The sequence below is a fragment of the Streptomyces sp. NPDC029956 genome (genome assembly GCF_055574655.1).
Genome location: NZ_JBVHZJ010000028.1, coordinates 1 through 57,671, shown reverse-complemented (window position 1 = coordinate 57,671; position 57,671 = coordinate 1). Strand labels below are relative to the sequence as shown.

Sequence of the window (57,671 nt, the reverse complement as noted above, 5' to 3'; positions counted from 1 at the left end):
GCTCGTACAGCGATCGCACACGGGTGGGCGTCCTGCTCGGCGACCACGACCTGACGACCGGGTCCGACAGCCCCCACGCGGTGCTGGCCCCGCCCGCACGCTTCGTCCCGCACCCGGAGTACGACCCCGGCACCCAGCGGAACGACATCGCCCTGGTCGAGCTCGCCGAGCCGCTCGCCCTCAACCGCGACGTACGGCCGATCGGACTGCCCGTGTCGCCGGCCCCCGGCACCGACGGCACCCAGGTCGAGGTGCCGGGCTGGGGCACCACCTCGTTCGGCGGCCCCACGTCCGACGTGCTGCGGACCGTGGCCCTGTCCACCATGAGCAACTCGGCCTGCGCGAGCCGGGGCATGGCGCAGGTCGCCCCCACCCAGATCTGTACGTACGCCCCCGGGCGTGACACCTGCCAGTACGACTCCGGCGGCCCCCTGGTCCGGGTGGTCCGGGGGCGGCCGACGGTCGTCGGTCTGGTGTCCTACGGCAAGGAGTGCGCCACCGACACTCCCGCCGTGAACACCCGGGTGCACTCCTATCTCAGCTGGATCGAGCGGACGATCGGCCGGCTGCCCCGCGTCCCATGAGGGCCGTGTAGAGGAACAGCGAGGCGGCGAGGCCCACCGCCCAGCCGTAGTCGGACAGGGGTTTCAGGAAGGGGATCAGACCGTCCTCGGGGAAGGGGCCGGTGCCCGGGGCCGAGTGGGAGCCGCCGACGGCGAGGACACCGCCGACCACGAAGGCGAGCACCGCCGCCGGGTTCCAGCCGCCCCGGTACCAGTAGGGCCCGTCGGCACGGTAGAGCCCCGCCAGGTCGAGGACGGTACGGCGGACGAGCCAGTAGTCGGCGATCAGGATGCCCGCGACCGTGCCGAGGAGACCGCCGACCAGACCGAGCCACGTGAAGATGTACAGCTCGGGGGTGGCGGTGAGCTTCCACGGCATGATGAGCACGCCGACGACTCCGGTGATCAGCGCGCCCGTACGGAAGTTGATGAGTCTCGGGGCGAGGTTCGCGAGGTCGTACGCCGGGGAGACGACGTTCGCGGCGATGTTCACCGACAGGGTGGCGACCAGCACGGTCACGAGGGCGAAGAGCAGCCCGAAGACGCTGTCGGCCTTGGCGGCGAGTGCCACCGGGTCCCAGACGGGCGCCCCGTACACGGCCTGGGAGCCTGAGGTGACGAGCACCGACAGGAACGCGAACAGGGTCATGGTGGTGGGCAGTCCGAGGGACTGACCGAGGACCTGGGAGCGCTGGCCGGCGCCGAAGCGGGTGAAGTCGGGGATGTTGAGGCTGAGCGTCGCCCAGAAGGCGATCATGCCCATGAGGGCGGGGAAGAAGACGGGCCAGAAGTCGGCGCCCCAGCCGAGCTTCGACGGCTGGTCGAGCAGGGGGCCGAGGCCGCCGGCCTTGACGGCGATCCAGCCGAGGAGGACGAGCGCGCCGACGATGACGAAGGGCGCGGCCCAGTTCTCGAAACGGCGCAGGGCCTCCATCCCCCGGTAGATGATGGCGAGTTCGAGGACCCAGAAGAGGACGAAGCAGAGCCAGAGGGTCCAGGGCTGGCCTCCGATCCTCGACGCGTCCGCCCAGCCGCCGCCGAAGACCTTGTCGAGCAGGACGAAGATGCCCTGGCCGCCGATCCAGGTCTGGATGCCGAACCAGGCGCAGGCGACCCCGGCCCGGATGAGGGCGGGCAGGTTCGCTCCGCGCAGTCCGAAGGAGGCGCGGGCGAGGACGGGGAAGGGGATTCCGTACTTGGGTCCGGCGTGCCCGGTGAGCAGCATCGGCAGCAGGACGACGACGTTGGCGAGGGCGATGGTGAGCACCGCCTGCTTCCAGTCCATGCCGAGGGCGACGAGACCGGAGGCGAGCATCCAGGAGGGGATGTTGTGGGCCATGCCGACCCAGAGGGCGGCGAAGTTGTAGGTGGTCCAGCGTCGCCGGGCGACCGGGACGGGGAGCAGGTCGTCGTTGACGAAGCGGGGGTCGTCGGGGGCGGCGCCGGGAGCGAGCTCGACGCGGCCGACGGGCGCGGCGGGTTCGGTGGGCCCTACGGATCTTTCCGGGGGGACGGTTGCGGTCATACGGAGGAACCCTTCGTTCGGCGGGGAGGACGGAACGAGGTGTCGCCCGGGGAGGGGCGAGGGGTGCCATGCCGGAACGGCTCCGTCGCGGTCTGTCGAGGACCACGTGCAGCCAAGGAGTGGGGGATCGATTCTTCCACTCGACGTGGGACGCGGGTAGACCCCCGGCACCACGTCGGACTCCGCGCGACGTCTACGGCCTTCGGCGTACGTGCAGATGGCCGTCCAGCGGGAAGGCGGGAGGAGTCGCGGGAAGGATGCTGTCGAACACGTAGCCGCACTTCTCCGCGACGCGGCAGGAGGCCAGGTTGTCGGTCTGGTGGAGGAGTTCGAGGCGTTCCGGCCCGTCGGCCGGGAAGGAGGCGAACGCCCAGGCGGTGAGGGCTTCCAGGGCCCTGGGGGCCACGCCCCGCCCGCGCGCCCGTGCCGCGGTCCAGTAGCCGACCTCGGCGGACGGCCTGCCGGGCGCGACCTCCTTGAGCACGACGCCGCCCGCCAGCCGCTGCGGCTCCGCACCGAACGGCGCCTCGACGACGGCGAACCCGAGCCGCACGCCCGCAGCACGCGCCTCCTCCTGGGCCCGCACCCACGCCCGTGCGTCCCCCTCGGTCTCGATCGGCGACACCGCCGAGCGGCGCAGAGCGGGATCGCGGTGGGCCTCGACCAGCTCCGCCACGTCGTCGACGCTCCAAGGCCGGAGCAGGAGAGCGGGAGCGGTCGGCGTCGCGGGGGCGGCGAGCGGGGCGGCGGCGTTCATCGGCCGATCGTATCCATCGTGAACGCGACGGCGGGCCGGGCCGGGGCCGTGATCCCGGCCCCTGTCGGCTCACCGCCACGTCAGCCGGTCATGGCCTCCCGTCCACGTCCGGCGGCCTTGGCGGCCCCTTCGTTCCAGCTCGCGGGGAGCTCATGGCAGGCTCATGCCACCATCCAGCCGAGGAGGAGTCATCCGCCAGCGTTTCTGGGCGACCGTGTCGGTCGCCCTCGCCCTTGTGTTCTCAGGCATCGCCGCCCCCGCCGCAGCCGAGGACGTGCCCCCCGTCGTCACCGGGGCCGTCTTCAACAACCCGAAGGGGACGGCGGCCGAGCAGGACGCCGTGAAGAACCACATCATCGAGGCGATCGACAACACCCAAGGGGGACGCACCCTGCGGGCGGCCCTGTACGTCATGCAGGACCAGGACTTCACCGATGCCCTGATCGCCGCGCACGGGCGCGGCGTCAACGTCCGCGTCGTCCTGGACCACAAGTCCGTCGAAGCGCCCAGCCCGGCGCCCGCGCAGAACCTGATCGCCGCCCTGGGGACCGACAGGTCCCAGGGCTCCTGGGTTCAGGTCTGCACAGCGGGCGGCGCCTGCATCGCGGCGGGCGGTACCAACCCGATCAACCACAACAAGTTCTTCACCTTCTCCCGCGTCGGTGACGCGGGCGTCGCCGAGGACGTGGTCATCCAGAGCTCCGCCAACCAGACGGTGTCGTCCACCACCCGGCAGTGGAACAACGCGTACACCGTGGTCGGCAACACCGCGCTCTACACGGCGTACACCGACTACTTCAACGATCTCGCCGCCATGGGCAAGAACAGCGACTACTACCGGACGGGCGAAGCCGGAGACGCGAAGTACTACTTCTTCCCGCAGCAGAGCGGCGACGTCGTGCTCGGGTTCCTGAACAACGTCTCCTGCACCGGGAACACGACCACCGGCACGACCTCCCACAAGACCATCGTGCGGATCTCCGCATGGGCCCTGCACCGGGACGCGATCGCGGTCAAGCTGCGCTCGCTGGCCGACCAGGACTGCTGGATCGAGATCGTCTACAAGGACTCCAACGACCTCGCGACCCTGCAGGGGCACGCCCGCATCAAGCCCTACCACCTCGACGCCGGCGGCTACTTCGTGCACTCCAAGTACCTGCTCGTCGAGGGCAATTACGCGGGCCACCCGGACACGAAGTGGACCTTCACCGGCTCGCACAACCTGGACACCTCCTCCCTGCGGGAGAACGACGAGGCACTGATCCGCCTCGCCGGCGCGGCGGCACACGATGCCTACAAGGCGAACTTCCTCGCCATGCGGGCCGAGGCCGTCCTGCAGTGACCGGCCGCTCGGTGCCGCCCGGCACACCGGACGGCACCGAGCAGCCCCAGGGCCCGTGACGGGCGGGGGGCTTGGTCACTTCAGCGGCACGGGTCGTAGCCGCAGGGTGAGGATCTGGAAGGGGCGGAGGGTGAGGGACACCCGGCCGTCGGCCGTGCGGGCGGCCGCAGCGGCTGCCCCGGCCCGAACGGTGTCCTGGACGGCGTCGGAGGCCCCTTCCTCGTCGGCTGCCTCGGTGTCGAGGCCGCGTTCCAGCAGATCCGTCACCGTCGCCGACTCCAGCGGGAAGCCGGTGGTCAGACGTGTGGCGGCCCGGCCTCCGTGAGCCTCGTAGAGGCGGACGACGACGTCGCCGGAGCGGTCGTCGGCGAGCTTGACCGTGTCGATGACGACGGCTTCGACATCGGTGGCGACCAGCGGCGCTACCGTCGCGACCGCCTTCGTACCGCCGGGGACGGAGCGCTCGGGCAGGTTGAAGGCGTACCCCTCGCGCACGGCGTCGGCGATGGCAGCGCCGATGACGAGGCCGTACCGCAGCCGGTGCCCGCCCCGGTCGGCGTCCGGGTCGGGGTAGCGGGGGGAGCGGAGCAGGGTGAGCCGGGCGGTCGTGGTCGTCCCGCCGTCGGGGCGGACGCCGCGGGTGACCTCGTGCCCGTACGTCGAGTCGTTGACCAGGGCGGCGCCCCAGCCCGGTTCCCCGATGTGCAGGAAGCGGTGGGCGCAGAACTCGAACTTGGCCGCGTCCCAGCTGGTGTTGGCGTGCGTGGGGCGGCGGATGTGCCCGAAGGGGATCTCCGCGCTGGAGTGGTCGGCCCGGACGTCGAGCGGGAAGGCCGCCTTGAGGAGTTTCTCGGTCTCCTGCCAGTCGACAGCGGTGTCGACGTCCAGGCGCCGGGACCCCTCGGCGAGTGAGATCAGCTGCTCGATCCGGGAGTCGCCGACGGTCCGGACGACGCGGACGCCGCCGGTCTCCGCGGAGACCGAGTCGGCGTCGAGGAGGTCGTGCACGGTGTTGCGGTAGAAGACGTCGATGTCCCAGGCGTCGAAGGCGTTGGGGAAGTCCTGGTGCAGTTGGAGGAGGTTGGCGGCGGCGCCCGGCGGCAGGGCTTCCCGGTCGGCCGTGATGTCGTACGCCGAGGTCACCAGGCCCCGTTCGTCGATGCGGACCCGGACGAGTCCGTTGTCGAGGAGGTGACTCCCTTCGTACGGTGCGGGGGCGGGCACGGGGACGACGGGCCGGGCGGGGGTTGTCGTGCGCCGCGCGGCGCCGAGGGCCGGAACGCCGTCGCGGCTGAAGGGTGAGGCGTTGAAGACCATGACCCCGTGGCCGCCTTCTCCTCCCCCTCCTCCCTCTGTCCTGTCGTCTCCCCCGGCCTCGCCGTCCCCTGCCAGGGCGTGCTGGGCGGCGGCCACGATCCCGCGCAGTTCGGCGGCGACGGCGGCGTGGGTCTCCTCCGCCTCCCGGTGGACCCAGCCGATGGAGGAGCCGGGCAGGATGTCGTGGAACTGGTGGAGCAGGACCGTCTTCCAGAGCCGGTCGAGTGCCTCGTACGGGTAGTCGAACCCCGTGCGGAGGACGGCGGCGGTGGCCGACCACAGCTCGGCCTCGCGAAGCAGGTGCTCGCTGCGCCGGTTGCCCTGCTTGGTCCGCAGCTGGCTGGTGAGCGTGCCGCGGTGGAACTCCAGGTAGAGCTCCCCGAGCCACACCGGAGCGTCGGGGTACTCCCCGTGCGCCCGCTCGAAGAAGTCCGCCGGGCTCTCGACGACGACCCTGGGTGAGCCCTCCAGGTCCGCCAGGCGGGCCGCGCGGGCCAGCATCTCCCGGGTGGGGCCTCCGCCGCCGTCTCCGTGACCGAACGGGAGCAGCGAGCTGTTGGCGGCCTCCTTGTCCCGGAAGTTGCTTACGGCGTGGGCGAGTTCGGCGCCGGTGAGCTGGGCGTTGTAGGTGTCGACGGGCGGGAAGTGGCTGAAGATCCGGGTGCCGTCGATGCCCTCCCACCAGAAGGTGTGGTGGGGGAACCTGTCGGTGGTGTTCCAGGAGAGCTTCTGGGTGAGGAACCAGCGCACGCCGGCGAGCTTCATCAGCTGCGGCAGGGCCGCGTTGTAGCCGAAGGTGTCGGGCAGCCACATCTCCTCGGTCTCGACGCCGAACTCGTCGAGGTAGAAGCGCTTTCCGTGGATCAGCTGGCGGGCGAGGGCCTCGCCGCCGGTCATGTTGGTGTCGGCTTCCACCCACAGGCTGCCCACGGGGAGGAACTGTCCGCTCGCCGCCTTCTCCCGGACCCGGGCGTAGACCTCGGGACGCTGTTCCCTGAGCCAGGCCAGTTGCTGCGCCTGGGACATGGCGAAACGGAAGCCGGGGTGGTCGTCCATCAGGTGGGTGACGTTGGACAGCGTCCTGGCGACCTTCCGTACCGTCTCGCGGAGCGGCCACAGCCAGGCGGAGTCGATGTGGGCATGTCCCACGGCCGAGACCCGGTGGGCGCCGGGAGCCGCGGGGGCGGCGAGCGCCGGACGCAGCTGTGCGCGGGCGGCGGTGGCGCTGCCGGAGACGTCCTGCAGGTCGAGGGCGTCCAGCGCCTTCTCGACGGCCTGCTGGATCCGCCAGCGGCGCGGTTCGGCCTCGGGAAGCTCGCGCATGAGCCCGCCGAGGACGTCGAGGTCCTGGGCGAGTTCCCAGACCTCGGTGTCGAAGACCGCGAGGTCCAGGCGGAGCAGCTGGTAGAGGGGGGCGCCCGCGGAGCCGGTTCCGGACAGCCAGGCGGGCCGGTCCCCGTTCCTGGTGGGAGTCTGGGAGCCGACCAGGTTCGGGTTCGCGGCGGCTTCGACGTAGTACGTGAACTCCTCGCCGCCGACTGCCGGGTCGGCGACCGGAAGGTGGGCGTTGCGGGGGTTGAGGGCCTTCACGACGCTGCCGTCCGGGCGATGGGCCAGGCCCTCGCTGGAGAAGCCCGCACCGGTGGCGTCGAAGCCGAGGTCGACGACCGCCTCGACCCGGTGGCCCGCCCACTCCTCGGGGATCCTGCCGCTGATCCGGAACCAGCTGGTGGACCACGGTGGCCCCCACCGGTGGCCGAGCGACACCGGCTCGTACGGGGCGGCCAGGCCCTCGGCCACGGGGACCGGCTCGCCGGGGGCGTTCCAGATCGCCACGGAGAGGGGGACGGTACGGGCGTGGACCGCCGGCCGGATGCGCTGGTCGAGGACCCGGAGGAGCCTCTGCTCGATGAGGCGCTGCTTGCTGTGCATGGTTCCTCTGATCGCGGAGTCCCGGACGGGGGGCCCGGCCGCGCGGTGGTGCGCCGGGCCCTCGGCCGTGTCGTCGGACTCCCGTCTGCCCGGGGGGTGTCAGCGGAGGGCGGGGACGACCTCCGAGCCGTAGGTGTCGATCGTGGTCTCCTTCGCGTCGTGCATGGCGTACACGGCGAACTGGTCCACGCCCATCTCCCGCAGTCGCCGCAGCTTCTCGATGTGGGCCTCGGCCGGGCCCAGGAGGCAGAAGCGGTCGACGATCTCGTCGGGGACGAACCGGGTGTCGGGGTTCCCGGCGCGGCCGTGGTGGGAGTAGTCGTAGCCGTGCCGGTCCTTGATGTAAGCGGTGAGCTCCTCTGGGACCATGTCGGAGTGCTCGCCGTACTTGGCGACCAGGTCGGCGACGTGGTTGCCGACCATGCCGCCGAACCAGCGGCACTGCTCGCGGGCGTGCGCCAGGGCTTCCGGGGAGTCGTCGGCGGTGACGTAGGCGGGCGCGGCCACGCAGATCGTGAGCGCTTCGGGGTCGCGGCCGGCGTCCGCGGCGGCCTGGCGGACCGCCTTGACCATCCATTCGGTGAGGAAGGGGTCGGCGAGCTGCAGGATGAAGCCGTCGGCCTTCTGTCCGGCCAGCGCGAGCGCCTTGGGCCCGTACGCCGCCATCCAGACGGGGAGCCTCCCGTTCTTGATCCACGGGATGCGGACCGGGTTGCCGTCGACCTGTGCCTCGCGGCCTTCGGCGAGGTCACGGATGACGTCGATGGCCTCGCCGAGGCGGGCCAGGGTGTTCGGCCTGCGGCCGGCGACGCGCATCGCCGAGTCCCCGCGGCCGATGCCGCAGACGGTGCGGTTGCCGAACATGTCGTTGAGCGTGGCGAAGGTGGAGGCGGTCACCTCCCACGTACGGGTCCCCGGGTTGGTCACCATCGGGCCCACGTGCAGCTTGGTGGTGTGCTCGAGGATCTGGCTGTAGATGACGAAGGGTTCCTGCCACAGGACGGCGGAGTCGAAGGTCCACCCGTAGCGGAAGCCGTTGCGTTCCGCCCGGCGCATCAGCCCGACGACCTGCGACGCCGGCGGGTCGGTCTGCAGGACGAGTCCAAAATCCAACGTCGCTCTCCTAGTTCAGGTACTGACAGGTGGAACGCGGCACGAAGGTGCCGTGACCGGCGTGACCGACGTACGTGCGCTGGTCGATGACGACCTCGCCCCGCGAGAGGACGGTCTCGACCCGGCCGGTGACCGTCCTCCCCTCGTACGCCGAGTAGTCGACGTTCATGTGGTGGGTCTCGGCGGACAGGGTCTGGACGGTGTGCGGGTCGTAGATCACGACGTCGGCGTCGGCTCCCGGGGCGATCGTGCCCTTCTGCGGGTACAGGCCGAACATCCTGGCCGGTGTCGCGCAGGCGATCTCGATCCAGCGGCGTCGCGAGATGTGCCCGTCGACGACGGCCTGGTGCAGGAGGTCCATCCGGTGCTCCACCCCCGGCAGGCCGTTGGGGATCTTCGAGAAGTCGCCGCGGCCGAGGTCCTTCTGCCCGACGAAGCAGAACGGGCAGTGGTCGGTGGAGACCACCTGGAGGTCGTTCGTCCGCAGTCCGCGCCAGAGCGCCGCCTGGTGCTCCTTCGGCCGGAGCGGGGTGCTGCACACGTACTTCGCGCCCTCGAAGTCCGGCTCCGCGAGGTTGTCGGTGGAGAGGAAGAGGTACTGGGGACAGGTCTCGCCGAAGACGGGCAGCCCCTTGTCGCGGGCCGTCGCGATCTCGGCGACCGCCTCCTCCGCCGAGACGTGCACGACGTAGAGGGGTGCGCCCGCCACCCGGGCGAGCTGGATCGCCCGGTGGGTGGCCTCCGCCTCCAGGAGCGCCTTGCGGACCTCCCCGTGGTAGCGGGGATCGGTCTCGCCGCGGGCGAGGGCCTGCTCGACGAGGACGTCGATGGCGATGCCGTTCTCGGCGTGCATCATGATCAGCCCGCCGTTGTCGGCGGAGCGCTGCATGGCCCGCAGGATCTTGCCGTCGTCGCTGTAGAAGACGCCGGGGTAGGCCATGAAGAGCTTGAAGGAGGTGATGCCCTCCTGGACGAGCTTGTCCATCTCCTTGAGCGTGTGCTCGTTGACGTCGGAGAGGATCATGTGGAACGCGTAGTCGATCGAGCAGTTGCCGTCGGCCTTGGCGTACCAGGCGTCGAGTCCTTCGCGCAGGGCCTGGCCGACGCTCTGGACGGCGAAGTCGACGATGGTGGTGGTGCCGCCCCAGGCGGCGGCACGGGTCCCGGTCTCGAAGGTGTCGGAGGCGAAGGTGCCGCCGAAGGGCAGTTCCATGTGGGTGTGGGCGTCGACGCCACCGGGCAGCACGTAGCGGTCGGTGGCGTCGATCGTCCGGTCGGCGGTCCAGGCGGCCGCCGCGTCGGAGCCGTGGGCCGCGAGGGCGACCACGCGGCCGTCCTCGATCAGCACGTCGGCGTGGAGTTCGTCGGCGGCGGTGACGACGAGGCCGCCCCGGATGACGGTTCGGATGCTCACGGGACTCTCCCTGCTCGATGCGGCGTGCCGATCTCGATACGGCGGGACGGTGTGGCTACAGCTCTCGCAGGGCCGCTTCGAGCATCGCCGCGCCCTCCTCCGCCTCGGCGACGGTGAGGGAGAGCGGTGGGGCGATGCGCAGGATGCTGGTGTTGTGGCCGCCGCCCTTGCCGATCAGCAGGCCGTTCTCGCGGGCGGCCTCCAGGACGGTGGCGGCCGCGTCCGGGTTCGCCCGCTCGGTGCCAGGTTCGGTGAGCTCGATGCCGATCATGAGGCCGCGGCCGCGTACCTCCCGTACCGCCTCGACCCCGGCGCAGGCCGCCCTGATCCGCTCGATGAGCAGACCGCCGACCCGGCGCGCGTTGCCCTGGAGGTCGTGCTCCAGGAGGTACGAGAGGTTGGCCAGGCCGGCGGCCATGGTGATGGGCGAACCGCCGAAGGTGGAGATGGAGTTGGCGTCGATGCAGTTCATGATGTCGCCGCGGGCGACGACTCCGCCGACGGACATGCCGTTGCCGATGCCCTTGGCGAAGGTGAGGATGTCGGGCGGCCCGGCCTGGTCGTGGGCCTGCCAGCCCCAGAAGTGCTCGCCGGTACGGCCCCAGCCGGTCTGCACCTCGTCGGAGATCCACAGGATGCCGTGCCGGTCGAGGACCCGGCGGAAGGCGGCGTACAGACCGTCGGGCGGGGCCGTGAAGCCGCCGACGCCCTGGATGGGTTCGGCGATGAGCGCGGCGACGTCCCGGGTGTGGCCGAGGAGGTCCTCGAGGTCGGCGACGCAGGCCTCGATGAACTGCTCGTCGGTGTACCGGGCGTACGGGCCGCGGGTACGGACGCCGCCGTGGACGTACAGGGTCTGCAGCGGCGAGAGGCTGGTGGGCGACCAGGCGCGGTTGCCGGTGATGCCGACGGTGGAGAAGGAACGGCCGTGGTAGCTGTTCCGCATGGCGAGGATCTGGTTCGACCGGCGGTACGCGGTCGCGAGGAGCAGCGCCGTGTCGTTGGCCTCGGTGCCGGAGGTGGTGAAGAAGACGCGGGCGTCGGGGATGCCGGAGAGTCCGGCGATCCGTTCGGCGAGCTCCACCATCGGGCGGTTGAGGTAGAGCGTCGAGGAGTGGATGATCCGCCCGGCCTGCTCGGCGACGGCCTTGGTGACCTCGGGCAGGGCGTGGGCGGTCATGGTGGTGAGGATGCCGCCGAAGAAGTCGAGGTACCGGCGTCCGTCGGCGTCCCAGACGTGGCGGCCCTCGCCGTGGGTGATCTCGATCGGGTCCTTGTAGTAGAGGGCGACCCAGTCGGGGATGACGGCCCTGTGCCGTTCGAAGAGGCTGCTCACGGCTGCACCAGCCCGTCGTACGCGTCGGGGCGCCGGTCCCGGTAGAAGGCCCATTGCTGGCGGACCTGTTCGATGAGTCCGAAGTCGAGGTCGCGGACGAGGAGTTCCTCGGCCTTGTCGGAGGCGACGTCGCCGACGAACTTCCCCCGCGGGTCGACGAAGTAGCTCGTGCCGTAGAAGTCGTTGTCGCCGTACTCCTCGACGCCGACGCGGTTGATGGCGGCGACGAAGTACTCGTTGGCGACGGCCGCGGCGGGCTGCTCCAGCTGCCAGAGGTAGGAGGAGAGACCACGGTGGGTGGCCGAGGGGTTGTAGACCAACTGAGCTCCGTTGAGCCCGAGTTGACGCCACCCCTCGGGGAAGTGCCGGTCGTAGCAGATGTAGACGCCGACGCGGCCGACGGCCGTGTCGAAGACCGGCCAGCCGGCGTTCCCCGGGCGGAAGTAGTACTTCTCCCAGAAGCCCTTGACCTGGGGGATGTGGTGCTTGCGGTACTTGCCGAGGTAGCTGCCGTCGGCGTCGATCACGGCGGCGGTGTTGTAGTAGAAGCCCTCGCCCTCGACCTCGAAGACGGGCACCACGATCACCATCCCGGTCTCCCGGGCGAGGTCCCGCATCCGGCTGACGGTGGGGCCGTCGGGGACGGGCTCGGCCCACCGGTAGTGCTCGGGCTCCTGGACCTGGCAGAAGTAGGGGGCGTTGAACACCTCCTGGAAGCCGATCACCTTGGCACCCTGACGGGCGGCCTCCCGGGCGTACTCCTCGTGTTTGGCGATCATGGATTCGGTGTCGCCGGTCCAGGTCGCCTGGACGAGCGCGGCGCGTACGACGTCGGTCATGATCTGCTCCTTCGGCACGGCGTCAGAGAGCCTCTACGCACGTAGACGCGATGCGTAGGAGGAGAACGTAAGCCCCGTCACACCCCGGAGCAAGACCGCCGCCGGGAAGCGGCGGGGTCGATCATGTTTCATACCCGAGTGGTCCACGTCGGACACGTACCGACACGTACCGGCACGTCCGGGCATGACGGAGACGTACGGTTGCGGGCCTGCCCCGCGAGGCGGGACGCCGTGGCGCGTGCGACGTGATTCCGGTGCGCGCGGGACGGGGTTCCGGTGCGCGTGAGGGGAGCCCTCCGGGCCGTACCGGAGCCCACGGGCCGGCCGCCGGAGCCCGCCCGGCCGGGTCACGCGCCCGCGAGGCCGGCCACGCGGAAGGCGTGCATCAGGTCGCTCTCGCGGGCCGCGGACACCGCTCGGGCGGCCTCGCGGAGTTGGGGCGCGAGCCCCCGCGGATCCTCGGCCGCGAGGCGGGCGGCGTCCTCGGGGGCACGGACCCGGACGAAGGCGGTGAGCAGTGCGAGGGCTTCGCGGTGGTGGCCTTCGGCGCGCAGGGCGGAGCACGCCCCGGCGAGCTCCTCGACGGGGCGGGCCACGCCCTGGCGGAGGAGGTGCTCGCAGTCGGCGGCCCTGCCCGCGTCGGCGAGCGCCCCGGCGACGGCGGCGAGTCGGCCGGGCGGCAGCGAGGCCGCCTCCCAGAGCAGGATGGACCAGTCGGCGCCGAGCCCGGCCCGGTGCAGCTCCCCGGCGAGGGCGGGCAGCCGGGCGGGCGGACCGCCGAGCGCCTCGCAGAGCAGCGCGTGGGCCTCGCCGCTACGGCCCTGGGCGCGGAGCCGCTGGAGCGCGTAGACCGCGTTCGCGGCGGCGCGGCCCGCCTCTGCCGTGTCGGCGTCGGAGAGCGCGGCCCGGTCGGCACCACCGGGCGCGGCGGCCTCGGCGGTCGGGACGGCGCCCCCGAACCGGGCCCCTCGCGGCGCCGCTCCCCCGACGGGCAGTACGGGAGCGGGCGCAGGCATGGGTGCGGCCACCGGCCCCTGGTCCTCGGCGCCACCGTCCAGCCACGCGTACCGCGCGCCCCGCGGGCGGCGCTTGGGGCCGGCGGTGCGGACGGACGGCTCGGCCGGCGGGGCGGGCGACCCGGCAGGCGGGGAGAGGGGCTCGGCAGGCGGGGAGAGGGGCTTGGCAGGCGGGGAGAGGGGCTTGGTCGGCGGGGACGGTGGCTCGGCTGGCGGGGCGGCCGCCGTGACCGCCACCACCGACGGAACGGGCCCGGGCGGGCCGGCCGGGGCCATGGGCCTGGGCGGCGGCCCCGGGGTCGCCCCGCTCTCGCCCCACTCCCCCAGCCGTGCGAGCCGTCCCGTCAGGTCGGCGACCCGCGCCGTCGCCCGCGCGTGGTCGTCGCGCGTCCAGGCCAGGTCGTGCTCCAGGCGGGATCTGTCGTCCGGGCCGGGAGCCGGGGCCGCGCGGAGCCGGTCGCCCAGTTCGCGGGCGCGGGACTCGGCGTACCGGCGTTCGCGCTCCATGAGCTCGCGGCGCTCGGTGAGCGCCTCCGCCGCGCCGGGGCGGCGGTCGTGGGCGCCGGCGGCCGCCGCGTACAGCGTCCTGCCCCGGAGGGCGAACGGCCCCCCGAACGGTTCGCCGGCGTCCTGGAGCAGGGACTCGGCGATGTCCCAGGGCAGGAGCTCCGTCCCGTCGAAGCAGGCGCGCAGCCCCTCCGGGTCCCGTTCGGCGAAGACCGCGTACCAGCCGCCCGGTGGGATGCGGCGCGCGAGCTCCGTCAACCACTGCCTGAACATGGCTGCTTCCACCGGGAGTTGATACACCGTCATGCGATCCGCACCTGCCCCGCCGTCGACTGGAACCTTCCGGTCCGCGGGTATTGGACCGCAGTCGTGTTACGGGACGACTACGGACCGTTTTCCTGTGTGTGCCCCGCCTCCCGCTTCACCCGAATCGCACGACGATCCCGGTGTGCGGACGCTTTCCGAGCCGGACGAGCATGGCGGGCACGTCGGTCAGCCAGTACTGCCAGGTGTACTTGCGCGAGAGCAGCCCGCGGATCCGGCGCAGCTCGTCCCCCGTCACCAGCCGGCCCTCGCCGGTGAAGCGCTCGGTGCCCTCGGCGATGTTGCCACGCAGGTCGCAGACGGCGACCTCGACCCTCGGGTCGTTCCGCAGCCGCTTGACCTTCCAGGAGTCCGTGCGGGTCCAGGCGTACAGTGCGTCGCCGTCCACCGCGTACCAGACGGGTGTCGCGACCCCCGTGCCGTTCTTGCGGAAGGTGGTCAGGCTGACGTAGCGGCCGCGCCGCAGCTCTTCGGGCATCATGCCCGGGAGCCTATGCCGGGGTCGGGCCGGGGGCGTGGGCCAGGGTCTCCCGCCACCGGACGGCCGTCACTGGCCGACCCTGCCGTCGACGCACTCGCGCAGCAGGTCGGCGTGGCCGCAGTGGCGGGCGTACTCGTCGATCCGGTGCACCATCAGTTCCCGGATCGCGATCGCGCCCTTCCCCACCCGGGCGCCCAGGTCGGGGAACTCGGCCAGTTCGGCGTCGAGCGCCGCCTGCTCGCGCTCCAGATCGGCGTACGCGGCGTCGACCACGGCCTGTTCGGCGACGGCCCCGTCGAAGTCCGCGTCCTTCCTGCCGTACAGCTTCGGCAGCGGTTCACCGTCGCCGATCCAGTTGCGCCAGTCCCGCTCCACCTCGGCGAGGTGCCGGATCAGACCGAGCAGCGACATGGTCGACGGCGGGACCGACCGGCGGGCCAGCTGCTCCGCGTCCAGCCCCTCGCACTTCATCCGGAGGGTCAGACGGAAGTCCCGCAGGCCGTCCCGCAAGGTCGCGAGCTCACCCTCGGAGGCGGCGCCCCCGTTGTTGTTGCGGGGGTCGTCGTCCGGGTCCGCCCACATGTCGGGGTAGACGGTCGCCGCGGTCCATCGTGCGGGTTCGTCGCTCATGCTTCGCATGGTCGCCCGCGCCGGTCCGTCACGCCACCGAATTCCGACGTACTCGGGGTCCGGGCCGTCAGGCGGGCGCGAGTGCGCAGCGGACGACCAGCTCGTCCATGGAGAGGCCGAGGACCCGGGCGAGGGCCGCGACGGTGAAGAACGCCGGGGTCGGGGCCCGGCCCGTCTCGATCTTGCGGAGGGTCTCGGCGGACAGGCCGGCGGCGGCGGCGATCTCCACCATCGACCGTTCGCCGCGCGCCTGGCGCAGGAACAGGCCGAGTCGCTCGCCGCGCTCGCGCTCTTCGGGGGTCAGGGGTGTGCGCACCATGACGCCATACTAATACCGGTATAGTAATTGGCATGGTGGAGATCAAGACGAACGAGAACCTGGCCGCGATGCGTGAGGCGGGGCGGGTGGTGGCCCGCGCCCTCGCGGCCGTACGGGAGAAGGCGGCGCCCGGTGTGCCGCTGACCGACCTGGACCGGGCCGCGCGGGAGGTCCTCGCCGAGGCGGGCGCCGGATCGCCGTTCCTCGGCTACCGCCCGGAGTGGGCGCCGGTGCCGTTCCCCGCGGTCGTCTGCGTCTCCGTGAACGACGCGATCGTCCACGGCATCCCGGACGACACCCGGCTCGCCCCGGGCGACCTGGTCTCGGCGGACTGCGGGGCCCTGCTCGGCGGCTGGGCGGGCGACTCGGCGATCAGCTTCACGGTCGGCCCGGCCCGGCCGGAGGACACCCGGCTGATCGCCGCGGCGGAGGAGGCCCTGGAGGCGGGCATCGCGGCCGCCGTCGTCGGCAACCGCATCGGTGACATCGCGCACGCGATCGGCCGGGTGTGCCGCGCCGCCGGGTACGGCGTCCCGGACGGCTTCGGCGGCCACGGCATCGGCCGCACGATGCACGAGGACCCGGGCGTCCCCAACGAGGGACGGCCGGGCCGGGGCATGAGACTGCGCCGTGGAATGGTGCTCGCGATCGAGCCGATGCTCATCGGGGGCGGCACGGACGACCACTACACGGCGCGCGACGGCTGGACCATCCGCACGCTCGACGGCTCGCGCGCCTCGCACGCGGAGCACACGGTGGCCGTCACGGACCAGGGCCCGTGGGTGCTGACGGCCCTGTAGGACGCGGAGGACGAGCTGGGGGACCACGTCCCCCCGCCAGGCGACGAGGACGCGCGGGGGCGGGCACGTCCACTGCGGGACACGCAGGACGCACGGTGCGGCACGCGCCTCCACCACAAGGGGGGAGGAGGCACCCGTGCGCCCCCTCCCCCCCTCCTCCGCCGCTACTTCCCCGCCGGCCTGACCACCATCGCCGAGCCTCCGCCCCTGCGGACGGTCTCGGCCGCGGCCACCCAGCGGCCGTCCGGCAGGCGCTGGACGCCGGTCGCCGCGCCGATCTCCGGGTTCTGCCGGAAGCCGTGTCCGATGGCTTCGAGTTCCGCCCTGACCGGGCTGTTCCACAGGCCGGGTTCGAGTTCGGTGGTGGCCTGGTTGCGCTGACTGGCCCGCGGCGCGGCGATCGCGTCGACGAGCGGCAGGCCCCGGTCGACGACTCCGGTGAGGGTCTGGAGCACCGTCGTGATGATGGTCGCGCCGCCCGGCGACCCGAGCGCGAGGACCGGCCGGTCCAGGCCGTCGAGGACGATCGTCGGCGAGATCGAGGAGCGCGGCCGCTTGGCGGGGCCGGGCAGGTTCGGGTCGTGCACGGCCGGGTTGGCCGGGGCGAAGGAGAAGTCGGTCAGCTCGTTGTTGAGCAGGAAGCCGCGGCCGGGCACGGTGATCCCGCTGCCGCCGGTGGATTCGATGGTGAGGGTGTAGGCGACGACGTTGCCCCACTTGTCGGCCACCGTGAGGTGGGTGGTGTTCTCCCCCTCGTACGTGGTCGGGGCCGCGGTGCCACCGCTCGCGCACGGCACCGGGCTGTCGGGGTCGCCGGGCGCGAGGGGACTGGTCAGGGCGGCGTCGTCGCGGATCAGGCAGGCGCGGGAGTCGGCGTACCGCTGGGAGAGCAGTCCGCGCGTCGGCACGGACTCGAAGGCGGGGTCGCCGACCCAGCGGCCCCGGTCGGCGAAGGCGATGCGGCTCGACTCGATGAAGCGGTGCAGGTAGCGGGCCTGGGAGGCGCCCGCGAGGTCGGTGCCCTCCAGGATGTTGAGGGCCTCGCCGACGCTCGTACCGCCGGAGGAGGACGGGGGCATGCCGTAGACGTCGAGATCCCGGTACGAGACCCGGGTGGGCTTGCGGAACACGGTCCGGTACGCGGCGAGGTCACGTTCCGTCAGATCGCCGGACCGGACCTTCCGGGTGGCGCCCTCGCGGACCGGGGGCGTACGGACGGTGTTCACGATGTCCCGGGCGAGCGGACCCCGGTAGAGCGCGCCGACGCCCTCGCGCCCCAGCTTCTCGTAGGTACGGGCCAGGTCGGGGTTCTTGAACACCGACCCGACGGCGGGCAACTGCCCGCCCGGAAGGAAGAGTGCGGAGCTGGCGGGGAAGTCGCGGAACCGCGCCTCGTTGCCGGCGGTCTGGGCGCGGAAGGTGGCGTCGACCGTGAAGCCGTCGCGGGCGAGCCGCTCGGCGGGTTCGAGCAGGGTGCCGAGCCGCTTGCTGCCCCAGGCGTCGAGCGCGGTCTTCCAGGTCGCCGGGGTGCCGGGGGTGCCGACGCCGCGGCCGCTGGTCATCCCCTCCTCGAAGGGGATCGGCGCGCCGTTCTCCACGAAGAGGTTCGTGTCCGCCGAGCGCGGCGCGGTCTCGCGTCCGTCGACGGTGTGGACCGTACGGCTCTTCGCGTCGTAGTAGACGAGGTAGCCGCCGCCCCCGATGCCCGCCGAGTAGGGCTCGGTGACGCCGAGCGCGGCCGCGACGGCGACGGCGGCGTCCACGGCGTTGCCGCCCTTGCGGAGCACTTCGACACCGGCGGCCGAGGCGTCGGCGTCCACGCTGGCGACCGCGCCGCCGTACCCGACGGCGACGGGTTCCTTGACGGGCGGTGGAGGTGCGGCCGGTGGGGCCGTGGGCGGGGCGGCGGCACCCATCGAGAGCACCGTCGCCGCGACGGCGAGAACGGAGACCTTTCCAGCGGCGGACCGACGCATTCCCTACCTCCAGTCAATGACCGTCCGCGCAGCGTAACTTCCCCCGGCCCTCACGTCAGGACCGCCTCGAACAGAAGGCCGTTTCCCCGCTAGCATGCGCGCCCATGGACGAAGACCTGCGCAACATCGTGCTCGGCGTGCTGGCCACGGGGGTCAGCGCGTCGCTCGGCTGGCTGGGCCGCACGTACCTCTGGCGGCGGAGGCTCCGCCGCAAGCAGGAGTTCTTCGGCCTGCCGGGGAACGCGGAGTGCCTGCTCGTGGTGAACAGGGAGTCGGGCGGCGACCGCTCGGTCCACCGGTTCGACGTGTTCGCGCTGCTTGAACTGTCCGCGCTGATCAAGGACTGCGGGGCGCAGGCGCGGATCCTCTCGCACGATCAGACGCACCAGGGGTTCGGCGACCGGACGGAGTTCTGCGTCGGCGGCCCCTACTCGAACCGGCGGATGGCCGCCCATCTGGCGACCCTGCTCCCGGGCATCGAGGTGAACGTCGAGGTCGAGCCGAGCGCGGACCGCGGGGCGTTCGTGGTCGGCGGTGACCGCTATCCCTCGGAGCCCGGGGTCAGCGAGTACGTGATCCTCGCCCGTCTCACCGCCGGGGAGGGCGGCCGCCCGGTGTTCCTCTTCTGCGGACAGCGGGCCATCACCAACCAGGCGGCCACCCGCTATCTGGCCCGTCACTACACGGACTTGGCGCGACTGCACCGCTCCGGGTCCTTCGTGGTGCTCCTGAAGGTCGTCAACTCGCAGGCGTACGGCCCCGATGTGGTGGAACTGGTGGCCGACGTCACGCGCGCGGCACGGACGGCCCCGGCAGTCGCACCGGCAGCGACTTGATGCCGTTGATGAAGTTGGAGACGAGGCGCCGGGGTTCTCCGACGAGTTCGAGGCCGCCGCAGGCCCGGCGCACCTCCTCGTGGAGCACGCGGAGCTGAAGCCGGGCGAAGTGCGCGCCGAGGCAGACGTGCGGGCCGCCGCCGAAGGACACGTGGGGGTTCGGGGTCCGGCCGAGGTCGAGGCGGTGCGGGTCGGGGAAGACGCGCTCGTCGTGGTTGGCGGAGGCGTGGAAGACGACGACCTTGTCGCCGCGGCGGATCGGCTGGCCGGCGAGTTCGGTGTCGATGGCCGCCGTGCGCCGGAAGGAGAGCACGGGCGGGTGTACGCGCAGGAGTTCGTCCACGGCCGTGTCGGTGGCGACCTCGCCCGACCACAGTCTCCGCTGCTCGTCCGGGTGTTCGGCGAGGGCGAGCAGACCGCCGGGGGCGGCGCTGCGGACCGTGTCGTTCCCGGCGACGGTCAGCAGGAAGAAGAACATCTCCAGCTCGGCGTCGGCGAGTTCGGAGGTGGCGAGCACGCTCATCACGTCATCGGCGGGATGCGCGCGTTTGTGGGCGGCGAGTTCCTGCGCGTAGCCGAACATCTCGGCGAGCATCGCGGGCGACCGCGGATTGACGGGACGGCCCTCGTCGTCGAGGACGGGCGGTTCGTCGGGGTCCTGGTAGGCGATGACCCGCTCGGTCCAGGTGTGCAGCAGGCCCCGGTCGCTCGGAGGCACTCCGAGCAGATCGGTGAGATTGAGCAGGGCGTAGTCGTCGGTGACGGCCCGGACGAGGTCCACCTCGCCCCCGGCGTCGATCGCCCCGGCGAGCAGCCGGCGGGCGCGCTCGCGCGCGGTGGCGCCGAATCTCTCGATCCGCCCCGGGGTGAAGGCCCGGCTGACGAGACGCCTCAACCGGCCGTGCCCGGGCGGGTCCTGATTGAGCATCATGCGCCGGATGAACGGCAGATCGGCGGGGTCGGGGTCCCGGATCTGGGTGGCGCCGAGACAGGACGAGTACGTGCCCGGGTCCTTCAGCACCCGGACGACATCGGCATGCCGGGTGACGGCCCAGAAGCCGGAGCCCGCGGGCCAGCCCAGGATCCCGGGCTCCTCCTGCCGGGCGACCGGCGTGTGGTCGCGCAGGGCACGGAAGCGGTCGTGCGGGATGCCGGTCGCGTAGATCCGTGGGTCGAAGACGTCGGGTACGCCGCTCGACTCCTGCACCGCGCCTCCCTGCAAGGGGTGATGACACATCCATCATGACAGGTCAGGGGCGGTTTTCGTAGGACTGATCGCACACTTCGACAGCCTTGTCCGGCCCCTCGGCCGGATCCCAGAATCACCGTCATGAACCACTCCGAGAAGATCGATCATGATGCGGTGCTGCGGGCACGGACGATGCTGCTCGGATCCGACCGGCCGAGCCTCTCCCAGGAGGTCCAGGCGTACCGCGTGCTCGCACGGGTGAGCCCGTCGGCCTACCTGCCGAAGCTGGCGGGGGCGTTGGTCTCGTACGGGTACGAGGTCGAGAGCCGGGGCGGCGTGGACCTGCGGCTCGCCCTCCTCGCGGAGGCCGCGGACGCCGCACGGCGCATCGACGCCGACGAACCGAACCGGGCCGAGGTGGTCTGCCGCGTCCTGACCGCGTACCAGCGCACGTTGCTCACGGTCGGGCAGCGCGCCCAGGCCTTCTCCGTGTGCGAGGAGATGGCCGAGGCGGGGCGGCTCGCCTTCGAACGGGGCCAGGTACAGAGTCCCGGGTACGGCCGGTGGCGGCTGGCGACGATGCTCGCCGAGGAGGGGCGTCACGGGGAGGCGGCCGACATCCGCGGCCGGCACACCGTGCCGAGCCGGCTGGATCTCGCCTTCTCGGTCGCGGTCGAGAAGACGGCGGAGCTCGACGCCGCCGGACGGCACGAGGAGGCGCTGGTGATCTTCACGGAGCTCGTGGACCTCACCCGGACCGAGGTGGAGGCCGAGGAGTACCCGCCGGCCGACCTGGTGTGGGAACTCGTCCACCGCTCCGGGATGTTCGAGGCCCGCGGTCGGCGGGAGGAGGCCGCCGCGGATCGACGGGAGGCCCTCGGGACCCTGGCCCGGCGGGCGGAGTCGGGCGAGCCCTCCAGCCGGAGCAGCGCCCGCTCCTGGTGGTCCACCCTGTTCGCCCTGTCGGGCCGGGCAGCCGAGCCGCCCGCGAGCCGGGACGCGCCGGCGCCACCCTTCGGGACCGACTGCACGGACTGGTCCCCCGACACGAGGGAGTCCTACCTCGGCGAGATCCCCGACCTCGAGAGGAGGGTCGCCGAGCTGACCGAGGCCGGACGCGTCGCCGAGGCGGTGGACGTGCACCACCGGCTGGTCCGGCGTTCCGTCGTTCTCCACGAGTGGCGTGCCCGCCGGGGCGGGGAGTGTCTGCGCCCCCTCTTCGACGACGGCGTGGCGCTCGCCCGTCGTCTTCCCGGCTCGCCGGAGGTCACCGCCCGCTCCCTCGCCGACCGTGCCATGTTCCTCGTCGCCGCCGACCGGTACGGGGAGGCCCACGCGGACTTCGCGGAGGCCGTCTCCCTCCTGGACGGGGCCGCGCGCCCGCCAATCGTTACCCGCACGTAACTTACCGACCAGTTACCACGGGTAAGCCCTCGCGGTTACCGTCGGGTCACTTTCACTGCCCCCCATCAGTTCCCGTACTGCCTACCCAGCAGTGCCCCAGTGAGGAGTGACCCGTGCGACGCACACCCCTGGCCCTCGCCGTCTCGGCCGCCCTCGTGGCCGGGACGGCCCTCGGGCTCGCACCCGCCGCCCAGGCCGGCGAGGCCGCAGCGGCCGCCGGCACCGGCATCCGCTTCGTCGACATCGCCGGGGAGGGCGGCACCGTCCTCAAGGCGAACGTCGTCACCCCCGCCGGGTCCACCGGCACCGGCCGCCACCCGCTGATCGTGCTGCCCACGAGCTGGGCCATGCCCCAGGTCGAGTACCTCGTCCAGGCCAAGCTGCTCGCCGACTCGGGTTACATCGTGGTGAGTTACAACTCGCGCGGCTTCTGGCAGTCCGGCGGCGAGATAGAGACCGCGGGCCCCAAGGACATCGCGGACGCCTCCAAGGTGATCGACTGGGCCCTCGCCCACACCGACGCCGACCCCGCACACATCGGCATGGCGGGCGTCTCGTACGGCGCCGGGATCAGCCTCCTCGCCGCCGCCCACGACCCGCGGATCAAGGCCGTCGCCGCGCTCAGCGGCTGGGCCGATCTCATCGAGTCCATCTACAGCGGCCGCACCCAGCACCTCCAGGCCGCCGCCCTGCTCGGTGGCGCCGGCTACCTCACCGGCCGCCCCGGCCCCGAACTCAAGCAGATCCTGGGCGACTTCCTCTCCTCCAACCTGGACAAGGAGGAGGACATGATCGCCTGGGGCCGCAAGCGCTCCCCCGCCGAGCAACTGGACCGGATCAACGCCAACGGCGCCGCGATCATGCTCGGCAACGCCTGGGGCGACACCATCTTCCCGCCCAACCAGTACGCGAGCTTCTTCGAGAAGCTCACCGGCCCCAAGCGCCTCGAGTTCCGCCCCGGCGACCACGCCACCGCCGAGGCCACCGGCCTGTTCGGGCTCCCCAACGACACCTGGACCAGCGCCCACCGCTGGTTCGACCGCCACCTCAAGGGCGTCGACAACGGCATCGACCGCGAGCAGCCCGTCCAGCTCAAGTCCCGGTCCACCGGCGGATACGAGGGCTACCCCGATTGGAAGTCCGTCCACGCCGACCAGCGGACGTTCGCCCTCGGCGGTACGCAGCGGGTCCGGGCGAACGTCGACTCCGGCGCCAACGGCGGCATCACCCTGCTCACCAACGCCCTGGACCAGTTCCTCCGCACCCCGCCCATGGTCTCCGTCCCCCTGCTCCCCCGCGCCTTCGCCGGCGTCTGGCAGTCGGAGCGGTACGCCACCCCGCAGCGGGTGCGCGGCACGGTGAAGGTGCACACCACCGTCACGTCCACCGAGGAGAGCGGCACCCTCGTCGCGTACCTCTACGACGTGGGTCCGCTCGGCATCGGCAAGCTCGTCAGCAACGCCCCGTACACCTTCCACGACCGGACCCCGGGCAAGGCGTTCGGCGTCGATCTGGAGCTGTTCTCCACGGCGTACGACGTCCCGGCGGGCCACCGGCTCGCGCTGGTCGTCGACACCGTCGACCCGCTCTACATCGAGCACAACCCGACCGGCGCGCAGCTGACCTTCTCCTCCCCCGCGGCCGACCCGTCGTACGTGTCGGTACCGCTGCGGAAGGAGTGATCACCGGCTGCCGCCGGGCGGGTGCGGCTCTCGCTCGCTACCGCTGTCCCGGCAGCAGCGTCTCCGGTTCGGCCGGACCGACGTCCACGGCCTTCGTCTTCGGGCTGCGGCGCTCCCTGCGGGCCACCCAGGTGGCGAACCAGGACAGCAGCATGCACATCCCGATGTAGATCGGTGAGATCACCAGGACGACCGGGATGAACGGCAGGTCGTAGTCCAGGTTGGAGGCGATCAGTTTGCCCGCGTGGAGGAACTCCTCGTAGGTGATGAGGAATCCGAGCGAGGTGTCCTTGAGGGCGACCACCAGCTGGCTGATGATGGCCGGGAGCATCGCGCGGACGGCCTGCGGCACCAGGACGTAGGTCATGACCTGTGTCTTGCGCATGCCGAGGGCGTACGCGGCCTCGCCCTGGCCGCGTGCCACGGCGTGGATGCCGGTGCGGAAGACCTCGGCGAGGACGGAGCCGTTGTACAGGGTCAGTCCGGCGACGAGTGCGGGCAGTGCCTGCACCTTGAGCGCCACGAAGATGAAGAAGATCATCACGAGGACGGGCATGGCGCGGAAGAACTCGACGAGCAGGGTGGAGACCCAGCGGAGCACCCGGTGGTCGGAGAGTCGTCCGGCGGCGAGGACCGCGCCGAGGGCGAGCGACAGCACCGAGGCGTAGGCGAAGGCCTTGAGGGTGTTGCCGAGCCCTTCGAGCAACAGCTCCTGGATGCCCTTGTAGAGGAAGGGCGACCACTTCGTGGAGGTGAACTGGTCGTTGTCGAAGAGGAGATAGAGGATCCAGCCGGCCAGCGCGAGGAGCACGACGGTGGACGCGACGCCGTAGAGGAGGTGGCGCCGCCGGGCGCTCGGCCCGGGGATGTCGTAGAGGGCGGTGGAATCGGTCATCGGGCGACTCCCCAGCGCTTCTCGAGGACGTGGAAGAGGGCGCTGATGGTGAGGGTGATGACGAGGTATCCGACGGCGATCCAGACGAAGGTCCACACGATGTTGTAGCCGAGCTCGCTCAGGGTCTTGTAGGTGCCCAGGAGTTCGGTGACGCTGAACGCTCCGGCGATGGCCGAGTTCTTGGCCAGGGCGATGAGGGTGGAGCCGATCGGCGGGATGACCGTGCGGAAGGCCTGCGGCAGGACGACCGTCCCGAGGGACTGGGTGAAGCTCATCCCCAGACTGCGGGCGGCCTCACCCTGCCCGCGCGGGACGGTGTTGATGCCGGAGCGCAGCACCTCGCAGATGAAGGCCGAGGTGTAGCAGCCGAGCGCGAGGACCGCGAACAGCTCGAAGGGCAGGACCAGCCCGAAGCGGGGCAGGCCCAGCATGACCGCGAAGAAGAGCAGGGTCAGCGGCGTGTTGCGCAGGACGGTGACCCAGACCGTGCCGAAGACCCGGAAGGATCCCACGGGCGCGACCCGGAAGGAGGCCATGAGGAAGCCGAGGACGAGGGCCAACGCCGAGGCGTAGACGGTGAGTTCCACGGTGCCCCAGAATCCCTCGGCGTAGAGCGAGAAGTTCTCGGTCAGGACGTCCATGTCGGGAGGCTCCTCTCGTCAGCTCGCCGGGTAGCGGTCGATGGGGGGCGGTGTCGGGGCGGGGACCCCGGAGAGGCCGAGGGTGGCGTCGTAGGCCTTCTTCCAGTCGCCGTTCTCCTCGTGGACGGCGAGGGCGTCGTCGAGGGCGAAGCGCAGGGCGTTGTCGCCGCGCGGGACGCCGATCCCGTACGGCTCCTTCGAGAACGGCTTGCCGACGACCTTGAGTTCGTCGGGGACCTTGGCGGCGTACCCCATGAGGATCGTGTCGTCGGTGGTGACGGCGTCGACCTGGTAGGTCAGCAGGTTGTCCACGCAGGCGGAGTACGTGTCGTAGGCGACGAGTTCGGCCTTCGGGTAGTCCGTCTCGATGCGCTGGTACGGGGTGGAGCCGGCGGCCGAGCAGACCCGCTTGCCGGCCAGGTCCTGGGGGCCGTCGATGTCGTTCTCGTCGGTGCGGACCAGGAGGGACTGGCCGGCCATGTAGTAGGGGCCGGCGAAGCCGACGAGCTTCTTGCGGTTGTCGTTGATGGTGTAGGTGCCGACGTAGTAGTCGATCTGCCCGTTCTGCAGGGCGGTTTCGCGGTTGGCCGAGGCGATCGTACGGAAGTCGATGCCGGCCGGGTCGAAGCCGAGGGAGGCCGCCATCATCTTGGCGATCTCGATGTCGAAGCCGGAGTAGCGGCCGGTGGCGGGGTCCTTCTCGCCCATGTACGGCTGGTCCTCCTTGGCGCCGACGACGAGACGGCCGCGCTTCTTCGCCCGGTTCCAGGTGGGGGATTCCGGCAGGGTGAAGCCGGACTGGACCTGGTAGACGGGGAGTCGGTCGGGTTGCGGGCCCTTGACGGGCGGGCTGCCCTCCCTGCCGCAGCCGGCGAGCGCCGCCGTCAGGGCGAGCAGCAGGGCGAGTACGGCCGGGGTGCGCCGCGGGGGGTGCGTACGCTGCATGGTTCCCACCCCGCTCAGTGCTTGAGGATCTTGGACAGGAAGTCCTTGGCGCGCTCGCTGCGCGGGGCGGTGAAGAAGTCCTCCGGGGCGCGGTCCTCGACGATCCTCCCGTCGGCCATGAAGACGACCCGGTTGGCGGCCGAGCGGGCGAAGCCCATCTCATGGGTGACGACCACCATCGTCATTCCCTCGTGGGCGAGTTGCTGCATGACCTCGAGGACCTCGTTGATCATCTCGGGGTCGAGAGCGGAGGTGGGCTCGTCGAAGAGGAGCGCCTTGGGGTCCATGGCGAGGGCGCGGGCGATGGCGACGCGCTGCTGCTGGCCGCCGGAGAGCTGGGCGGGGTACTTGTCTGCGTGCGCGGCGAGTCCGACCCGGTCGAGGAGTTCGCGTGAACGCCGGTCGGCCTCCTCCTTCTTGCGCTTGCGGACCTTGATCTGCGCGAGGGAGACGTTGGCGAGGACGGTCTTGTGGGCGAAGAGGTTGAACGACTGGAAGACCATGCCGACCTCGGCGCGCAGCCGGGCGAGCGCCTTGCCCTCCTCGGGGAGTGGCTGTCCGTCGATGACGATCTCGCCCGACTCCACGCTCTCCAGGCGGTTCATCGCCCGGCAGAGGGTGGACTTGCCGGATCCCGACGGGCCGATGACGACGACGACCTCCCCCCGGCCGACGGTGAGATCGATGGACTGGAGGACGTGCAACGTGCCGTAGTGCTTGTTGACGCCACGCAGCTCGATCAGCGGATCGACGACGGCCATGCGCTGCCCTGCCCCATTTCTCAGCGGTGTCGAGTCAGCGCAAACTATCCACCGGAAAAGGGACTTCACGCCCGACACGCATGAAACCGAGATAAGCCGTATTTACTGCAGAAGGGTGGCGGGGTCGGGGCCCGGGACCGCCCGGGCGGGGCGGCGGGCTCAGTACTCGGCGGCCTCGGCGTACGTCTGGGAGAGCTCCGGCGAGCCCGTCATCGCCCAGTCGAGACCGGCCTCGACGACCTGGATCTCGCGGCCGGAGGCGAGGCGCACCACCGGACCGCCGCCGGGCCACACCTGCCAGCGCGCGCCGGGCACGTTCCGCACGATCACGGTGCCGAGGTAGAGCCCGGCGTCGTTGCCGATCCAGGGCAGCTCCTCCGGGTCGTCGCGCCAGCGGGGCGGCAGCTGGTCGAGCTCCTGGAGGGAACGGGGGGTGTCGTCGAGCGCCACTCCGGACTGTGCGACGCGGGCGCGCAGCAGCTCGCACTCGGCGAGCAGCTCGGCGACACCGTCGGGGTCACGGTCGAAGGCCGCGGCCAGCGGGAAGTCCGCCGGCTCGGATGCGTGCCGCTTGAGCCAGTTGTCCAGGAATGGAATGTTCATCCGAACAGCCTCGCACCGTCACCTCCCGGTCGACCACCCGGCGCGCGGAGATCGTTCCACCGCCGGGTGGGGTCCGTGTCCGCTACACGTCGAGGTCGACCACGACGGGCGCGTGGTCCGAGGCGCCCTTGCCCTTGCGCTCCTCGCGGTCCACGTAGCCGTCCGTGACGGCCTCGGCGAACGGCTTGTTGCCGTAGACCAGGTCGATGCGCATGCCCCGGTTCTTCGGGAAGCAGAGCTGGCGGTAGTCCCAGTACGTGAAGGGGTGGTCGTACTTGAGGGGGCGCGGGACCACGTCGGCCAGGCCGGTCTCACGGAGGCCGGAGAGCGCGGCCCGCTCGGGCTCCGTCACGTGTGTCAGGCCCTCGAAGGCCGACCGGTCCCAGACGTCGTCGTCGGTCGGCGCGATGTTGTAGTCGCCGAGGACCGCGAAGGGCCGGTCCCCCGCCGCGTCCTCCGCGACGGCCGCCTTGAGGGCCTCCAGCCAGCGCAGCTTGTAGGCGTAGTGCTCGTGCTCGACCTCCCGGCCGTTCGGCACGTACACCGACCAGACGCGGACCGGGCCGCAGGTCGCGGAGATCGCCCGGGGCTCCTCGGCCCCGTCGTACTCCGGGCCGCCGGGCAGGCCCGTGACCACGTCCGCGAGGCCGACTCGGGAGACCAGGGCCACGCCGTTCCACCGGCCCGTGGCGTTGACCACGGACTCGTATCCGAGGGCGCGCAGCTCCTCGGTGGGGAACTGCTCGGCGGTGCACTTGGTCTCCTGGATGCACAGCACGTCCGTGCCGCTGCTCTCCAGCCAGGCGAGGAGACGGGGCAGCCGGGCGGTGATCGAATTGACGTTCCAGGTGGCGATGCGCATGTGCGCAAGCCTACGTGCGGGGTCCGACAATCGACGCCGTGCCGGGCTGGAGGGGCCTCGGGCGCCCGGCGGACGGGCTCAGAGCTCGGCGGACGCGCCGGGGTCGAGCCGCTGGTGGTCGGTGCCGCCCAGCGCGCCGATCTGGCGGTCGTAGATGGGCCGGGCGAGGTCCGTGAGCAGGGCGTCGTGGATGTCGTACGCGCGGCGCGGCCCGACCTCGCGCACGTAGTCGATGACCTCGGAGATCTTGTTCCACGGGGCCATGACGGGGAGCAGCAGCGTGTCCACCGGGTGGTCGGGCACGGTGAGCGCGTCGCCGGGGTGGAAGACGGCGCCTCCGTCGACGAGGTAGCCGACGTTGGTGACGCGCGGGATGTCGGGGTGGATGACGGCGTGCAGCTCGCCGTGCACCTGGACGTCGAACCCGGCGGCCGTGAACGTGTCGCCGTGCCCGACGGTGTGCACGCGGCCCGGGAAGGCCGCCGAGAGCTGGTCGGCGACGCTGCGCAGCGTCCAGATCTCGGCGGCCGGGTTGGCTTCGAGGGCGGCCCGAAGACGGCCCTCGTCGAAGTGGTCGGGGTGCTCGTGCGTCACGAGCAGGGCGTCGGCCCCGAGGACCGCGTCCTCCTCGGTGAACATGCCGGGGTCGAGGACGAGCGTCCGCCCGTCCTTCTCCAGCCGCACGCACGCGTGGGACTTCTTCGTCAGCTTCACGTGGCCAGGCTACGCCGGGGGCGTCGTCTCCTCCTCGACGACCCGGGCGATCACACGCAGCGCGGTCTCGGCGGCGGGGAACCCGCAGTACACGCCCGCGTGGAGCACGATCTCCCGGAGCTCCTCGGCGGAGAGGCCGTTGCGGAGGGCCGCGCGCGTGTGGTCGGCGAGGGCCTCCCGGTGGCCTCCGGCGATGAGGGCCGTCAGGGTGACGACGCTCCGGGTGCGCCGGTCGAGACCGTCGCGGCTCCAGACCTCGCCCCAGGCGTACCGGGTGACGAGCTCCTGGAAGGCGCCGTCGGCGTCGCCGGAGAGGGCCTGGTCCACGTGGGCGTCGCCGAGGACCTCGCGCCGCAGCCCGAGCCCCTTCTCGTACGGGTCGGGGCGGCCCGCCTCGGCGGGTTCGGGCACCGGGACCGGTTCGGCCGCGGGCACCGGGGCCGCGGGCAGCGGCGGCACGGTCAGGGTGCCGCTGGTGTCCGGGGCCGTACCGGCGAAGTGCTCGATGAGCAGGTCGGTGACGGCGGCGGGCTGCTCGACGGGGGCCAGGTGCGAGGCTCCGGGGACGACGGCGAGCCGGGCGTCGGCGATCCCCGCCACCAGGGTGCGGGCCTCGGCGGGGCCGGTGACCTGGTCCTCGGAGCCGACGAGGACGAGGGCCGGGATGGCGATCCGGTCGAGGGCCTCACGCACGTCGAAGACGGCGAGGGCCTCGCAGGCGGCGATGTAGCAGGCGGGGTCGGTCGTCCGGACCATCTGCACGGCCCAGTCCACGATCGCGGGCTGCGCTCCGGCGAACACCGAGGTGAACCACTGCTCGGGTGCGGTCCTGGCCATCGGCTCCAGACCGTTGGCGCGGACGATGACACCGCGCTGGCGGAACTCGTCGGCGCTGCCGAAGCGGGGCGAGGTGGCGACCAGGGCCAGGGAGGCGACCCGGTGGGGCGCGCGCAGGGCCAGATCGAGGCCGACGGCGCCGCCGAGGGAACAGCCGGCGTATCCGAAGCGCTGGACGCCGATCGCGTCGAGGGTGGCGAGGAGCCGGTCGCCGAGCTCGGCGACGGAGGTGAAGGGTTCGGCGGGCGCCCCGCCGTGCCCGGGAAGGTCGAAGCGGACGACCCGCCAGTCCCGGGTGAGCTCCGGTATCTGCCGGTCCCACATGTGCCATGTGGTGCCCAGCGAGGGGCCCAGGACGAGGACGGGAGCCTGTTCGTTCCCGTCGACGCGGTATTGCAGTTGCAGGGTGTTCGGTGATGTCTCGCTCACCCGCTAGACCCTCTCATCTCTCACGACCGCCCCCTTGACCGGGGGCACGGCTGTCTCGGCGGTACGGGTCTGACCAGCCGGAAGACCTCCCGGGCGGCGCCGCTCCGGTCGGGGCCGGGTGTCACATCCGCTCCGGTCGGGGCCGGGTGTCGGGAGACGGCCTGGGGCGAGGCCCTCACCGGTGGTCGGCCTCTCCCCCTCCACCGGCCGTCCTCGACCGGCCCTGGGGCGGCGCCGCGGGGACGACGGGGATGCTGCGGGGGCCCGCGCAGCGGGCGCCCGCCTCCTCCACCCGCCGTCGCAGCTCGCGGTCGGCGGTGACGACCAGGCACGGTCGGCCGTGCGCGTTCCGGGCGAGTTCGGCGATCAGGTCGTCGCCGCTGCCGGGGGCCTCCTCGACCCGCACGCCGGGTACCGGGGCGACGCCCCGGGCGCGGCCCTCCACGACCAGCACGATCTCGTACGGTCCCGCGAACGGGCCGTCGGACGGGCCGCCCGTCAGGGCGAGCCGGTCACGCAGCCGCTCGGCGGCCCCTCGCCGGTCCCGCCACCAGCCGTCCGGCACCGACCCCACGACGTTGGCGCCGTCCACCACGAGCAGGGGACGGAGCGGCGGATCCTCAGGGCTCATCGCCCCAGGATGTCAGGAGGCCCCCGACCGGCGTCATCCGTCCTCGGTGGGCAGCCAGCAGCCGTGCAGGCCGAGCGGGACCCGGACGGGGACGCGGGCCCTGGCCACCGGCCCGGAGGCGGGGTCCTCGGCGGGGATGACCAGGAACCAGCTCGAGCCGTCGGTGCGGTCGGTGGCGAAGGTCAGCCAGTAGCCGTGCTCGTCGGAGTGCCGTCCGGGCTCGGGGGCGAAGACCGGTTCGCCGACGGAGAGGTTCCCTGCGGGCCAGACGCACGTCTCGCCGGTCTCCGTGTCGTACCAGCGCACCGCGTCGTACTCGCCCGGCAGCAGGCCCTCCCGTCCGGTCTGGGTGGCCAGTGCGGTGTGGCGGTGCCGTCTCCCGATGCGCCGGTCGTCGACCCGGGGGAACTCCACCCGGGAGTCGTCGAGGAGGGTGCGGGCCATGCTGCCCGCCGCCGGGTCGATCCGCGCCCGTACCAGCCCGCCGCTCACCGGCTCCGCCGCGTCGTCGGGGCTCCTGCCGACGGTCAGCCTGCTCCACTGCACGAAGTCGACGACGACGGGGGCCTGCTCACCGGGGCCGTCGTCGTAGGCGTTCACGGTGTGCCACAGCCAGAAGGCCTCGTCGGTCGCCCAGACCGGCGCTCCGCCGTCGCGCGGGATCAGCACCACGCGCGTGCCGCGCTCCGGCCGCCAGGCGAGGAACGAACCGCCCGCCATGGCCGCGTCCAGGTCGATGAAGGCGGGAGCGAGGACGAGGACCACGTAGCGGGTGGTCAGGGCCATGTCGTGGATCATCAAGGGCTCGTCCACGCCGTCGACGGGTGCGGGTCCACGGGTGAGGGTGCCGTCACGGCCGATGACCGACCAGGTCAGGTACGGCGGCTCCAGGGCGTAGCAGAAGACGACCATCTCGCCGGTCACCGGGTCGGTCTTGGGGTGGGCGGTGATGCCGGCGGGCAGCGCCCCGCCGAAGTCCTCGCGGCCCACGGTCTCCAGACCGGCGTCGACCCGGAACGGGCAGGCCGACTCGGCCAGGGCCAGCACGCGCCCGGCGTGCCGGACGACGTTGATGTCGGGCAGGTCCTTGAAGGATCCCGCGAGCTCCGGGCCGACCTGTTCCGCGTCCGGCGTGATCATCGACTCGACGCCGCCCCACAGGGCGCGACCGACCGACTCCTCGGCCTTCATCGCGGGGGTGCGCACGAAGCGGTTGCGGTAGCGGGCGCGCCCCTCGGAGAGCCAGACGCCGTGCAGCATCCCGTCGCCGTCGATGGGGTACAGGTACGAGCCGATCGGGGTGAAGCGGGGATTGGGGCCGTTGCGCACGTACACACCGTCGAGGGCTGCCGGGATCTCGCCCGTCACCTGCAGGTCGGCGACGTCGACCTGCTCGGTGACCGGCGCGAACGAGCCCAGCAGGTGGGGGACGCGCGTGGGGTCGAAACGCGGTGGCGTGTGCGTGCTCACGAGACCTCCCGGCCTGCGCCCCGGCGCGGCTTCGGGGACCGGTGCGGCCCCGCGCACGGTGCGGCACCTTCCAGTGAAACGCGGGACGGGCACGCGTGCCAGGCGTCCGGGGGATCGCTTGCGCCGCGCGCCCGGATACGGCGGACCGGGCGGACCGGGCGGGGGACGACGCCGTGTCGGGGCCGGGTCGTGCGTCCCCGTGCGAGGCGCCGACCGGCCGCGCATGCTCGAAGCATGTCCCAGGTGACCACCACCGACCTGTACGAGGTCACGATGGCGCTCTCGTACCTGCGGGAGGACATGCGGGCTCCGGCCACCTTCAGCCTCTTCGTCCGCGATCTTCCGCCGGGCCGCGGATTCCTCGTCGCCGCAGGCCTCGAGCCGGCGCTCGACCACCTCGCTCGCTTCCGGGTGGGCCGCTCCGACGTCCAGGAGTTCGCCGAGGCGCTGAAGCGGCCCGTCGAGGACCTCGCGCCGCTGCACGGCCTGTCCTTCGACGGGGAGGTCCGCGCCGTGCCCGAGGGCCGGCTCGTCCTCACCGGCGAGCCCCTCCTCGAGGTCACCGCGCCCCTCCCTCAGGCGCAGCTGGTGGAGACGTACCTGATGTCCCTCCTCTGCCACCAGACGGTGGTCGCGTCGAAGGCGGCCCGGTGTGTGCTCGCCGCCGCCGGACGGCCGCTGGTGGACTTCTCGCTGCGCCGGGCCCACGGGCCCGAGGCCGGCATGCAGGCGGCCCGGCTCTGTGCGCTGGTCGGTTTCGCCGGCACCAGCAACGTCGCCGCCGCGCGCCGGTACGGCATCCCCGCCGCGGGCACCATGGCCCACTCGTACATCGAGGCCTTCGACTCGGAGGAGCGGGCGTTCCGGGCGTTCGCCCGCACGCATCCCGGCCCGGTGACGTTCCTCGTCGACACGTACGACACGGCGCGGGGCGTCGCGACGGCCGCGCGCGTCTTCAAGGACCTCCGGCTCGGGCCGGGGTGCGCGATCCGCCTGGACAGCGGCGAGTTGGGGGCGCTGGCCCGCCGGGCCCGTGGCGCGCTGGACGAGGCGGGGCTGCGGGACGTGCAGATCATCGCGAGCGGGGGCCTGGACGAGTACCGCGTCGCCGCTCTCGTACGGGAGGGGGCGCCGATCGACGCGTACGCCGTGGGGACGAAGGTCGGCACGGCCGCCGACGCGCCGTATCTGGACGCGGCGTACAAGCTCGTCGAGTACGACGGCCGCCCCGTCATGAAGCTCTCCTCGGCCAAGGCGACGGCGCCGGGACCCAAGCAGGTCTTCCGCGGCCCCGGCCTGCGGGACGTCATCGGTCTGGCGAACGAGGAGCCGCCACAGGGCACCGAGCCGCTGCTGCGGACCGTGATGCGCGGCGGACTGCGCACGGAGCCGCCGGAGACCCCGGCCGCCGCCCGCGCCCGCTTCGAAGCCGATCTCGCCGCGCTGCCGGAGGAGGCCCGGCTCATCGAGGGTCCGGTGGCTCCACGCCCCACGGTGTCCACGCGTCTCACGGTCCTGACGACCGTCGTACGCCACCGGCTCGAAGCGCGAACCGGTATCGGGCCCAACCCCCACCGCGCCGACGGGTCCGATCGACCGGGAGACGATACCGGTTGATAATAGGATCCATGTCGCACAACACCGCAAAGAAGTCACACGGGCCGTCGACCTTGACGGTCAAGGGGCGGGACATGCGTGTGCGCACCATCGGTCTGGTGGTCCTCGCCGCCCTGGCCATCTGGTTCATCGCGGCCAACACCGGTTCGGTCACCGTCAGGCTCTGGATCCCGACGGTCACGCTTCCGCTCTGGATCGTCCTCACCGTCACCCTCCTCGTGGGCGTCGCCCTCGGCCTGCTCATCGCCCGGCGCCGCGCACAACGCTGAGGCGGCGCCGGCGAAGCCGTACGCGCCGAGGCGATGCCTCAGGGGCCCGCGGGCCCGAAGTGCCGGGTCGGCCTGCCCTTCCGGGCGAGCCGGCGCAGGTCCCGCAGGGTCGGCAGGGCGGGTTCGAGGAGGACCGGGACCAGGACGGCCCCGTTCGGCCCGGGTGAGCAGGCAGCGCGCTCCGCTCATCTGCCGCATGCCCTCATCCGCCGCACGCTCTCGTCGGCCATGCTGTCGGCGAGCCGGACGCAGGGCCCCACGGGGGCGGTCTCCCGCACGTAGTGCCCGATCTCCCGCGAGTAGTGCCTGATCTCCGGCAAGTAGCGCTTGATCCAAGGCACTTGCGCGTCGGTGCGTCGACCGAGCTCGAAGACCCTCATCCAGAAATCCCCTCCGCAATGGATAGCGGATAGCACTATTATCCATTCTGTCATCGCGCCCCTCCGCCTCCCGGAGGGGCTCTCGACCGTGCCCGCACGGGGCCGGCCTGCGGACGGCTCCTTCCCACCGCCCGCCGGGCGCACGATCTACCGAAAGGAATCTCCGCCCATGTTCGGGACACTCCTGCTCCTCGCCGTTCCCACCGTGGTGTTCCGGCTGCTCGGCGCGTTCGGCGTGGGACGGTTCGCGACCTGGCGGGTGTCCGCCCTGCACGGCCTCGCGGTCATGCTGGTCCTCACGGCGACCGCGCACTTCCTCCCGTCCGCCCTCGGCCCGATCCCCGGCCGGCACGACCTGGTCGCGATGGTCCCGCCGTTCGTGCCGCTCCCCGGCCTCGCGGTCTACGCGACCGGCGTCCTGGAGCTCCTCGGCGCCGCCGGACTCGTCAGGGAGGCCACCCGGCCGGCGGCCGGGCTCGGCCTCGCCGCGCTGTTCGTCCTGATGCTCCCGGCCAACATCCACGCGGCAGTCGAGCAGATCCCGTTCGCCGGAGAACCGGCCACACCGCTGTGGTTCAGGATCCCCGAGCAGATGATCTTCATCGGCATCGCACTGTGGGCCTACGCGCCCGCCCGCGCCGGGGCCGCCCGCCGGGCCGCCGGGGCACCCACCCGGGACCTGCCGCTTCCGTGACGACAGCCGCCGACGGCGCGCTCGGTCGCAGTCGGGCGCTCAGTCGCGGTCGGGGCGCTCGGCCGCCGGGCCGTTCACTCGCTGTCGGGGCGCCAGGCCGCCGCGGGACATGGACTCGCTTTCACGGCGCCCAGTCGCTCTCGCCCGTCGTGATCCGGACGCACTCCCCCACCATCGCCGCCAGGTCCCCGCTCTCGCGGTGGAGGCTCCGCTGGACCTGCGCGCCACCGCCTTCGTCGAGGAGCGCGGCGATGGCCGTACGGACCGAGTCGAGGTCACCGTCGGCCCTCAGCGCGTCCTGGACGTGTTCCGTCAGGGTGCCGAGCGCCGCCTCCGCCGGTGTCTCCCGCATGGTGCGGGGATCGAGGAGCGGCCCGGCCAGTCCCGATCGGGCGGCCCGCCAGGCCGCCAGCCGCAGGAGTCCGGTAGGGATGCGCGCCGCCGGTTCTCCGCTCCGCCAGGCACGGGCGGCGGTCTCGACCAGCCCCCGGGCGAGGGTGGCGACGAGCACGGTGGTGTCCGGCCGCAGACAGACGTCGGCGACCCGAATCTCGACGGTCGGATAGCTCTGCGACAGCCGGGCGTCGAAGTAGACCATGCCCGGGTCGCGGAGGACCCCGGTCGCCAGCATGTCCCGGACCCGGTCCTCGTAGCCGCTCGCATCACCGAACGGTTCGTACGGCCCGGCCGACGGCCATCGGTTCCATACGCGGCTTCGGTAACTGCTGTATCCGGTGTCCCGGCCGTTCCAGAACGGCGAGTTGCCACTGACGGCGTTGAGGAGGTGCAGCCAGGGCCGGATGCGGTCGAGCACCCCGACGCCCTCCTCGTCGGATTCCACGGAGACGTGTACATGGCAGCCGCAGGTGAGCTGTTCCCGGGTGGTGAGGGCGAACTGCTCGGCCATCCACCGGTACCTGCGACCGAGGTTCAGCGACGGCTCCACCGGCAGCGGCGACGTGGCCAGGGCGGCGATCCGGGCCCCGGCCCGCATCGCGTGGCGAGCAGCCTCCTCCCGGCACCGGACGATGCCCTCGCGCAGTTCACGCATGTCGGACACGGGCTCGGTGGCGAACTCCAGCTGCTCCTGATGCAGTTCCTTCTCGAAGACGCCCGGCGCCCCCTCCCCGCCGTCGTGGGCCGCCACGGCCAGGACGGTGGAGGACATGGCGAGCGGCTCGCCGGTCGTCGGACTGACGAGCAGCAGCTCCTCTTCCACTCCTACGGTGCGCATGGGGTTTCCTGTGCGTCATGGTCGCTGGTGGGGCGTATGCCCCGCCCGGGGGACCTCAAGCCCCCGGGGCGGCCCGGCGGACGCCGGTCCGATCCGCTACTCATCCCGGCGACTCACCGGCCTGCGGCCTCCCGCTCTCCGGCTCCCCGCCCGGCGACTCCCCGCCCTCCCCGCCCGGCGGATCGTTCCTCGGCGGATGGTTCATCGGCCCGAGGTAGTGGCACAGCGGCGGCTCCCGGGCCAGTACCGCCCCGATGGTGAACGAGAAGGTGATCGCCGCACACACCACGATCAGCCAGGACAGCACCGTGAGGACGAGGCCGAAGGATCCGTACTCCGCGAGCGTCTTGTTGAGCGCGGCCGGCATGTACAACCGGGCCGTCAGAGCCAGGGCGCTCGTCGCCGCGGCCGCCAGGATCGCGCCGGGCAGCAGCGGCAGCCACGGGACACGCTTCGCCAGCAGCAGGTGCTGGGTCCACATCCAGATGCCCACGCTCACGAGGAAGAAGACCGGCACCCCGAGCCACAGGCCCACGCCGAAGCCGTCCCGCAGCGGCCCCTGCACGAGGACCACCAGGAGCAGCGCGAGCAGCCACACCACCCACCGCCAGGCCGCGACCCGCGTCTTGGACTTGGGCAGGGCCCAGGCCCGCTCGCAGACCCTCGACATGGCCCGGCTGAAGCTGGTGGCGGAGGCCAGCGCGATGACCAGACCGATCGCACCGGTCGTCTCCTTCAGCTCGTCGTCGGCGGAGTCGCCCAGAACCTGCTGCAGTTCGACGTCGGAACGCCCGCTGAGGCCGAACATGGCACGCAGGGAGTCCCGCAGCTGGTCACGTACGGGGGCGGGGGCGAACGCCGAGACGGCGAACAGCAGCGGCACGGCGGCCAGGAAGGCCTGCGCCGCGAGCCGGGTCCCCGCGTCCAGCAGGTTCCCGCCCAGCATCCGGCTCGCGATCTCGGACAGGACGGGCAGCCGCTCCTCCGCCGTCGCGCGCAGATGCCGCCATCGGGCCGCCCCACGCGCCATGCGGCCTTCTCCGGGCATCCGCCCTACGCCCGGAGAGACGCTTCCTCGTCGGCGTCCGCCGGTTCCGCCGGTTCCGCGCCGAGGAACCGGACCACCGCGAAGGCGAACAGCAGGGCCAGCGCGAGACCGACGACCACCCAGCCGGTGGGGTGGTCCCAGAGGACGTACACGAGGACGGCCAGCAGCACCAGGATCCAGGTGATCCACGTGCGGTACCGGCGGACGAACGGGCCGACCGGGCCCGTCTTCAGACCGGCCCGGTCCGCCGCGGTGCGGGTCGCGTCGATGCCGGAGTTCCACATGCGGCGGACGACGACGGCGGGGCGGCTGGGGCCGGTGAGCCAGGCGCCGAGGGCGACCACCAGGCCGAGGGTCACCACCATGCGGACCGTGGTGCGCAGGAAGTGGATCAGCGCGTCGTAGACGGAGCCGGCGGCGGGCTGGGAGACGGTGTCGGGCAGTGCGTTGAGGTAGACCGTACGGAACACGGTCAGAGCGATGCCCAGGACCAGGGCCGCGGCGGCGACACCGATCGCCGAGGCGATCACCGTGCGACGGCGATGGGTGGACAGCAGCACACCGGCGACCACCAGCAGCACCGCGAGCACGGGCAGCCACAGCCCCATCACCTGGAGCAGGCGGAACCCCGTCTTGACCTTGCCGATGTCGTCGGACCTGACGACCGTGAAGTCGGTGTGGATCTCCGGGATCTTTCCCGCCACGGTGAGTCCCGAGTCGACGAGCCGCTCCTTGACCCGTTCGATCACGGGTGCGAGGTCGACGGTCACGGTGTCGTTGTTGATCTGTACGGCTCCGTCGCCGCTGCCCGTCAGGGCGCGGACGACGGAGGTGTGGACGGCCCGGTTGGCGTCGGTCCAGACCGTCTCGAAGGCGTCCGACGCGACGACGTCCTGCGCCTTGTCGTGGACGAAGCTGCTGACCGCGCTCTGCAGCGAGCCGCCGAGCTTCCCCAGCGCCTTGGCGAGCAGCGGACGCTGTTCGGGGGCGACCCCCTCCAGGAGGTCCTCCAGGTCGATGTGCTCCATCACGGCACCGGTGACCCGGTTGGCGACCGCCGCCTGCACGTCCGCGTCGGAGGCGAGCGGGGCGACCGTGGAGACGTACCGGTCGGTGTCGCCGACGATGTCGGCGGTCCACGCGGCGACGATGCCCAGCGGAGCGAGGAGGCATCCGATCACGATGAGCACGGCGGCCAGGAAGGAACGGCCGCGATGGCGAGGAGCGGGCCGGGCGGCCGCCTCGTCCTCCAGCGCGGCGATTCGTGCGCGCAACGCGGCCAGCTCGTTCTGATTCTCGTCGTCCGGCACGGGTGCCTCCTCGCGGTGTGCGCCCAGCCAACCCCGGCCGCACGGTTCCGGCCAGGCAGAACGGGACGAACGGGTGAGCACACGATCGCGCGCGGCCGGTTCTCCCGCGGGCCCGACCACCGACGGGCCGGGCTCCCGCCGAGTCGTGCCCGCCGCCCACGCACCGAGCGGCGCCCACCGTCGCTCGGGACGATGGGCGCCGCTCGTCGATGATCACGTGCCACTCACGCGCCAGTCAGGCGGTGATCAGTCGGAGATCGGACGGATCACGGATCAAGCGGCTCCGGTGCGGCTCTTGCCGCGGAGGCACGAGCCGTAGCCCTGGTCCCCGTAGCCCTCGTCGCCGTAACCCGGGTCGCCGTAGCCGCCGTCCTCGCAGGGGTCGTCGGCTCGGCTGTTGTCCAGCCGGGCCACCACTACCTTGTGCTCCTCGTCGATGACGTAGGGGCCCGTGACCGGGTCGGTGGGCAGCACATAGCCGTCCGGGACGGCGGTCTCCCTCAGGTAGTAGGAGCCGTTGTCCAGCTCACCGAAGGAGCAGAGCCCCGCCACGCCGGTCGTGCACGCCGTCCCGACGCGGGTGTCGGGGTCGGCGCCGCCCGTCTGCAGGCCGTTGCGCCCGTTGGTCTCCTCCCACAGCTCGAAGGTCGCGCCCCTCAGCGGCAGGCCGCTGTCCGCGTCGGCCTTGAGCAGCTTGACCGAGCCGGTGCCGGGCGGAACCGGTGTACGGCTGTTGGTCGCGGTGACGGACACGCCCGCGGCGGCGTTGTCCTCGGTCAGCACCAGCGGACCGAACACCGCCGGCGACGGCAGGTCGTACCCGTCGGGAGCATCCGTCTCCTGCCAGTAGTACGTCCCCGTCTCCACCGTCCGCTCACACACACCGTCCGCACCCGTCGTGCACACGGCACCCACCTGCGTGTCCGTGTTCGCCCCGGACGTCTGCAGACCCGCCTGACCGTTCGTCTCCTCCCACAGACGGAACGTCGCACCCGACAACGCCGCACCCGACTCGGCATCCGTCTTCAACACCCGCACCTCGCCGGTCGTCGGCGGCGTCGGCGTACGCGTGTTGGAAGCAGCGACCTCGACCCCCGCCTCCGCGTTGTCCTCGGTCAGCACCAGCGGACCGAACACCGCCGGCGACGGCAGGTCGTACCCGTCGGGAGCATCCGTCTCCTGCCAGTAGTACGTCCCCGTCTCCACCGTCCGCTCACACACACCGTCCGCACCCGTCGTGCACACGGCACCCACCTGCGTGTCCGTGTTCGTCCCGGACGTCTGCAGACCCGCCTGACCGTTCGTCTCCTCCCACAGACGGAACGTCGCACCCGGCAACGCCGCACCCGACTCGGCATCCGTCTTCAACACCCGCACCTCGCCGGTGACCGTGTTGGTCCCGTCGCAGTTCGGAAGGTCGCCGTCGAACGGGTAGGCGTGGAACTCCTGGCCGCCGCCGCCCGATGCCGCGCTGGTGTGGGTCAGGGAACCCGTGGTGAAGAAGCGGCCGTTGACGCCGGGCAGGGTGACGGTCGTGGTCGACGCCTGGTTGCCGATCAGGAAGCTGCCCTGGAACTGTCCGGTGCCGGCGAGCTCCACCGTGGTGGCGTCGGGGAAGTTCCACAGCAGGCGCTCGCGGTAGGAGTTGAGCGGGTCGGTGTCGTCGTCGATGCCGCCGCTGTAACTGCTGAGCTTCCGGTTCTCACCCACGACGTTGACGAGGACCGTCGCGGTGTCGGGGATGTTCGCGAAGACGATCCCCTGCTGCTCCCCGGCCGCGGTCGTGAGGTTGAAGTCGACGTTGAACACCTGGAGTTGCGAGGTTCCGTCGCCGGTGAAGAGCGTCTGGCCGCCCTGGTTCTCCGCCGTGCCGGTGGCCGTCCTCGGCCGACCGTCCACGCGGGCGTAGCAGCTGCTGGCGGCGGTGAGCTGGTCACGCAGTCCGGCGTACGGCACGACGGCGTTCGCGTCCTCGACCAGGGTGCCGGTCACCGTGCCCGAGACCGGGCCCGCGTGACGGACGATGCCCTGCTCCGCCACGATGCCGCCCTTCGTGTCGAGGGTCTGGCCCGCGGCGATGGTGACGCCTCCGCCGGTGGTGAGGAAGTCCGACCCGTCGGGCGGAGGGACCCGGGATCCCACACCGACGATGCCGAGGTTGTACGTGCCGCCGGCTTCCGCGTCCTTGTTCTGGTCGAAGCCGTCCAGGACCACGACCCGCCCCTCGGCCTCGGCCGCCCGGCCTCGGACGAGGAAGTCGTTGCCGACGAAGATGTTGATCGCGTCGTCGCGTCCGGCGAAGTCGCCGTTGCCGATCTCGGGGAAGTCGTCGGGGCAGTCCCCGGGGACACAGGGGCCGAGTCCTCCGGGAAGGGGGGCCGCGAGCGCGGTCGACGCGCCCGGGCCGAGCATGAGCGCGGGGACCGCGACGAGGGACACGGCGTAGGCGAGCCCGAGGGAGCCGGTACGTCTCCGAGGGCGCGCCGCGCGTCGGTGGGTGTCGGTTTTCATGCCGCGAGTCTCGGTTCCCGCTGGTCAACGCACCACGCGCGGCGTCCGAGGTTGATCCGGTCGGGGGCGACGCTCACTGTTTGGCATGAACGGCGCCTGCCGAATGGAGCAGGGGATGACGGACCGTGGCCATGGATGCTGCCGGCCCCGGCGGCGGGCGGCCGCCCCTCCCGGATCTCACCGGCTGACGTACGGCAGCAGTGCCATCTCCCGCGCGTTCTTGATGGCGGCGGCGAGCTGCCGCTGCTGCTGGGCGGTGACCCGGGTGACACGGCGACTGCGGATCTTTCCCCGGTCCGAGACGAACTTCCGCAGCAGGTCGGTGTCCTTGTAGTCGATGTACGTGATCTCGGCGGCATCGAGCGGGTTGGGGCGGGCCTTCAGCGGCTTGCGGGGTTCCTGGCGGCGGGCCATGGGATGTCCTTACGGGTCGGTGGGGCTGGCTGTTCCGGGTCGGGGGGCGTCCGGAACGGGTCAGGTCGGCCGTCCGGGCCGGGTAGGTCGGCCGTCCGGGCCGGGTCGTGCGTGGGTCAGGCGGCGTCGAGGAGGGAGTCGAAGGCTGCGGGCAGGCGCCTCCAGCCCTCCGGCCCGGACGCGTACTCCTCGTCCGTGAGCAGGCAGGACTCGAGGAGCCGTTCCAGTCCGTCGCGATCGAGTCCCGGCGAGGTGAAGACGAGGTGCTGGCAGCAGTCGCCGTGCTCGGGGTGCCAGTCCAGCGCGGCGGCGGCGCGGCGCATCGGCGGGACCAACTCCCAGGCGGCATCCGGCAGGGAGGCGAGCCACGGGCCGGCGCTCTCGACGCACAGCGCACCGCCCGCGGCGTCCCAGGCCAGCAGGGTGTCGGGGCGGTCGGCCAGCCAGAACCGGCCGCGGCTGCGCGCGGCGGCGCAGCACAGGTCCTCCAGCGCCGCGTACAGGCGCTCGGGGTGGAAGGGTCGTCGGCGGTGCCAGACGAGGGTCGCGACACCGGCGTCGTCCGCGTCCTGCGGCAGCAGCGCGCACGCGGGGTGCTGCGCCGCCGCGGCGGCCTCGACGTCGAAGCCGGCGAAGACGGCCTCGACCAGATCGCCCGAGTCGGCGGCCACCCGGCGCGCGGTGGGGTGCAACTGGGCGAGCAGCGCGTGGTCCTCGTCGTCGGCCTCCTCCTTGTCGACGAGCGCGAGGACCGGCGCGTACTCCAGCTGACGGGCGAAGGTGTCGCCGACGGTGCGCCGGTCGGTGGGGGCGGCCGCCAGGCCGGCGTCTGCGAGGTCGTCTCCGTTGGCGAGGCAGGACAGCACGAGAGCCGGGTCCACCGCCGTGATCACGTTGGTGAGGGTGAGGTCGTCGCCGGCGTGGGCGGCGACGACCTCGGCCATCGTCTTCGGCTCGACCGAGTCCCACAGTTCGACCACGGCGAGCCGGGTCAGGCCGGCGCCGGCGAGTCGCTCCAGCTCCGGTACGAGGTCCTCGCGCAGCGCACAGCACGCGCAGCCGTCGACGAGGGGCGCCCCGTCCTCGGACAGGAGTCCGCTCGCGTCGCGGACGACGCGGCGCACCGTGCCGTCCGGTGCGCCCGTCAGGTCGTGATGGAGGGCGACGCTGCCGGGGACGGCCCGCAGGAGGCGGTCGACGACCTCCTTGCGGGCGTCCGCGTGGATGCCGGCGACGATCACGACGGGCAGTCGGGATTCCCGCGCCATCAGCGGGCCCCGTAGCGGCGTTCGAAGCGCTCGACGCGTCCGGCGGTGTCCATCACGCGGGCGGTGCCCGTGTAGAAGGGATGGCTCACCGAGGAGATCTCGACGTCGACGACCGGGTACGTCTGTCCGTCCTCCCAGTCGATCGTCTTCTCGCTGGTGAGGGTGGAGCGCGTGAGGAACGCGGAGCCTGAGGCGGTGTCGCGGAAGACGACGGGGCCGTAGGCAGGGTGGATGCCGGGCTTCATGGCAGGACCTTTCTTCTGTGCGGCTCTTCTGTGCGGCTCTTCTGCACCGCCCGTCTGCGGCGCTCTTGCGCGGCGCTTCCGCGCGGCCGGTGTGTGTGGGTGCTCAGCGCTCTTCGCGGAAGTCGACGTGGCGGCGGACCATCGGGTCGAACTTGCGCAGCACCAGTCGGTCGGGGTTGTTCCGCCGGTTCTTGCGGGTGACGTAGGTGAAGCCGGTGCCCGCGGTGGAGCGCAGCTTGATGACGGGGCGGAGTTCGTTGCGTGCCATGAGGCTAGTATATGGCAACGGTTATCATTTCCAATAAGCGATGGCCGGCGACGGCCCCAGAGAGAGACAGGTCACACCCATGTCCGCCCACTGCCAGCTGACCGGCGCGAAGCCCGGCTTCGGCAACACGATCTCCCACTCCCACCGGCGGACCTCGCGCCGCTTCGACCCGAACATCCAGCACAAGCGCTACTGGCTGCCCAGCGAGGGCCGCAATGTCCGGCTGACTCTGAGCGCCCGGGCGATCAGGACGGTGGACTCGATCGGCATCGAGGCGGCCGTGGCCCGGATCCGGGCACGCGGGGGGAAGGTCTGATGGCGAAGCAGAGCAAGATCGCACGGAACGAGAGGCGCAAGGCGATCGTCGAGCGTCACGCCGCGAGGCGGGCCGAGCTGAAGGAGATCCTCCGCCGCCCGTCGTCGACCGCCGCGCAGCGCGGGGCCGCGCGGGAGGAACTGGACCGGCAGCCGCGCGACGCGAGCGCCAGCCGGGTCCGCAACCGCGACGGCGTCGACGGCCGACCCCGCGGCTACCTGCGCAGGTTCGGACTCTCCCGCGTCCGCACCCGGCAGCAGGCGCACGCGGGCTTCCTTCCCGGCGTGACCAAGTCCTCCTGGTAGTCACCCCGGAGGCGAGCCGGCCCGCTGTCGAGCGGGAGGCGACACGGGCCGGCCGCAGGTCACGGATTCCGCACCGTCGACACGGGCCGGCCGCAGGTCACGGATTCCGCACCGTCGACACGGGCCGGCCGGTCACGGATTCCGCACCCGCACGAGGCTCTGACCTGGAACGACTCGGGCGGCTCGGGCCGGATCCACGCCCCCGGACGACCCCCACCCGGTGCTCGGCGAAAAAAACTTCGGCCGGAGCTGAATCCTCTTGGGGGGTCGCCGTCTCTTATGTGTGTACCGGCCGAACGCGCCGGCGGAACAACAGGAGGAACACCATGGTCACGGCCCTCGTAGTCATCGGAGTCCTGCTCGTGGGCGCGTGCAGCTGGCACCTCATGCGCCGCTACAAGAGCCGAAGCTGACGAGTGCCTGCGCGCGGGGCGCCCGCCGGGTATGAGTAGCACATGAACCAACGTTTCTCCTGGCCGGACGAGCGGCTGATCAAGGCTGCTCAGGACGGCGATGTCACGTCGCTCACCACCGTCGTCATGGAATCGCAGCCTCATGTGCGCAAGTTCGCCAGGTCGCTGTGCGCCTCGCCTCAGGACGCCGAGGACGCCGCACAGGAGGCGCTGATCATCCTCTACCGGAAGATCGGCACGCTGCGGGCCACCGGTGCGCTCGCCTCGTGGATGTTCCGGATCGTGCGCCACGAATGTCTCCGGCAGGTGCGGCTGCTCGTCCATCGCAACGACGAGCCGCCGACCGAGCCGGGGGCGTCCGCGGAGCCGTCCGCCGAGGAGGCGGTGCTGCACAGGCTGGAAGTGGAGCGGATCGCGGCCGCCGTCGGCGCCCTGCCCCGCGACCAGCGGCAGGTCCTGATCATGCGGGACGTCCAGGGGCTGCCCGGCAGGACCGTCGCCCATTCCCTCGGCCTGAGCAACGCCGCCATGAAGTCCCGGCTGCACCGAGCACGTGCGGCGGTGCGTCAGTCACTGGAAGCGATCGACCAAGCACCCGACCAGGCCACCGACCAGGCGGCCTGATCGAGCCAACGACCACCCCGTCGGAGGAGAGTCAGGACCGTGAACATCGTGAAGCCCGCACAGGGCGACCAGATCCGGGTCACCACGAAGGCCCCGGCGAACGACATGAACTTCGCCAGCAAGTCCGTGCCGCGCCACCTGGCGCGCGGCGCCATCGGCTTCGGGCTGATCATCGGCTCGATCGCCATGGTGCCCGTCGCCGGTCCGGCCACGCTGCTCGCGGCCCCGCTCGCCCTGATCGCCTTCCGCGGCTGCCCCACGTGCTGGATGGTCGGCCTGGCGCAGACGATCTCGCGCGGCCGGCTGGAGCGCCAGTGCGTGGACGGCGTCTGCACCCTCACGAAGGCGGACCCGGTGGCGAAGGCCGCCGGTGAGCCGGCGGCCGACAGAAACGTCCCGGCCGCCTCCCGGTGACCGCTCCACGGCCTGACCGTGGACCGCGTGCCCCGCGCACTCCCGCCTCCCCGGCTCCCCCGCGGTCTCGGCCCCGGGGTCCCGGACTCCGGCCCGGCTGATTCTCGCCCTTGTCGACCGACCTGGGTGAGGTCACCGGGCCGGCAGGCATGGGCGCCGAAGGGCCCGCCGTTCTCCGACGACCTGCGTCTTCCGAGGCGAGAAAGCACGTGCTGCACAAGTACGCGCTGTTTCCGTTCGGTTAACCGAGCGGCTACGCGAGACAGGTTCTCGATGCCGGTCCCCCGATTACCCGGCATATTGATTCTCGGACCAACTCCTGCGCCCTGGCCATTGGTTTACGGAGCGCCGACTCGATGCTAGGGTCCGAATTGAGATTGAGTCAGGCTGGGCCGCCGAGTCGGCCGTGCCGTTGATCGTGCTTCACGGGGGGAGCAACAACATCATGATCCGCCATGCCCAAATTCAGGCGGCAGCAACGCCATCAGACAGCGCGGTACGTGGCCCTTCAGGCGGTGCGGCGGAAAAGCGGGGACCGTCGGTCCAGGATGGACCATCGCAGCAGGTACCGGGTGGGGTCGACGACCGGACGGTCGCCGTCGTCGGGCTTTCCTGCCGCTTTCCCGGCGGGGCGAACCCCGCCGAATTCTGGAACCTTCTCAGGAACGGCCGCGATGCGATAGCAGAGCCGCCCGCCGATCGCACACACCTTGCCTCCCTGGCCGACGGTTCACCGCGCCCCGGTGGTTTTCTGCCCAGGGTCGACACCTTCGATGCCGAGTTCTTCGGAATTTCCCCGCGTGAAGCAGCCGCGATGGATCCGCAGCAACGGCTCGTCCTCGAACTCGCCTGGGAGGCGCTCGAGGACTCCGGCATCGTTCCGGCCACCCTCGCCGACACCGCCACCGGCGTCTTCATGGGTGCGATCGCCGACGACTACACGGCCGTCACGCACGCCGCCGGCCCCGACGCCACCTCCGCGCACACCGTGACCGGGCTGCACCGGGGCATCATCGCCAACCGGGTGTCGTACGTCCTCGGGCTCCGGGGCCCCAGCATGGTGGTGGACACCGCACAGTCATCCGCGCTGGTCGCAGTACATCTGGCCTGCGAGAGCCTGCGCCGCGGCGAGTCCGTCACGGCCCTCGCCGGCGGCGTCAACCTCAACCTCGCGCCGGAGAGCACCCAGGCCCTGGCCGCCTTCGGCAGCCTCTCGCCCGACGGCCGATGTCACACACTCGACGCCCGGGCGAACGGCTACGTCCGGGGCGAGGGCGGCGGCGTGGTGGCGCTGAAACTCCTCAGCCGGGCCCTGGCCGACGGGGACCGCATCCACTGCGTCCTGCACGGTGGGGCGGTCGGCAGCGACGGCGCGAGCGAGACCCTTCCCACGCCGAATGGAAAAGCCCAGGAACGCGTCATACGCGACGCCTGGGACAATGCACGAATACCGCTGGAACAAGCGCAGTACATAGAAATACACGGATCGGGCACCCGGGTCGGCGACCCCATCGAGGCAGCTGCTCTGGGCGCTGTTTTCGCCTCTTCCCGCTCTTCGGAGAATCCCCTCAGGCTCGGATCCGTCAAGACGAATATCGGCCACCTCGAAGGCGCCTCGGGCATCGCGGGACTCGTCAAGACCATTCTCTGCCTCGCCGAGCGGGAACTCGTACCGACCCTGAACTACGAGACCCCGAATCCGCAGATCCCCTTCACCGATCTCCGTATCGCCGCCGCCACGGAAACCGGACCGTGGCCGAATCCCGACGGGCCGCTGGTCGCCGGTGTGACATCGGTCGGGATGGGCGGAACCAACTGCCATCTGGTGCTCGGCTCCCGGCCGGAGAGCACGGCTTCGGGCGCCGCGATCAAGCCGCACCAGCCGCGGCGGCGAGACGATTCGGAAGGTTCCGAATCCCTGGCCTGGGTGATTTCCGGGCGCGGTGACACGGCGCTGCGTGCCCAGGCGGGCCGCTTACGCGAATACCTCGCCGCGCACCGGGGTTTCGATGCCGCCGCGATCGCCCGGGCCCTCGCGCACGACCGGACCGCCTTCAGCCACCGGGCCGTCCTGGTCGGCGCCGACCGGAACGAGCTGCTGACCGCCCTGGACGCGGTGGCCGACGCCGGCGTCGACCGGGGCGCGGTGCAGGGCAGCAGCCACCAGGCCGCCCGCGAGGCCGTGTTCGTCTTCCCCGGCCAGGGTTCGCAGTGGGCCGGCATGGCCGCCGAACTCCTCGACGGCGCCCCCGTCTTCGCCCGGGTCGTCGAGGACTGCGAGCGCGCGCTCCGCCCGTACCGCGACTGGTCGCTGACCGATGTGCTGCGCGGCCGCACCGGCGCCCCCGCCCTCGATCGTGACGACGTCGTGCAGCCCGCACTGTGGGCCGTGATGGTCGGTCTGGCCGCGCTGTGGCGCGCGGCAGGTGTCGAACCGGCCGCGGTCGTCGGCCACTCGCAGGGCGAGATCGCCGCCGCGACCGTGAGCGGCGCCCTGTCCCTGGACGACGCGGCCCGGCTGATCGCCGTACGGAGCGCCGCCCTCGGCGCTCTGGCCGGACGCGGCGGCGGCATGCTCACCGTGTCGCTGCCCGCCGACCGGGTGCGCGAAGACCTCGCCGCATACCCGGGGTTGAGCGTGGCCGCCGTCAACTCGCCCGGCATGACCGTGGTCGCGGGTGACGGGGCCGCCCTGGACGCCCTGGCCGCCCACTACGGCGAGGACGTCCGCACCCGGCGCGTGCCGGTCGCGTACGCCTCGCACAGCCCGCACGTCGACGCCGTACGCGACAGCCTGCCGGCGGAGCTGGCCGGAATCGCACCGCGCACCGGGTGTGTGCCGCTGCACTCGACCGTGACCGCCACGGCGCTCGACGGCTCCGAACTGGACGTCGACTACTGGTACCGCAACCTGCGGGAGCCGGTGCGGTTCGAGCCCGCCGTGCGGGCTCTGCTCGACGCGGGGCACGAGCTGTTCATCGAGATGAGCCCGCACCCCGTGCTCGCGCTCGCCGTCCAGCAGACCGCGGAGGCCGCGGACCTGCCGGTCGCCGCGCTGGGCACCCTGCGCCGCGACGAGGGCGGCCCGCAGCGGCTGCTGCTCGCGTTCGGCGAGGCGTTCTGCCACGGCGCGGACGTGGACTGGTCCGCCGTCCTGCCCTCCGGCGGCGCGCGCGCCGAGCTGCCGACGTACGCCTTCCAGCGGCGCCGCCACTGGATCGCCGGAGCGCCCGGCTCCGCCCGCGCGCTGCCGTCGGCCGGAACCGTGCCGTCGCCGACGGCGTCCGTCCGGGCTCCGGTGGGCCCGGAGGACACCGAGGAGACGCAGGGCTCCGAGCCGGCCCGCTCGCTGACCGGGCCGGCCGCCCTGGAGCTGGTGCGGGCGCACACCGCCGCCGTGCTCCGCTACGACTCCGCCGCCGAGATCGAGCCGCGGCGGACGTTCAAGGAGCTGGGCATCGACTCGGTGATGGTCGTCGAGCTGCGCAACCGGCTCGTCGCCGCCACCGGGCGCAGGCTCCCCACGACCGTGGTGTACGACCACCCCAGCCCCGCCGCCCTGGCCGCGGTGCTGGCCGACGGGCAGCAGGGCGCGGCGGCCCCCGAGGACCGTGCGGGTCAGGACGGCGATCCGATCGTGATCGTCGGTATGGGGTGCCGCTTCCCGGGCGGGGTCGACTCCCCCGAGGCGCTGTGGCGGGTCGTCGCCGAGCAGCGCGACGTCATCTCGGGCTTCCCGGCGGACCGGGGCTGGGACCTCGACGGCCTCTACCACCCGGACCCCGCCCATGTGGGCACCACCTATGTGCGCAACGGCGGTTTCCTGGCGGGCGCCGCGGAGTTCGACGCCGAGCTGTTCGGGATCTCGCCGCGTGAGGCGCTGGCGATGGACCCGCAGCAGCGTGCCTTCCTCGAGACGTGCTGGGAGGCTCTGGAGCGGGCCGGTATCGCCCCGGACTCGCTGCGCGGCACCCAGGCGGGCGTGTTCGCCGGTGTCATGGCCCAGGAGTACGGGCCGCGTCTCGGTGAGGCGGGTGCGGGTTCCGCCGGGTTCGGTCTGACGGGCACGACGTCGAGCGTGGCCTCGGGCCGGGTGGCCTACACCCTCGGCCTCCAGGGCCCCGCACTCACGGTCGACACGGCATGCTCGTCGTCCCTCGTCGCACTGCACCTCGCCGTCCAGGCCCTGCGGTCCGGCGAATGCTCCCTCGCCCTCGCCGGCGGCGTCACGATCATGTCGACCCCCGGCATCTTCGTCGAGTTCTCCCGCCAGCGCGGACTCGCGACCGACGGCCGCTGCAAGTCGTTCTCCGCGGACGCGGACGGTACGGCGTGGGCCGAAGGCGTCGGTGTCCTCATCGTCGAGCGACTCTCCGACGCCCGCCGACTCGGGCACGACGTGCTCGCCGTCGTCGCCGGTACGGCCGTCAACCAGGACGGCGCGTCCAACGGCCTCACCGCACCCAGCGGCCCCGCGCAGGAACGCGTCATCCGCGCCGCCGTCCAGGACGCCGGAGTGACCTTCGCCGGAGTCGACGCGGTCGAAGCCCACGGCACCGGCACCGTCCTCGGCGACCCCATCGAGGCGCAGGCGCTGCTCGCCACCTACGGCAGCGAACGCGACGGCGGCCGGCCCCTCATGCTGGGGTCCCTCAAGTCCAACCTCGGACACGCCCAGGCCGCCGCCGGCGTCGGCGGCGTCATCAAGATGGTCATGGCGCTCCAGCACGGTGAACTGCCCGCCTCCCTCAACGTGAGCAAGCCCAGCGAGCTCGTCGACTGGGACAACGGCGGCGTCGAGGTCCTCACCGAACCCCGCCCCTGGCCCGCCGATGCAGACCGCGCCCGGCGTGCCGGCGTCTCCTCCTTCGGCATCAGCGGCACCAACGCCCACGTCATCCTCGCCGAACCCCCCGCACCCGAACCGGCCGCGACGTCAACGGACTTCGGAGACGACGACTCCGCACCCCTGTGGGTGCTGTCCGGCCGGAACGAGGCGGCGCTGCGCGCTCAGGCCACCGCACTCGCCGACGCCCTCGACGACTCCGGCGAGGTGTCCGACCGCGACCTCGGCCGCGCCCTGGCCACCACCCGTACCGCGCTCGACCACCGCGCGGCCGTCGCCGCCGAGGACCGTTCCGAGGCCCTCGCGGCGCTGACCGCCCTCGGCCGCGGCGAGCCGCACTCCGCGCTGACGCTCGGCACGGCACGCCCCGACGACGGCCTCGCGTACCTCTTCACCGGGCAGGGCAGCCAACGCGTCTCCATGGGGCGTGAGTTGTACGAGAGCGAGCCGGTGTTCGCCGCCGCCGTCGACGCGGTGTGCGCCGAACTCGACGCCTGCCGCGCCTCCGTGCCCAGCACTCCGCCGGTCCGCGAGGTGATGTTCGAGGACGCCGACGCGCTCAACCGGACCGAGAACACGCAGTGCGCGCTCTTCGCCCTCCAGGTGGCGCTGTTCCGGCTCCTCGAGCACCGGGGCCTGGCGCCGGACGCCGTACTCGGCCACTCCATCGGCGAGTTCGCCGCCGCCCATGCGGCCGGCATCCTCACCCTGCCGGACGCCTGCGCCCTGGTCGCCGCGCGCGGCCGGCTCATGCAGTCCCTGCCGGCCGGCGGCGCGATGCTGGCCGTCCAGGCGTCGCAGGAGGAGGTCCTCCCGCTCCTCGAAGGCCGCGAGCACGAGGTGAGCATCGCCGCCGTCAACGGCCCTCTGGCCGTCGTCGTCTCCGGCGACGTCGAGGCCGTCGAGCAGCTCGCCGAGGCGTTCGCCGCCTCCGGCCGCAAGACGCGGCGGCTCGTCGTCAGCCATGCCTTCCACTCGCACCGCATGGACGGGATGCTCGACGCCTTCGCGGCGGTGACCGCGGGCGTCGCGTACGCGGAGCCGCGCATCGCCATGGTGTCCACCGTCACCGGCGGGCCCATCGAGGTCACCGCCGACTACTGGGTGCGGCAGGTGCGCCGGGAAGTGCGGATGTCCGACGGTCTGGCGGCCCTGCACGGCCTCGGGATCCGGACGTTCCTCGAACTCGGCCCCGACGGTGTGCTGTCGGCGCTGGGCCAGGACTGTCTCGACGACGACACGTCGGCGTTCGTCCCCGTCCTGCGCCGCGGCCGGTCCGAGCAGCGCACTCTGGCCGCCGCGCTCGGCACCCTGCACGTCCGTGGCCGGGGCCCTGACTGGGACGCCGTGTTCGGCGCGGGACCGACGCCGGGACTGCCCACGTACGCCTTCCAGCGGGAGCGGTACTGGCTGACCGCGCACGGCGCCGAAGGGGCGGCCGGGCACCCGCTGCTCGGGCCCGCCGTCGAACTGGCCGAATCCGGGCAGGTCGTCCTGACCGCCCGGCTCGGCCGCCGTACGCACCCCTGGCTCGCCGACCACGCCGTCCTCGGTTCGGTGCTGCTGCCCGGCACCGCGTTCCTGGAACTGGCCGCCTCCGCGGGCGCGCAGACCGGTACGCCGAGGGTCGCCGAACTCACCCTGCTGGCGCCGCTGGTGATCCCCGAGGAGGGCCGCACCGAGGTGCAGGTCGTCGTGGCCGCGCCCGGCGACGACGGACAGCGGGCGCTGACCGTGCACGCCCGCACCGAGACGCCGGACGGCGCCGTCGAGCCGTGGACCCTGCACGCCACCGGAGCCCTCGCCCCGCACGACGGAGCCCCCGCGACCGCGGCGGGCCCGCCGTCCACCGAGGCCGAGCCGCTGATCGTCGACGGCTGCTACGACGAGCTGGCCACCGCAGGGTACGCCTACGGGCCCGTCTTCCAGGGCCTGCGCGCCGCATGGCGGCAGGGCACCGACCTCGTCGCCGAGGTCGCGCTGCCGCCGTCCGTCACCGACGCCGCCTCGTACGGGCTGCACCCGGCGCTGCTCGACGCGGCGCTGCACCCGATCGTCATGACGGCGCTGGCCGACGGAAACCGCCGTCTGCTGCCCTTCTCCTGGCGCGGTGCGACCGTGCGCCGGCCCGGCGCCCGTACCGCCCGCGTGATCATCACCGCCACCGGCCCCGACGCGGTGTCGCTGACCCTGCTCGACGAGTCCCGCGCGGTGGTCGCCGAGGTCGAGGAGCTCGTCCTGCGCCCGGTGAGCGACGAGGTGACCGTCCCGCGGTCCCTCCACCGGCTGGACTGGATCCCGGCCACGGTGGACCGGGAACCGGTGCCGTCGGCCGCCGCGCTCGGCTCCGCCGACCTGGGCGTCGGTGCGCTGTACGCCGATCTCGCGGCCCTGGGCGGCGCCCTCGACGCGGGGCTTCCCGCCCCCGCGGTGGTCTTCGCGCCGCTCGCGGACCTCGGGAACCCCGGTGACGTCAACGGTCCCGGGGAGCCCGCCGACGGGTCGGGGGCCGGCTCACGGCCCGCCGTGCACCGTGCGCTCGCCCTGCTCCAGGAGTGGCTGGCCGACGACCGGCTCGCCGACTCCCGGCTGGTGCTCGTCACCCGGGCCGCCGTGGCCACGGCCGCCGACGCCGACGTGAACCCCGGACTCGCCGCCGTCTGGGGTCTGGCCCGCTCGGCGCAGACCGAGAACCCGGGGCGCGTCGGGCTCCTCGACGTGGAGTCGGCCGCCGACTGCCGTACCGCGCTGCCGTTGATCGCGGCGGAGCACCAGCTCGCCGTACGGGGCGACGAGCTGCTCGTACCGATGCTCGGCCGGGCGACGGCCGACGGCTCCCTGGTTCCCCCGGCCGGGGTCACCGCCTGGCGGCTCGGGGTCCGCGACCGCGGCACCCTGGACCACCTGGCGCTCGAACCCTGCCCGGAGGTGCTGGCCCCGCCGGCCGACGGCGAGGTACGCATCGCCGTGCGCGCCGCGGGCGTCAACTTCCGCGACGTCCTGAACACCCTCGGTCTCTACCCCGGGGATCCCGGTCTGCTCGGGCTCGAAGGAGCCGGTGTGGTCACCGAGGTCGGGCCCGGCGTCACCGGCCTCGCCGTCGGCGACCGGGTCATGGGGCTGTTCTCCGGGGCGTTCGGCCCGGTGGTCGTCGCCGACCACCGGCGGGTCGCCGTCATGCCGGCCGGCTGGACCTTCGCCCAGGCGGCGTCCGCGCCCATCGTGTTCCTCACCGCCTACCACGCCCTGGTCGACCTCGCCGGCCTGACCGCGGGCGAGCGCGTCCTGATCCACGCCGCCGCCGGCGGAGTCGGCATGGCCGCCGTCCAGCTCGCCCGGCATCTCGGGGCGGAGGTGTACGGCACGGCGGGACCCGGAAAGTGGGACGCCCTGCGTTCCCTCGGCCTGGAGGGCGCGAACCTGGCGTCGTCCCGCACCCTGGACTTCGAGTCCGCGTTCGGCGCGGCCACCGGGGGCCGCGGCATGGACGTCGTACTGAACTCGCTCGCCGGTGAGTTCGTCGACGCCTCCCTGAGGCTGCTGCCGAACGGCGGTCGCTTCGTGGAGATGGGCAAGACCGATCTGCGCGACCCACAGCGGATCGCCGCCGACCACCCCGGGGTGCACTACGGCTTCTTCGACCTGCTGCAGGAACCGACCGAACGGATCGCCGAACTCCTCACGGACGTGCTGCGGTTGCTGTCCTCGGGGGCGCTCACCCCGCTGCCGCTGAGCACCTGGGACGTACGCCGGGCGCCGGAGGCGTTCCGTCACGTCAGCCAGGCCCGGCACATCGGCAAGGTGGTCCTCACCCTGCCGGCGGCCCTCGACCCGGACGGCACGATCCTCGTCACGGGCGCCACCGGCGCCCTGGGCGGGCTCGTCTCGCGGCACCTGGTGACCGAGCACGGCGCGCGCCGTCTGCTCCTCGTCAGCCGCCGCGGACCCGATGCCCCGGGTGCCCGGGAACTGGCGTCCGAGCTCACCGGGCTGGGTGCCGAGGTGACGCTCGCCGCCTGTGACACCGCCGACCGCGACGCCCTCGCCCAGCTGCTCTCCGGCATACGGCTCACCGCCGTCGTCCATGCCGCGGGAGTGCTCGACGACGGTGTGATCACCGCGCTCACCCCGGAGCGCCTCGACACGGTGCTCGCCCCCAAGGCCGCCGCGGCCCGCAATCTGCACGAGCTGACCGCCGGTCACGACCTGGCGGCCTTCGTCCTGTTCTCCTCCGTCATGGGTGTCATCGGTGGCGCCGGCCAGGGCAACTACGCCGCGGCCAACGCCTACCTCGACGGCCTGGCCCAGCACCGCAGGGCACAGCGCCTTCCCGCGCTCTCCCTGGCCTGGGGCATGTGGGCGGACACCGCGGGACGACCGGGCGGCGCCGGAATGGCGGGGTCCCTGTCCGAGGCCGACCGGAGTCGGCTCGCCCGGACCGGCCTCGCGCCCATCGACCGGACGGAGGGGCTCGCTCTGCTCGACGCGGCACTGCGCACGGACACCGCCGCGCTCGTCCCCGCTCCGCTCGACCGTGCCGCCCTCGGCGCGCTCGGCACCCGGCTGCCCACCGTGCTGAGGGACCTCGCACCGTCCGCACCACGGCCGGCGCAGGCGGCGGCCACCGCCGCGGCCCCGCCGACCGCGACGCTGCGCGACCGGCTCGCCGCGCTGGGCACGGCCGAGCGGGAGGAACTGCTCCTCGACCTCGTCCGGGTGCAGACCGCCGCCGTGCTCGGCCTCGGCTCCGCGTCCGGCGTTCCCGCCGACCGGTCCTTCAAGGACATGGGCTGCGATTCGCTGACGCTCGTGGAACTGCGCAACAGGCTGCAGACCAACGCCGATCTGCGACTGCCTGCCACCTTCCTCTTCAACTACCCCACGCCGATCGCGGTGGCGGCCCATCTGCACACCGAACTGGCGCCGGACGAGACGGAATCCGCCGCCGTCGGCGACTCCGGCGCCGTGCCGGGCATGATCGAACTCGACGGCCTGGAAGCGGCCCTCGCCGACCTGCCGGACGACACCCGGGACGACATCAGGGACGAGATCGTCCAACGCCTCCAGGCCCTGGTGGCCCGCGTCCCGGCTCAGCGGACCCGGGCCGACGCCAAGGATCTGGCGGCACGGGTCGAGTCGGCCTCGGTCGACGAACTCCTCGCGTTCATCGACTCCGAACTCTGACCCCGAACCCCACTCCGACGACGACTCCACCTGCGCACCGCACGGACCCGGACCTCGGTCCGCTCGTCCTGTCCCGCGCGCGGCGCGCCCGGGCACGTCCCACGGGCGTGCCGTGCCCGGAGCGCACGCGCACACGCACAGCTTCACGACGCCTACGGGGGCATCATCACCATGACAACAACGGACAACGACAAACTCGTCGAATACCTCAAGCGCCTCACCGTCGACCTCCACCAGTCCCGGCAGCGGGTCCGTGAGCTGGAGGCCGACACCAACGATCCGATCGTGATCGTCGGCATGGGGTGCCGCTTCCCGGGCGGGGTCGACTCCCCCGAGGCGCTGTGGCGGGTCGTCGCCGAGCAGCGCGACGTGATCTCCGGGCTCCCGACCGACCGGGGCTGGGACCTCGACGGTCTCTACCACCCGGACCCGGACCACTCCGGCACGTCCTATGTGCGCGACGGTGGATTCCTCAGCGGCGCGGCCGAGTTCGACCCGGCGTTCTTCGGGATCGCTCCGCGCGAGGCGCTGGCGATGGACCCGCAGCAGCGGCTGCTCCTCGAAGTGTCGTGGGAGGCCCTGGAGCGGGCGGGCATCGCGCCCGGAACGCTGCACGGCACGTCGACGGGCGTGTTCCTGGGCGCGATCGCCCAGGAGTACGGGCCGCGTCTCGGTGAGGCGGGTGCGGGTGCCGCCGGGTTCGGTCTGACGGGCACGACGTCGAGCGTGGCCTCGGGCCGGGTGGCCTACACCCTCGGCCTCCAGGGCCCCGCACTCACGGTCGACACGGCATGCTCGTCGTCCCTCGTCGCACTGCACCTCGCCGTCCAGGCCCTGCGGTCCGGCGAATGCTCCCTCGCCCTCGCCGGCGGCGTCACCGTCATGTCGACCCCCGGCATCTTCGTCGAGTTCTCCCGCCAGCGCGGACTCGCGACCGACGGCCGCTGCAAGTCGTTCTCCGCGGACGCGGACGGTACGGCGTGGGCCGAAGGCGTCGGTGTCCTCATCGTCGAGCGACTCTCCGACGCCCGCCGACTCGGGCACGACGTACTCGCCGTCGTCGCCGGTACGGCCGTCAACCAGGACGGCGCGTCCAACGGCCTCACCGCACCCAGCGGCCCCGCGCAGGAACGCGTCATCCGCGCCGCCGTCCAGGACGCCGGGGTCTCCTTCGCCGGTGTCGACGCGGTCGAAGCCCACGGCACCGGCACCGTCCTCGGCGACCCCATCGAGGCGCAGGCGCTGCTCGCCACCTACGGCAGCGAACGCGACGGCGGCCGGCCCCTCATGCTGGGGTCCCTCAAGTCCAACCTCGGACACGCCCAGGCCGCCGCCGGCGTCGGCGGCGTCATCAAGATGGTCATGGCGCTCCAGCACGGTGAACTGCCCGCCTCCCTCAACGTGAGCAAGCCCACCGGGCTGGTGGACTGGGACAACGGCGGCGTCGAGGTCCTCACCGAACCCCGCCCCTGGCCCGCCACGGACGGAAGGGTCCGCCGGGCGGGAGTGTCGTCGTTCGGGATCAGCGGCACCAACGCCCACGTCATCCTCGCCGAGGCCCCCGCGGCCGAGCAGGTCGCCGAGAGCGCGGCGCGAGAGCCGGGAGTGATGCCGGACGGCACTGTCCTCCTGGACGGCGCGACGCTGCCGTGGACGGTGTCGGCTCGTTCGGCCGAGGCTCTGGCCGAGGCCGCGGGCCGGCTGGCGGAGTACGTACGGGCACGGCCCCAGCTCCGCCCCGCAGATGTGGCGTTCTCCCTGGCCGCCAAGCGGTCCGCCTTCGAGTCCCGTGCCGTGGTCCCCGGCGCCGAGGGCAGGGACGGGCTCCTCGCCGGTCTCGACGCGCTCGCCTCCCGCGAGATCGACGGCGAGAACGGCGTGTCCTCCTCCCGTGCCGTGTTCGTGTTCCCCGGGCAGGGTTCGCAGTGGGTCGGGATGGCCGTCGAGCTGCTGGACTCCTCCCCCGTCTTCGCACGCGTCATCAGCGCATGCGAGAAGGCGCTCGCGCCGTTCGTGGACTGGTCCCTCACCGCCGTCCTGCGCGGAGACGACGACGCACCCGGCCTCGACCGCGTCGACGTCGTCCAACCCGCCTCCTGGGCCATGATGATCGCCCTCGCCGCCCACTGGCGCGCCAACGGCGTCCACCCCACCGCCGTCGTCGGCCACTCCCAGGGCGAGATCGCCGCAGCCGTCGTCGCCGACGGCCTCACCCTCGAAG

Annotated in this window: 47 protein-coding genes (1 of these 47 running past the window's edge); 15 read left to right on the top strand and 32 right to left on the bottom strand. The window is 72.4% G+C overall.

The features are described from left to right. Positions 1–584: the 3' portion of a serine protease gene (locus tag ACZ4XX_RS22440; protein ID WP_468509633.1), read on the top strand. Its footprint begins 226 nt before the window's first position; the window shows 584 of its 810 coding nt (coding positions 227–810); its start codon lies off the left edge, out of view; it ends in the stop codon at positions 582–584. Here ACZ4XX_RS22440 and ACZ4XX_RS22435 read toward each other — a convergent pair. After that, positions 538–2,088 (bottom strand): NCS1 family nucleobase:cation symporter-1, encoded by a 1,551-nt coding sequence (locus tag ACZ4XX_RS22435; RefSeq protein ID WP_468509632.1) that lies wholly within the window; start codon positions 2,086–2,088, stop codon positions 538–540. The two genes, ACZ4XX_RS22440 and ACZ4XX_RS22435, sit on opposite strands and share 47 nt — an antisense overlap. A 193-nt stretch (positions 2,089–2,281) precedes the next feature. Then, a complete protein-coding gene (locus tag ACZ4XX_RS22430; protein ID WP_468509631.1) occupies positions 2,282–2,845 on the bottom strand; it encodes a GNAT family N-acetyltransferase in 564 nt (187 codons plus the stop codon). A gap of 163 nt (positions 2,846–3,008) precedes the next feature. Between ACZ4XX_RS22430 and ACZ4XX_RS22425 the strand changes: the two genes are divergently transcribed. Continuing rightward, positions 3,009–4,187 (top strand): phospholipase D-like domain-containing protein, encoded by a 1,179-nt coding sequence (locus ACZ4XX_RS22425; protein ID WP_468509630.1) that lies wholly within the window; start codon positions 3,009–3,011, stop codon positions 4,185–4,187. Positions 4,188–4,262: 75 nt separating this feature from the next. Here ACZ4XX_RS22425 and ACZ4XX_RS22420 read toward each other — a convergent pair whose 3' ends face one another. From ACZ4XX_RS22420 to ACZ4XX_RS22380, 9 genes are all read right to left on the bottom strand, one after another. Then, positions 4,263–7,436 (bottom strand): alpha-mannosidase, encoded by a 3,174-nt coding sequence (locus tag ACZ4XX_RS22420; RefSeq protein ID WP_468509629.1) that lies wholly within the window; start codon positions 7,434–7,436, stop codon positions 4,263–4,265. Positions 7,437–7,535: 99 nt separating this feature from the next. After that, a complete protein-coding gene (locus ACZ4XX_RS22415; RefSeq protein WP_468509628.1) occupies positions 7,536–8,549 on the bottom strand; it encodes a TIGR03842 family LLM class F420-dependent oxidoreductase in 1,014 nt (337 codons plus the stop codon). A gap of 10 nt (positions 8,550–8,559) precedes the next feature. Then, positions 8,560–9,963: a dihydropyrimidinase gene (gene hydA / locus ACZ4XX_RS22410; protein ID WP_468509627.1), complete on the bottom strand. Its 1,404-nt coding sequence runs from the start codon at positions 9,961–9,963 to the stop codon at positions 8,560–8,562. A gap of 55 nt (positions 9,964–10,018) precedes the next feature. Then, positions 10,019–11,299 (bottom strand): aspartate aminotransferase family protein, encoded by a 1,281-nt coding sequence (locus ACZ4XX_RS22405; RefSeq protein WP_468509626.1) that lies wholly within the window; start codon positions 11,297–11,299, stop codon positions 10,019–10,021. Further along, a complete protein-coding gene (locus tag ACZ4XX_RS22400; protein WP_468509625.1) occupies positions 11,296–12,138 on the bottom strand; it encodes a nitrilase-related carbon-nitrogen hydrolase in 843 nt (280 codons plus the stop codon). The genes ACZ4XX_RS22405 and ACZ4XX_RS22400 overlap by 4 nt, the downstream gene beginning before the upstream one ends. 347 nt (positions 12,139–12,485) lie before the next feature. Continuing rightward, positions 12,486–13,967 carry a UL36 very large tegument protein gene (locus ACZ4XX_RS22395; RefSeq protein WP_468509624.1) on the bottom strand — a complete coding sequence of 494 codons (1,482 nt, stop codon included), beginning with the start codon at positions 13,965–13,967 and terminating at the stop codon, positions 12,486–12,488. 115 nt (positions 13,968–14,082) lie between these two features. Next, complete coding sequence (locus ACZ4XX_RS22390; RefSeq protein WP_468509623.1) at positions 14,083–14,466, bottom strand: PPOX class F420-dependent oxidoreductase; 384 nt, start codon at positions 14,464–14,466, stop codon at positions 14,083–14,085. Positions 14,467–14,532: 66 nt separating this feature from the next. Beyond that, positions 14,533–15,105: a DinB family protein gene (locus ACZ4XX_RS22385; protein WP_468509622.1), complete on the bottom strand. Its 573-nt coding sequence runs from the start codon at positions 15,103–15,105 to the stop codon at positions 14,533–14,535. Positions 15,106–15,163: 58 nt separating this feature from the next. Beyond that, positions 15,164–15,415: a helix-turn-helix domain-containing protein gene (locus ACZ4XX_RS22380; RefSeq protein WP_468509621.1), complete on the bottom strand. Its 252-nt coding sequence runs from the start codon at positions 15,413–15,415 to the stop codon at positions 15,164–15,166. A gap of 32 nt (positions 15,416–15,447) precedes the next feature. On the opposite strand from ACZ4XX_RS22380, the gene map reads away from it, so the two are divergent. Then, a complete protein-coding gene (map, locus tag ACZ4XX_RS22375; RefSeq protein WP_468509620.1) occupies positions 15,448–16,215 on the top strand; it encodes a type I methionyl aminopeptidase in 768 nt (255 codons plus the stop codon). Positions 16,216–16,379: 164 nt separating this feature from the next. Here the strand turns inward: map and ggt are convergent, their stop codons facing one another. Further along, positions 16,380–18,191: a gamma-glutamyltransferase gene (gene ggt, locus ACZ4XX_RS22370; protein WP_468509619.1), complete on the bottom strand. Its 1,812-nt coding sequence runs from the start codon at positions 18,189–18,191 to the stop codon at positions 16,380–16,382. Positions 18,192–18,295: 104 nt separating this feature from the next. Here ggt and ACZ4XX_RS22365 point away from each other — a divergent pair, with 104 nt between their 5' ends. Then, the gene (locus ACZ4XX_RS22365; RefSeq protein WP_468509618.1) at positions 18,296–19,027 is read left to right on the top strand and encodes a hypothetical protein; all 732 of its coding nucleotides are present in this window, start codon (positions 18,296–18,298) and stop codon (positions 19,025–19,027) included. Here ACZ4XX_RS22365 and ACZ4XX_RS22360 read toward each other — a convergent pair. Continuing rightward, positions 18,978–20,264 (bottom strand): cytochrome P450, encoded by a 1,287-nt coding sequence (locus ACZ4XX_RS22360; protein ID WP_468509617.1) that lies wholly within the window; start codon positions 20,262–20,264, stop codon positions 18,978–18,980. The two genes, ACZ4XX_RS22365 and ACZ4XX_RS22360, sit on opposite strands and share 50 nt — an antisense overlap. A gap of 93 nt (positions 20,265–20,357) precedes the next feature. Here ACZ4XX_RS22360 and ACZ4XX_RS22355 point away from each other — a divergent pair, with 93 nt between their 5' ends. Both ACZ4XX_RS22355 and ACZ4XX_RS22350 read left to right on the top strand, forming a co-directional pair. Continuing rightward, positions 20,358–21,620 carry a hypothetical protein gene (locus tag ACZ4XX_RS22355; protein WP_468509616.1) on the top strand — a complete coding sequence of 421 codons (1,263 nt, stop codon included), beginning with the start codon at positions 20,358–20,360 and terminating at the stop codon, positions 21,618–21,620. Between the two features lie 113 nt (positions 21,621–21,733). Continuing rightward, on the top strand, positions 21,734–23,302 hold the full coding sequence (locus ACZ4XX_RS22350) for an alpha/beta fold hydrolase (RefSeq protein WP_468509615.1): 1,569 nt from the start codon (positions 21,734–21,736) through the stop codon (positions 23,300–23,302). Positions 23,303–23,339: 37 nt separating this feature from the next. On the opposite strand, the gene ACZ4XX_RS22345 is transcribed toward ACZ4XX_RS22350, so the two are convergent. The 10 genes from ACZ4XX_RS22345 to ACZ4XX_RS22300 form a co-directional block, all read right to left on the bottom strand. Further along, entirely contained in the window at positions 23,340–24,197 is an 858-nt protein-coding gene (locus tag ACZ4XX_RS22345) for an amino acid ABC transporter permease (RefSeq protein ID WP_468509614.1), read from the bottom strand. Continuing rightward, on the bottom strand, positions 24,194–24,838 hold the full coding sequence (locus ACZ4XX_RS22340) for an amino acid ABC transporter permease (protein WP_468509613.1): 645 nt from the start codon (positions 24,836–24,838) through the stop codon (positions 24,194–24,196). Before ACZ4XX_RS22340 ends, ACZ4XX_RS22345 begins: the two co-directional genes overlap by 4 nt. 18 nt (positions 24,839–24,856) lie before the next feature. Beyond that, on the bottom strand, positions 24,857–25,783 hold the full coding sequence (locus ACZ4XX_RS22335; RefSeq protein ID WP_468509612.1) for a glutamate ABC transporter substrate-binding protein: 927 nt from the start codon (positions 25,781–25,783) through the stop codon (positions 24,857–24,859). Between the two features lie 14 nt (positions 25,784–25,797). After that, positions 25,798–26,544, bottom strand: coding sequence for an amino acid ABC transporter ATP-binding protein (locus tag ACZ4XX_RS22330; protein ID WP_468509611.1), 747 nt, complete (start codon positions 26,542–26,544; stop codon positions 25,798–25,800). A gap of 159 nt (positions 26,545–26,703) precedes the next feature. After that, complete coding sequence (locus tag ACZ4XX_RS22325; RefSeq protein ID WP_468509610.1) at positions 26,704–27,147, bottom strand: DUF6278 family protein; 444 nt, start codon at positions 27,145–27,147, stop codon at positions 26,704–26,706. 82 nt (positions 27,148–27,229) lie between these two features. After that, positions 27,230–28,009, bottom strand: a complete 780-nt coding sequence (locus tag ACZ4XX_RS22320) for an exodeoxyribonuclease III (RefSeq protein WP_468509609.1) — start codon at positions 28,007–28,009, stop codon at positions 27,230–27,232. 78 nt (positions 28,010–28,087) lie between these two features. Then, on the bottom strand, positions 28,088–28,723 hold the full coding sequence (locus ACZ4XX_RS22315) for an MBL fold metallo-hydrolase (protein ID WP_468509608.1): 636 nt from the start codon (positions 28,721–28,723) through the stop codon (positions 28,088–28,090). Positions 28,724–28,732: 9 nt separating this feature from the next. Beyond that, positions 28,733–29,989 carry a bifunctional 3-oxoadipate enol-lactonase/4-carboxymuconolactone decarboxylase PcaDC gene (gene pcaDC / locus ACZ4XX_RS22310; RefSeq protein WP_468509607.1) on the bottom strand — a complete coding sequence of 419 codons (1,257 nt, stop codon included), beginning with the start codon at positions 29,987–29,989 and terminating at the stop codon, positions 28,733–28,735. A 175-nt stretch (positions 29,990–30,164) separates the two neighbouring features. Further along, positions 30,165–30,620, bottom strand: a complete 456-nt coding sequence (locus ACZ4XX_RS22305) for a PIN domain-containing protein (protein ID WP_468509606.1) — start codon at positions 30,618–30,620, stop codon at positions 30,165–30,167. A gap of 33 nt (positions 30,621–30,653) precedes the next feature. After that, on the bottom strand, positions 30,654–32,090 hold the full coding sequence (locus ACZ4XX_RS22300; protein WP_468509605.1) for a carotenoid oxygenase family protein: 1,437 nt from the start codon (positions 32,088–32,090) through the stop codon (positions 30,654–30,656). 234 nt (positions 32,091–32,324) lie between these two features. On the opposite strand from ACZ4XX_RS22300, the gene ACZ4XX_RS22295 reads away from it, so the two are divergent. Both ACZ4XX_RS22295 and ACZ4XX_RS22290 read left to right on the top strand, forming a co-directional pair. Beyond that, a complete protein-coding gene (locus ACZ4XX_RS22295; RefSeq protein WP_468509604.1) occupies positions 32,325–33,707 on the top strand; it encodes a nicotinate phosphoribosyltransferase in 1,383 nt (460 codons plus the stop codon). A gap of 74 nt (positions 33,708–33,781) precedes the next feature. Then, complete coding sequence (locus tag ACZ4XX_RS22290) at positions 33,782–33,976, top strand: lipopolysaccharide assembly protein LapA domain-containing protein (RefSeq protein ID WP_468509603.1); 195 nt, start codon at positions 33,782–33,784, stop codon at positions 33,974–33,976. Positions 33,977–34,161: 185 nt separating this feature from the next. Here the strand turns inward: ACZ4XX_RS22290 and ACZ4XX_RS22285 are convergent, their stop codons facing one another. Then, complete coding sequence (locus ACZ4XX_RS22285) at positions 34,162–34,356, bottom strand: hypothetical protein (protein ID WP_468509602.1); 195 nt, start codon at positions 34,354–34,356, stop codon at positions 34,162–34,164. 169 nt (positions 34,357–34,525) lie between these two features. Here ACZ4XX_RS22285 and ACZ4XX_RS22280 point away from each other — a divergent pair, with 169 nt between their 5' ends. Then, the gene (locus ACZ4XX_RS22280) at positions 34,526–35,050 is read left to right on the top strand and encodes a DoxX family protein (protein WP_468509601.1); all 525 of its coding nucleotides are present in this window, start codon (positions 34,526–34,528) and stop codon (positions 35,048–35,050) included. A 121-nt stretch (positions 35,051–35,171) separates the two neighbouring features. On the opposite strand, the gene ACZ4XX_RS22275 is transcribed toward ACZ4XX_RS22280, so the two are convergent. The 8 genes from ACZ4XX_RS22275 to rpmG form a co-directional block, all read right to left on the bottom strand. Further along, positions 35,172–36,284 (bottom strand): glutamate--cysteine ligase 2, encoded by a 1,113-nt coding sequence (locus ACZ4XX_RS22275; RefSeq protein WP_468509600.1) that lies wholly within the window; start codon positions 36,282–36,284, stop codon positions 35,172–35,174. 100 nt (positions 36,285–36,384) lie between these two features. Next, complete coding sequence (locus tag ACZ4XX_RS22270) at positions 36,385–37,314, bottom strand: YhjD/YihY/BrkB family envelope integrity protein (protein WP_468509599.1); 930 nt, start codon at positions 37,312–37,314, stop codon at positions 36,385–36,387. A 23-nt stretch (positions 37,315–37,337) separates the two neighbouring features. After that, complete coding sequence (locus ACZ4XX_RS22265) at positions 37,338–38,642, bottom strand: hypothetical protein (RefSeq protein ID WP_468509598.1); 1,305 nt, start codon at positions 38,640–38,642, stop codon at positions 37,338–37,340. Between the two features lie 273 nt (positions 38,643–38,915). Then, on the bottom strand, positions 38,916–41,153 hold the full coding sequence (locus ACZ4XX_RS22260; protein WP_468509597.1) for a choice-of-anchor A family protein: 2,238 nt from the start codon (positions 41,151–41,153) through the stop codon (positions 38,916–38,918). 177 nt (positions 41,154–41,330) lie between these two features. Continuing rightward, positions 41,331–41,567: a 30S ribosomal protein S18 gene (gene rpsR / locus ACZ4XX_RS22255; RefSeq protein WP_468509596.1), complete on the bottom strand. Its 237-nt coding sequence runs from the start codon at positions 41,565–41,567 to the stop codon at positions 41,331–41,333. 116 nt (positions 41,568–41,683) lie between these two features. Next, entirely contained in the window at positions 41,684–42,835 is a 1,152-nt protein-coding gene (locus tag ACZ4XX_RS22250; RefSeq protein WP_468509595.1) for a CobW family GTP-binding protein, read from the bottom strand. Then, on the bottom strand, positions 42,835–43,080 hold the full coding sequence (locus ACZ4XX_RS22245) for a type B 50S ribosomal protein L31 (RefSeq protein WP_468509594.1): 246 nt from the start codon (positions 43,078–43,080) through the stop codon (positions 42,835–42,837). Before ACZ4XX_RS22245 ends, ACZ4XX_RS22250 begins: the two co-directional genes overlap by 1 nt. Before the next feature lie 103 nt (positions 43,081–43,183). Continuing rightward, positions 43,184–43,348: a 50S ribosomal protein L33 gene (rpmG, locus tag ACZ4XX_RS22240; protein ID WP_468509593.1), complete on the bottom strand. Its 165-nt coding sequence runs from the start codon at positions 43,346–43,348 to the stop codon at positions 43,184–43,186. A 79-nt stretch (positions 43,349–43,427) separates the two neighbouring features. On the opposite strand from rpmG, the gene rpmB reads away from it, so the two are divergent. From rpmB to ACZ4XX_RS22210, 6 genes are all read left to right on the top strand, one after another. Then, a complete protein-coding gene (gene rpmB, locus ACZ4XX_RS22235) occupies positions 43,428–43,664 on the top strand; it encodes a 50S ribosomal protein L28 (RefSeq protein ID WP_468509592.1) in 237 nt (78 codons plus the stop codon). Further along, entirely contained in the window at positions 43,664–43,969 is a 306-nt protein-coding gene (gene rpsN, locus ACZ4XX_RS22230; protein WP_468509591.1) for a 30S ribosomal protein S14, read from the top strand. Before rpmB ends, rpsN begins: the two co-directional genes overlap by 1 nt. Positions 43,970–44,526: 557 nt before the next feature. Next, entirely contained in the window at positions 44,527–45,006 is a 480-nt protein-coding gene (locus ACZ4XX_RS22225; RefSeq protein WP_468509671.1) for an RNA polymerase sigma factor, read from the top strand. Positions 45,007–45,045: 39 nt separating this feature from the next. After that, positions 45,046–45,420 (top strand): hypothetical protein, encoded by a 375-nt coding sequence (locus ACZ4XX_RS22220; RefSeq protein ID WP_468509590.1) that lies wholly within the window; start codon positions 45,046–45,048, stop codon positions 45,418–45,420. Positions 45,421–45,865: 445 nt separating this feature from the next. Beyond that, the gene (locus ACZ4XX_RS22215) at positions 45,866–55,450 is read left to right on the top strand and encodes a type I polyketide synthase (RefSeq protein ID WP_468509670.1); all 9,585 of its coding nucleotides are present in this window, start codon (positions 45,866–45,868) and stop codon (positions 55,448–55,450) included. Positions 55,451–55,621: 171 nt separating this feature from the next. Further along, on the top strand, positions 55,622–57,671 hold a 2,050-nt coding region (locus ACZ4XX_RS22210), incomplete at its 3' end, for a type I polyketide synthase (protein ID WP_468509589.1).

Excerpts from the sequence above, each read along its gene's own strand:
- ACZ4XX_RS22435 (WP_468509632.1), bottom strand. The coding sequence starts at position 2,088 with ATGACCGCAACCGTCCCCCCGGAAAGATCCGTAGGGCCCACCGAACCC.
- ACZ4XX_RS22430 (WP_468509631.1), bottom strand. The coding sequence starts at position 2,845 with ATGAACGCCGCCGCCCCGCTCGCCGCCCCCGCGACGCCGACCGCTCCC.
- ACZ4XX_RS22425 (WP_468509630.1), top strand. The coding sequence starts at position 3,009 with ATGCCACCATCCAGCCGAGGAGGAGTCATCCGCCAGCGTTTCTGGGCG.
- ACZ4XX_RS22420 (WP_468509629.1), bottom strand. The coding sequence starts at position 7,436 with ATGCACAGCAAGCAGCGCCTCATCGAGCAGAGGCTCCTCCGGGTCCTC.
- ACZ4XX_RS22400 (WP_468509625.1), bottom strand. The coding sequence starts at position 12,138 with ATGACCGACGTCGTACGCGCCGCGCTCGTCCAGGCGACCTGGACCGGC.
- ACZ4XX_RS22395 (WP_468509624.1), bottom strand. The coding sequence starts at position 13,967 with ATGACGGTGTATCAACTCCCGGTGGAAGCAGCCATGTTCAGGCAGTGG.
- ACZ4XX_RS22390 (WP_468509623.1), bottom strand. The coding sequence starts at position 14,466 with ATGATGCCCGAAGAGCTGCGGCGCGGCCGCTACGTCAGCCTGACCACC.
- ACZ4XX_RS22385 (WP_468509622.1), bottom strand. The coding sequence starts at position 15,105 with ATGCGAAGCATGAGCGACGAACCCGCACGATGGACCGCGGCGACCGTC.
- ACZ4XX_RS22380 (WP_468509621.1), bottom strand. The coding sequence starts at position 15,415 with ATGGTGCGCACACCCCTGACCCCCGAAGAGCGCGAGCGCGGCGAGCGA.
- map (WP_468509620.1), top strand. The coding sequence starts at position 15,448 with ATGGTGGAGATCAAGACGAACGAGAACCTGGCCGCGATGCGTGAGGCG.
- ggt (WP_468509619.1), bottom strand. The coding sequence starts at position 18,191 with ATGCGTCGGTCCGCCGCTGGAAAGGTCTCCGTTCTCGCCGTCGCGGCG.
- ACZ4XX_RS22365 (WP_468509618.1), top strand. The coding sequence starts at position 18,296 with ATGGACGAAGACCTGCGCAACATCGTGCTCGGCGTGCTGGCCACGGGG.
- ACZ4XX_RS22360 (WP_468509617.1), bottom strand. The coding sequence starts at position 20,264 with ATGTGTCATCACCCCTTGCAGGGAGGCGCGGTGCAGGAGTCGAGCGGC.
- ACZ4XX_RS22355 (WP_468509616.1), top strand. The coding sequence starts at position 20,358 with ATGAACCACTCCGAGAAGATCGATCATGATGCGGTGCTGCGGGCACGG.
- ACZ4XX_RS22345 (WP_468509614.1), bottom strand. The coding sequence starts at position 24,197 with ATGACCGATTCCACCGCCCTCTACGACATCCCCGGGCCGAGCGCCCGG.
- ACZ4XX_RS22340 (WP_468509613.1), bottom strand. The coding sequence starts at position 24,838 with ATGGACGTCCTGACCGAGAACTTCTCGCTCTACGCCGAGGGATTCTGG.
- ACZ4XX_RS22335 (WP_468509612.1), bottom strand. The coding sequence starts at position 25,783 with ATGCAGCGTACGCACCCCCCGCGGCGCACCCCGGCCGTACTCGCCCTG.
- ACZ4XX_RS22330 (WP_468509611.1), bottom strand. The coding sequence starts at position 26,544 with ATGGCCGTCGTCGATCCGCTGATCGAGCTGCGTGGCGTCAACAAGCAC.
- ACZ4XX_RS22325 (WP_468509610.1), bottom strand. The coding sequence starts at position 27,147 with ATGAACATTCCATTCCTGGACAACTGGCTCAAGCGGCACGCATCCGAG.
- ACZ4XX_RS22320 (WP_468509609.1), bottom strand. The coding sequence starts at position 28,009 with ATGCGCATCGCCACCTGGAACGTCAATTCGATCACCGCCCGGCTGCCC.
- ACZ4XX_RS22305 (WP_468509606.1), bottom strand. The coding sequence starts at position 30,620 with ATGAGCCCTGAGGATCCGCCGCTCCGTCCCCTGCTCGTGGTGGACGGC.
- ACZ4XX_RS22295 (WP_468509604.1), top strand. The coding sequence starts at position 32,325 with ATGTCCCAGGTGACCACCACCGACCTGTACGAGGTCACGATGGCGCTC.
- ACZ4XX_RS22290 (WP_468509603.1), top strand. The coding sequence starts at position 33,782 with ATGCGTGTGCGCACCATCGGTCTGGTGGTCCTCGCCGCCCTGGCCATC.
- ACZ4XX_RS22285 (WP_468509602.1), bottom strand. The coding sequence starts at position 34,356 with ATGAGGGTCTTCGAGCTCGGTCGACGCACCGACGCGCAAGTGCCTTGG.
- ACZ4XX_RS22280 (WP_468509601.1), top strand. The coding sequence starts at position 34,526 with ATGTTCGGGACACTCCTGCTCCTCGCCGTTCCCACCGTGGTGTTCCGG.
- ACZ4XX_RS22275 (WP_468509600.1), bottom strand. The coding sequence starts at position 36,284 with ATGCGCACCGTAGGAGTGGAAGAGGAGCTGCTGCTCGTCAGTCCGACG.
- ACZ4XX_RS22270 (WP_468509599.1), bottom strand. The coding sequence starts at position 37,314 with ATGGCGCGTGGGGCGGCCCGATGGCGGCATCTGCGCGCGACGGCGGAG.
- ACZ4XX_RS22260 (WP_468509597.1), bottom strand. The coding sequence starts at position 41,153 with ATGAAAACCGACACCCACCGACGCGCGGCGCGCCCTCGGAGACGTACC.
- rpsR (WP_468509596.1), bottom strand. The coding sequence starts at position 41,567 with ATGGCCCGCCGCCAGGAACCCCGCAAGCCGCTGAAGGCCCGCCCCAAC.
- ACZ4XX_RS22250 (WP_468509595.1), bottom strand. The coding sequence starts at position 42,835 with ATGGCGCGGGAATCCCGACTGCCCGTCGTGATCGTCGCCGGCATCCAC.
- ACZ4XX_RS22245 (WP_468509594.1), bottom strand. The coding sequence starts at position 43,080 with ATGAAGCCCGGCATCCACCCTGCCTACGGCCCCGTCGTCTTCCGCGAC.
- rpmG (WP_468509593.1), bottom strand. The coding sequence starts at position 43,348 with ATGGCACGCAACGAACTCCGCCCCGTCATCAAGCTGCGCTCCACCGCG.
- rpmB (WP_468509592.1), top strand. The coding sequence starts at position 43,428 with ATGTCCGCCCACTGCCAGCTGACCGGCGCGAAGCCCGGCTTCGGCAAC.
- rpsN (WP_468509591.1), top strand. The coding sequence starts at position 43,664 with ATGGCGAAGCAGAGCAAGATCGCACGGAACGAGAGGCGCAAGGCGATC.
- ACZ4XX_RS22215 (WP_468509670.1), top strand. The coding sequence starts at position 45,866 with ATGATCCGCCATGCCCAAATTCAGGCGGCAGCAACGCCATCAGACAGC.